We start from the raw sequence: 55,922 nt of genomic DNA on the forward strand, positions 1-55,922 counted from the left end.
GCGTCGGGCTTGCAGGGGTCTGCCTTCGCCTTCAGCAAGGCCTCTACCGTGTCCGCATTTCCGTCATATGCAGCGAGGATCAGCGCCGTGTAGCCTCGAGGATCATATGCATTCACATCGGCGCCTGCGGCAACCAGCGCGGGGATGAGATCGGTACGGCCGAGCCGAGCCGCATCAAACAGCAGCTCCTGCGCTCGCGCGCTTGTCAGCGGGGTTTGCGCTGCCTGCCCATTCGCGGATGCGGGCAAGGGGGCGGCCACGGCCATGGACATCGCAATGGTCAACAAAGATCGAAACATCTCAAAATCCTAGTGTAGTGGACCCCGGCACCGCAGATGACGCCGGGGCTTTGCCGCTTCTGCGTTACTGCTGGTTCGGGAACTGCTCGGGGTGCGCCGCCATCGTCTGGCGAACGTCCTCCACAGTCACGTTCACTGCCTTGGCGAGGCGCGTTCCATAGTCCGCATCTGCGGCATAAAAGTGCCCAACCATCAGTCGACGAACCTCCGGGCTCTTCACCCGTCCGAGGTCGGACGCCAGATTCTTAACCAGATGCTCCTTCTCGGCGGCGGTCAACGAGCGGTAGAGCGCACCGGCCTGTCGGAAATTATCCAATTTGCTGATGGCACGGATCTGCGCAGTGGGGCCGACCGGGTATTCAGCCGCCTTATATTGCGCATCGGCGCGCGGCGTGGGCTTAGCGAGCGAAGGCTCATAATTGATGTCGTCATTGCGGCCGCTCGCAGCCATGAACCCGTCCTGATTGTTGTTTGCTACAGCGGCCAGTGGACGGTTCACGGGAATTTGCGCGAAGTTGACGCCCAGACGGTATCGCTGAGTATCCGCATAGGCGAACAATCGGCCTTGCAGCATCCGGTCGGGTGAGGCTTCTACGCCGGGTATCAGATTTGATGGGGCGAAGGCAGACTCCTCGCTATATTCAAAATAGTTATCCGGCACCTTGTTAAGCGTCATCGTGCCGAGCTTCACTTCCGGCACATCCTCCCAGATCTTGCTGTCGTCAAAGGCGTCGTAACTAAGTTGGCCAACCCTCTCCGCCGGCATCAGCTGGACGTAGAGGTCCCAGCTCGGGAAATTGCCGGCCCGGATCTGGTCGTAAAGATCGCGCGTCGCATAGTCGGCATCGGCGGCACGCGTCTGTTCGAGGGTCATGCCCTTCAGGCCCTGCCGGCTCTTCCAGTGAAACTTTGCGAACACCTGCGTGCCCTGCGCATTGACTAGACGGAAGGCGTGCACGCCATAGCCGTCCATCGTGCGGTAGCTGGCCGGCATGCCGAACGTGTCTGTGTACAGCCACGTGAGGACATGCGTCGACTCCGGGATATTGGCGAAGAAATCGAAGGCCCGATTGGGGTCCTGGATGTTCGTGACCGGCGACGGCTTGTTCGCGTGCACGAAATCGGGAAACTTGATGGCGTCCCGGATGAAAAAGACCGGAAAGTTGATCCCTACAATGTCCCAGTTGCCCTGATCGCTGTAGAATTTGACGGCAAAGCCCCGGGGGTCACGAGCCGCTTCGGCAGAGCCGCGATACGGCATGACCGTAGAGAAGCGCACGAAAACCGGGGTTTGCTTGCCAGCGGCAGCGAAGACGGTGTTCCTGGTGTAATTGGAGAAGTCGATATCTGAGACAAACACGCCCTGCGCGCCCGTGCCGCGGGCATGCACCACTCGTTCGGGGATACGCTCCCGATCGAAGCGCTGCAGCTTCTCTATCAGCCTTGCGTCTTCGAGAAGAACCGGCCCGTCCTCGCCAGCAGTCTGGCTGCTCTGGTTGTCGCCTACCGGTGCCCCGGTGTCGCGGGTCTGAACCGTCTGGGCTTGGCCTGCCGAAGCAACTCCAAGCGCTGCCGCTATCCCAACCACCATTCGAAACTTCATGTTCGCTCCCGTCTCGCTGTTTCGTTCCGGCGAGCGACTTATCGGGAAGAGGGAGGTGCAGGAAAATGAACTATTGGATTAGTGTAATCGAAATCGCATCGACGCCGCTCCGACGCAACAATTGTGTTTGAAATCATGTATTAATAAGCTTGTTCGGGCCATTGTATCGAGCGCGGCAAAAAATTGATCACCGTGATGCAATGCTTCGATCAACAGAAGGCATGATCGGCGAGGCGACGATGTAGGCACCCAACGGGCCGACGATCACCGGCTGGTAAATCTTTCGCTGCCGACGAGGGGAGGCGAGCCCTGGCGCGCTGCAGCATGACAGCAAGCGTAGGGGGGGAGCTTCCATTACCGTTTAGGCAGTTCAGCCGGTATGCCATGAGGTGCGAGACAACAAGTTAAGGTGGTTGCATGCCCCCGCAACCAATCCCATAGAACGACAACGCCGCCCGTGAGGGCGGCGTTGTCGTTTGTGGCATACGCCACCAGATCCCCCACCTTCGCGACCACTTCCGCCTGCGGGCCACTCCGGCCCGTGCGGGTAGATCGTCACGCTCTCGATGAAAAGCGCATCAGGTCGGCTGGTCGACTTGCCGGCGCTCGCGAACTGATTGCGTCGATTCTCGTGCCAAAGATTCAAGAAGTGCGTCTCGTGTAAAGGCAAAGGATACTACAAGGATTCGCGCGACCGCTATTATGGCCTGCCGATCGTTGATTTGCCCTATGCCGCACCGCTTGAACTAGGAGCGGTACTCCATAGTGCGCAGATGCGCGACGAAACCGCGCCGCTTGCGGCGCGCTTACTCGCGATTGCCACCAGTGCCAACGGGTACCAAAAGAGCGAAAGCATAAATCGGGGGTCGAAACGACTAAGCGATATCTGCGGAAATTCCCTGAGCTGGAATCTGGTAGCCGCTTCGTGGCCGTGGCCTGGCTCGATCCCGAGCGGGATGCAGCATTGTTCAAAAAGTTTCTCAAACCGATGCGTGCTATCTGTAGGCGCTTGCAATCCCAGCGGGCTTTGCTCGCAATCAGAGCCGATTTTTGCTCAAATTATTTGACACTGGAGCAGCGCGTCTGCTCACGTTCTGTGGCACTGGACTTGCAATCATCCCGCCGTGCTTGCAATCGAAGCGGTCTGCTCACGCTTTGCGACAATGAGAATTGGACCGCCAATCATAAGGGAACGCCGGCTTCGCGGAGCTGCTCCGTCAGCTCGCGGGTATGCTCGGGATCAAGGGTGCCCGCGAGGAACGCCCGAACGTCGGACGGGCGGGCACCAAGTTGACTGGCGAGCAAACCGGCATCGTACCCGTTGCGCGTCAGCATGGGCTCTAAATCGTCGATCGCCCGCGACAGCACCTGTTCGACGATCTCGACCGTGACGGGCTTGGTGTCGAAGCGAAACCCCTGCTCGAACGCGAGGGTCAGGTGCATCTCGATCTGCAGCGGCGTCCGCAGCCGATCGGCGATCAGGTCGATCGCGTCTTCTTCCATTAGGTCCGCGACCTTCACACCCTCGGCAGCGCAGGCACCCAGCAGCCAGGTAACGTAATCGCGCCGCTCGGCGCCGATGCCCTCATAGTCGAAGATGGTGGTTCGATAACCGATCTCCTCCATCTGCGGGCGTCGCAGGTCGTTGCGCAACCGCGGATGGCCCACCAGCAAGACGGACAGCAGCACGCCGGCATCTGCTACCACTTCCATCAGCCGCTTGAGCCCGGTGAGCGTCTTGTGGTGAAGGTCGTGGGCCTCGTCTACGACCAGCACAATCGGCCGTTTGCCCTTTCGCGTCAGGTCGCGGAGATCGCGTTCGCGCCGCTCCGCCTGCTTCGGAATCTTCACCTGCGCCCGATCGCCGGGGGACAGGTCATAGAACAGCGCCTCGATCAGGGAGGACAGCGACGTGCGCTTCTTGTCGACCGCGAGGGATTTGGCCACGGCCACCCTGCCGGCTCTGGCAAGCTCATCTTCGATCCTACGCAGCAGATGCGTTTTGCCCGAGCCGACCAACCCCGAAACCACGATCAGCCTGCCGGTCTGAACGGCGGCACAGACCTGACGGACGATGGTGCGCTGGTGCTCCGTCTCGAAGTTGCCAGCCCCCTGGAAAGGACGGGCGAGCCCATAGGTGGATTGCACATCTGCCAGCATCAACCTTCCTTCCTTCGCGCGTGAAACCGGTCGCGAATGCGATCGGCGATAATGGCTTTGTCGAGCGTCTCGCTCAGCAGGCTGTCGATGAATGCCCGATCCTCCTCGGGCAGAGCGCCGAGCGGACGGCGGAGTTGCTCGACGATCGCCCGTCGCGCCGCGAGGCCTGTCGCAAAGGTCGTCTCGACGGCGGGTTCGGGAAACGGCACCCTACGAACCGCAAGGCCTGCGGTGGAAGGAGGCAAGGATGGCAGCGGCCGATCACCGCCCGAGACCGTCGCGCGCGGCAGGCCGAGTTGGTCAGCAAGACGCACGACCTTGTCCAGTCGCTCCTCGGCCCGGCTCTTCTGGTATTTCCGATAGCGATATAGCGGCACCGCGCCGCGCGATGGTTCGAAGGGACCGAACCGCTTGCCGTCATGTTCGATGAACAATGCCTGGTCGAACAGTCCCCAGAGCACTGTCACCGTCTCGCCTGCGAGATGCGGCTCGACCTCGTAGGAGGCGCCTTCGACCGAGATTGTCGCATCGCCCGCAACGGTGCGACGCTCGGGCTCGCGCGCAAAGGCGCAGAACCGCTCCCAGGAGCACATCGCCCGCACGCCGTCGGGTGGCAAATGGCGCAGCCAGTCCTCAATGCGGGCATGGGGTTCGGAGCGGTGATCGGCATTGTTGTAGGTGACGAGTGCCCGCCGCAACCACAGGTTGGCCTCGGCTTCATCTCCGGGCTTGTGAAAATGGTAGAGGGTCTCGTGCACCTCCTTGATCGTACGAAACGGCCGCTCGACCTTTCCCTTCGCGCGCGCCGCGGTGTGACGATCGCCAGGTTTTGGCGACTGACATATCTACAGCCTCGGGGCTGACCTGACTGAGTACGGCTTCCTCGGCGAGGATGCCGATGCCCTGATGGGCTGCGGGAGCTCCCGGTCACCCAGGGGGTCCAGATGCTGGTAGGGGATCTCGGCCACGGGCAAATGCTTGGCGGCGTGCTGAAGACGGTGGTCGACAAGCACAGGGGGATGCTGGAGGAACTCGGACGGCAATTGTCGTGGGAGCGGCGCTCGCGCCGTTACCACGCGGCGCTGGTGGAGTGGAACGCGTAGCCCCATGCCGTCCAGCAAGGCAGGTGGAGACAGCTCGCGATGACCGGGCGACAGCGGGCCTTGGTGCAGATCACGGCCGACCTTCTCGATATCGCGTTCCGCCCGGCCTGGATCGCGGTACGGCGGCCGACTGGCTGGAGCGCCATGGCGCCAATCTCGCCTATCGCAGGGAGAAGTGACATGCCCAAGCTCACCATCACGACCGTCGACGGCAAGGAGAAGCTGAACGAGGACACTGCGGCGCTCGAAGCCGAGATCGCCCTGTTTGAGGAGGCGTTGCAGGCGCTTATCCCGGATCTGGAAAGCGAAGACGACGAGGCGGGGAGCCGCGCCGCCAGTCGCTACCACGTCCTCAAATATCTCTTTCACCTCATTCTTGCAAAAATCGATGGTTGGAACGAACAGGTTGGCACCGGGCGGCGAGCTGCCGCGGCGATGGGCACCTTGCTCGCGCTGGTGCTGCTGGGGGGGGCGGGCCGTCGTACTGGCCATTTCTGCCGGTCCTTGCTGCGAAAGTGGCCTATGGCGCTCTGCTAGGGGCAGTCGTGGCGGGGGTGGCGGTGCGCGTTACGCTCGCTGACGCTTCAGCAGACTTCTGAACCACGCGGGGTCTGCCGGAGGCTCCATCTGCCTCAGGATGGCTATGAGCGCGTGGCGATCATGGCCGTGTTGAGCCACGTCTTCACCCTTATCATGTCCGGCTGAACCGCCCAGGTGCCGGTGTCTGGGGCGAACAGGTTGATCGTCTGTGCCATACCGAAGAATTATTTGGGTCCGCTCATGTGCATGCGTTGACAGGCAAGCGGCTGCCTGTCTTCCAGCTGCCTGGACCGTTGATCGACGCAGAGCCGGTTAGACTACCGATGTGGTGCTGCAGGCGCTGCACCTCGCTCGGCTGGCTGTCCGATCCGGCCAATCCGCACCATGCCGTCAACATCCTGGGGTATAACAGCTCGAAGACGGCGCTCAACGCGGTGACGCTCGCCTTCGTCAAGGAACTGGCCGCCTTCGGCATTGCGGTGAATGCGGCGGACCCGGGCTATACTGCGACCGATTTCAACGGCCATACCGGCTATCGCGCCGTCGAGCAGGCGGCGGCGGGGATTGTCTGGCTGGCCACCGAGGCGGCGGCGGAGGTGACCGGGCGCTTCTATTTCGAGCAGCAGCAGGTCCCCTGGTAAGCAACGACCCGCGCCGCCGATCGGAAGGATCGACGGCGCGGTCCGGTCAGGCGACAGCGACGGGGAGGAGCGGGATTGCGGTCCGCTCGGCGAGGTCGGCGATCTTGGTGGCATAGGCCTGGAAGTGCGGGCTCGCGCGGTGGGCGGCGACGGCGTCCGCATCGACATAGAGCTCGTCGAGCACGAACCGGGCAGGGTCGTCGCGGTCCTGCCAGAGGTCGTAGCGCAGATTGCCCGGCTCGGCGCGGCTCGGCGCGAGCATGGCGTCGAGAAACGTGCGAAGTTCCGCCACCTTGCCGGCATGGGCGGTCAGGATCGCAACGGTTTTCACTTGGGTGGACATCATCGGGTTCCTTCTCGGATGGGGAGGGGCGGTGGAGCGCAGGCGAAGCGCTCCACCGGTCATGCGGGTGCTCACGCCGTGGCGAGCGCGCGGTCCAGCGCCTCGACCAGCGCCGTGGCGAGCTGATGGTCCGAAGACGGATTCTGGCCGGTGATCAACTCGCGGTCGACGACCACGTTCGGCGCGAAGTTCGTTGCCGTGACCGACACCTCGCCCCCCGCCGTCTTAAGCGCGCGCTCCATGTCGAAATAGAGTTCGCCGCCCAGCAGCTGCGCCTCGGCGATCTTCTCCTCGTTCGCGGAGAACACGGTCATGCCATAGCCGGCATAGATCCAGTCCTGGCCCAGCGCTGCGGCCCGTGCGGTGTCGCCGGCGATCAACGCCGCGCGATAGGCTGCCGCGTCGGGCAGCGCGGCGAGGATCGCCACGGGGCCGTGGCAGAGCAACGCCGTCGGCTTTCCGGCCGCGTGGAAGTGGCGCAGGATGGTGCCGGCATCGGCATCCTGCATCAGGTCGACGGCGGGCGCGTGGCCGCCGGGGACGAACACCCCGGCGAACCGGTCCAGTCCGCCCTCGATCACCGCGCGCAGGGTCTGCACGTCGTTCATCTGCGGTGCGTCGGCGAAGAAGCGGCGGGCGCGATCATAGGCTGCCTGGTCGCCGCCGAAATGGTCGACCGTTTCCGACACGGCGTCGATGATCGGCTTGGTGCCGTTGGGCGTGGCGAGCACGACGTCGTAGCCGGCGTCGATCAGCGCCAGCGTCGGCACCACCGTCTCGTTCAGATACTGGCCGATCGTCGCGCTGCCGCCGCCGCGCAGTTCGATCTGCGTTGCGTTCGAGCCGAGGATGAGAATGGTTGCCTTGGTCATGGGGGGAGCCTTTCCTGCGGTGCGCCGCAACCGCTGCGGCCCCTACACAATGGCCCCGCAGCACATATTCCAGAAGTTTATCTTCTTGATTGTAGATATGCTGCGAGCAATATGACTGAATGCGCTACGACCTCAACCTGCTGCCGATCTTCGTGGCGCTGATGGAGGAGCGCAGCGTCACCCGCGCGGCCGAGCGGATGGGGATGACGCAGCCGGCGCTGTCCAATGCGCTCGCCCGGCTCGACGATGCGGTGCTCGGCCAGCAGGAGTTCGATCCCGCCACCGCCGAGCGGCTGCTGACCATTGCGCCCAACGGCTATGTCGAGTTCGTGCTGGTGCCCGCGGTGGTGGCGCGCCTCCAGCGGGCGGCGCCCGGCATCAAGCTGCGGCTTACTCCCTATGGCAATGATCTGGTGGAGACCGGCGTCGTCTCCGGCACGACCGCGCTGGTGCTCGGCCGGGTGATTGATCCGCCCGACAATCTCGTCGTCCAGCATGTGATGGACGAGGGGCTGGCCTGCGTGGTGCGGGCCGATCATCCCGAGGTGGGCGACACGATCACCCGCGCGCAGTTCGAGGGGATGAAGCACGTCAACATCGTGCCGCCGGGGCGGATGCGTGCCGGGCTGTTCCAGGCGCTGGCGCAGCAGCAGCTGAAGCGCGACGTGGCGATCTCCGTCACCAATTTCTTCGCCGTGGCGGAGATGGTCGCGGTCACCGATTATTGCGCGACCTTGCCCGCGCTGATCTGCCGACGGCTGGCGCACGATTCCAGGCTGAAGGTGCTTGAGGCGCCGGTCGACCTGGGGACCTTCCCGGTCGAGATGGCCTGGCACGTCCGCTACCGCCATGATCCGGCGCATCGCTGGCTGCGCAACCTTATCAGCGAGGTTGCCGCAGCGCTCTGATAGCTATGTTGGCGCTCGGTACCCGTATGCACACGGGCGGTGCCCCGACCAACGCTGCCGGTGAGTGGAAGCGTTGGCTTCAGGCGGTTCAGGTCCCGGAGAAGGCGCAGAGGCAGAACCTGCCGCCAGTCAAGGCCGCGAGCAAGGCTGCTGCCGACCATGATGACGTTCGCTGTTGCCGACGCGGCCTGGTCCTGCCCGGCGTGACAATCCGAGACGACGCGATTGTCGGCGCCGGCAGCGTCGTCACCCGCGACGTGCCGGCGGGACGTACCGGCGTCGGCAATTGCGATCGAGCGGTGCGGTGATGCGAGACCCTTGGCTTCGATCATGCCGCATGGCGGTGGGATGGTGAGGGTCGAGCAGATGCGTGCCGGCGGAGACTAATCTGTCAGGATGCTTCGCCGCGCGTGGTCGTCCCCGAGCGTGTTGCGGGCCTTGTCATGCTACCTGGACGACGACCTTACCCTTGGCCCGTCCGGTTTCGACATAGGCAAGCGCGTCCGCCGTCTGCGCGAAAGGAAAGGCCTTGTCTACCACCGCGCGGATCGCGCCGGCGTCGATCAGCTTTGCGATCTCCGTCAGTTGCTGCCCGTCGGCGCGCATGAACAGGAAGGTATAGTCGACACCCCGGCGCTTGGCCTTTTTCACGATGCCCCGGCTCAGCATCCGCATTACGAACCGCAGTAGCGGGTTCAGCCCCAGGGATTTGGCAAAGCGAACGTCCGGCGGACCGGAGATGGAGATCAGCTTCCCGCCCGGCTTCAGCACGTTCAAGGACTTTGCCAGCGTCTGGGCATCCTGGCTGTTGAGCACCAGGTCGTACTCAGACAGCAGCTGTTCGAAATCCTGCGTCTTGTAGTCGATCACCACATCGGCGCCGAGGCTCCGGACCAGTTCGGCATTGGCGGCACCGGTGGTGGTGGCGACGGTGGCGCCGAGATGCTTGGCCAACTGAATGGCGAAGGTGCCGACACCGCCCGAACCGGCCTGGATGAACACCTTCTGGCCGGGCTTTAGCTTGCCCAGCTCGACCAGCGCCTGCCAGGCGGTGAGGCCGACCAGCGGGATCGACGCGGCCTGTTCCATTGATAGGCTGGCCGGCTTCAGCGCGAGGTCCGACGCGTTCAGCGCGATCTTTTCCGCAAAGGTGCCGATCCGGCCGTCGCGCGGACGCGCATAGACCTCGTCGCCCGGCTTGAACTGCCGGACATTGGCACCGGTGCGGAGCACCGTGCCGGCCAGGTCATGCCCCAGAAGGAAAGGCGGGCGATAGGGCAGGAACAGCTTGAACTCGCCGTCGCGCACCTTCGAGTCGAGCAGGTTGATCGCGGTGGCGTGGATTTGGACCAGCACGTCCTCGGGGCCGATCTCGGGATCGGGCATGTCGGCCAGACGCAGCGGGCCGTGCTTCTTGTACGTGTCGACGACAAAGGCTTTCACGTGCGGTCTCCAGCGTGGAATGGTGTCATGTCAGTCGGCGAGGAACGCCAGGGCTTTCGAGACGAACTTGCCGTGGTACTGGAAGATGCCGCCATGGCCGGCGTCGGGATACAGCACCAGTTCGGCATTCGGCATACGGCGCGCCATGTCGCGGCTGTTCTGCGTGGGCACCATGATGTCCTTGTCCCCGTTGGCAATCAGAACCGGGATGGCGATCCGCTCGAGATCCTTTGGTGCCTGCGTCGCGGCAGGGGATTGTCGATGCGGTGGGGATGGGTGCGTTGGTCATGGCGGGGCTGCCTTGCCCGCGCGCGGGCCGATGAGGGGAGAACGCCGCTCAGGCGATGTTGAACTGCTTGCGCAGGGTGCGATCGAACAGCGCGCGCGGCAGGAACCGCCGGGCAAAGGCCGTTTGACGCGCCGCCTTGCCCGAGGGATAGCGCAGCTGCGGCTTCGAGGCCTGTGCGGCAGTGAGAATGGTGTCCGCGACAGCCTCGGCGGTGTCGCCATCGGCCATGGCTGCGGCGAACGCGGCCTGGTAGCGGGCGAATGTCTGGCTGTAGGCCTCCACGGGCCGGTCGCCGCGCGGCGAGTTGGTTTCGATGGACGTCTTCGTCGCCCAAGGCTCGATCACCGCGACGCGAATGCCGAACGGCCGCACCTCATGGTCGAGCGATTCCGAATAGCCTTCGATCGCGTGCTTGCTGGCCGTGTAATGGGCACCGAACGGGCCGGGGATCAGCCCCACGACCGAGCCGACATTCAAAATCCGCCCGCGCTGATGGCGCATGATCGGAAGCACCGCGTTGGTAACGCGGACCACGCCCAGATAGTTGGTGTCGAACAAGGCGCGGACCTGTTCGGTCGAGCTCTCCTCCGCCGCGCCGGAAATGGCGTAGCCGGCATTGTTGACCAGCAGGTCGATGCGGCCGAGTTCGGCGTGCGCGGCTGCCACGGCGGCGGTGACCGAGGCGTCCGACGGCATTCGCACGCGATCATGCGAATGCCGTCGCGCACTTCGCCGGGGGCTGCCTTGCGGCTGGTACCGATCACGCGGTAGCCGGCCTCGCTGAGCGCCCGTGCCGCCGCCTGGCCGATGCCGCTGGAGGCGCCGGTCACGAATGCGGTCTTCGATACGCTGGATGCATAGGTGGTCATGGCCTGGTTCTCGATCTGGGGCGCGGATGGGTGAGGTAACGGGGGCGCGCGCGGCTGGCCCCCGTTTGGCTTACCTGCCGGAAGTGTCGGTGAAGCGGGGATAATCGGTGTAGCCCGCAGCGCCGCCGCCATAGAGCGTGGCCGGATCGATGTCGGCCAGCGGCGCGCCGCTTTGCAGCCGCTCCACCAGATCCGGGTTGGCGATGAACGGGCGACCGAAGGCGATCAAGTCAGCCTCGTCCTCGGCCAGATGCGAGGCCGCAAGGGGCAAATCGAAGCCGTTATTGGCGATATAGGTCTTCGAGAAGCGGCGACGCAGCGATCCGTAATCGAAGGTGGCGACGTCGCGCGGGCCGCCGGTGGCGCCCTCGACGACATGGAGATAGGCGATGCCGAGCGCCTCGAGCCGGTCGACGATATAGTCGTATTGCGCCTGGGGATCGCTGCACGAAATGCCGTTGGCGGGCGAGACCGGCGAAATCCGGATGCCGGTGCGATCAGCCCCGACTTCCTGCGCCACCGCAGCAGTGACTTCCAGCATCAGACGCGCGCGGTTTTCTAGCGAGCCGCCATAAGCGTCGGTGCGGACATTGGCGCCATCCTTGGCGAACTGCTCGAGCAGATAGCCATTGGCGCCGTGCACTTCGACGCCGTCGAAACCGGCCGCGATTGCATTGGCCGCAGCCGTTCGGAAGTCTTCGACGATCCCCGGCAGTTCATCGATGCTCAGTGCGCGAGGCTCGGAGACGTCCACAAAGCCGTTGTTGACGAAGGTCTTGGTCGCCGCGCGGATCGCCGAGGGCGCGACCGGTTGGCCGCCATCGGGCTGGAGGTCGACATGGCTGATCCGGCCGACATGCCATAGCTGCAGGACGATCCGGCCACCCTTTGCATGGACCGCTGCGGTCACCTTGCGCCAGCCGTCGATCTGCTCCTGGGTGTAGATGCCGGGCGTGTCCTGATAGCCCTGCCCCTGCTGCGACACCTGGGTTGCCTCCGAAATGATCAGTCCTGCCGAAGCGCGCTGCGCGTAATATTCGGCGGTGAGGTCCCCGGGGATGAACCCGGCACCGGCGCGGTTGCGGGTGAGCGGCGCCATCACGATCCGGTTGGAAAGCGGGATGGCGCCGAGCGTATAGGGTTCGAAAAGTGTGTTGGTGGTCATGTTGCACCTAGGGTGTCGCCGCGTTCGCGGCATGGGCTCGGGGAATGTGCGTGGCGTTCAGGCGGGCGTGCGATACCGTTCGGCGGGCAGGGCGTTGACGATGTTGCCGAGCATCGCCTTGCGCGCGCCATCGAAGGCGTCCCACTGGCCGGCATCGTGCAGCGGCGGGATGGTCACCGGCTCACGGCGGTCGAAACCGACCAGCGCGGCATCCACCAGATCGCCCACTTCCATGACATTGCTCAGGGTGTTGACGTCGGCGCCGACATGATCCCAGATCTCGGTGCGGGTCGTGGCCGGCAGCACCGCCTGGACATAGACGCCCTTCGGCCCGAGTTCCTGGGCGAGCCCCTGCGACAGGAACTGCACGAACGCCTTGGTCGCGCCATACACCGTCATCCCGAACTCCGGTGCGACGCCAACGACCGAGCCGATGTTGACGATCGCACCCTCGCCGGCAGCAGCAAGACGCGGGGCAATCGCGCGGGAAAGCCGCAGCAATGCCGTCGCGTTGAGCGCGACGAGCCTGGTCATGTCCTCGACGCTCTGGTCGACGAAGCTCCCGCCGATCGCCGTCCCGGCGTTGTTGACCAGGATGCCGATCCGCGAGTCTTCCTGCAGTCTCGCCTCGACCTTCGCGAGGTCCGCCGCCTGGGTGAGATCGGCCGGAAGAATGTCGATCGTCACGCCGGTCTCTTGGCGCAGTCGGTCGGCCAGCGCCTCCATCCGCGCCGCGTCGCGCGCAACCAGCACCAGCGTGTGGCCTCGACGCGCGAACCGCTCGGCATAGGTGGCGCCAATGCCGGTGGAGGCGCCGGTGATCAGGACTGCAGGAATGTCGCGCATCGGATTGCTCTTTCTGTCTCGAAGCCTATATTCATGACAACGATCATGATTGGCTAAATATGATGGCCGTCATGTAAATGTCAACGCCGGGTGCGGAGAAATTTGGACATGAAGGTCAGCCGAGAGCAGATGGCGGAAAACCGTCGCCGGATTCTGGAGGTCGCCAGCCAGCTGTTTAAGGACAAGGGGTTCGACGCGGTCAGCGTCGCGGAGGTGATGAAGGCGGCCGGCCTCACCCATGGCGGCTTCTACGGCCACTTCCGCTCGAAGGACGATCTGGTGGCGCAGGCGCTGGCCCATGCGCTTGCCGCGGACAGCTTCGACGAGGGCGGGTTCAGCGATTTCGTCCGCGCCTATCTGGCGCCGCGACACCGGGACAATCCGGGCAATGGCTGCCCGACCGCGGGCCTCGCTGCGGCCATTCGCCATCAGACGCCGGCGGCGAAGGCGGCAATGACGGAGGGGTTGCGCAAGCAGATCGGGCGCATCGAACAGGCGGTGCCGGGAGGTTCGACCGCCGAGAAGCGCAGCGCCGCGATCGGCAGCTGGGCAGCGATGGTGGGGGCCGTCATCCTCGCCCGTGCGGTCGACGATCCGCAATTGTCGGACGAAGTTCTTGAGCAGACGCGCGCGTGGATTGCCAGCGTCAGGTAGATCGGAGCGTGTCGCCGATTACGGCAATCACCCGATACATGTCTGCCGGCTCCTTCCATCGTTGAGCCTTCGCAGCGGCATCTTCGGTCTGCCTGAAGTCTCCCTAAATTTTCGTGGAGGGAGGAACGACCGACACGTCCAAAACTCGGCTGTTCCTAGAGATAATGATCGTACCACATGTCAGTCTGATACGAGTTCCACAGCGGTCAAATCCTACCCCCGCAACCAATCCCACGTTACATCGCCTTTGAGCCGATGCTTTCGGAGGCAACAGATCTCGATAACCTCCGTGATCGCTTTCGCGGGGAGATAGGGCTTTATCGTGCACATGTTGCGAAACCCTCAAGCGGCTCAACACCGCCTAGCGCAACCCGCCGAGCAGGGTTGGCGCGTCGACGGTGAATTTGAACCCGAAGACCAGCGCATTGGGGATGGCTTTGGCGCGAAACGGTGCGCCGGTCTGATCCGGATTCAGGATATATTGCACATTGGGCGAGATGCGGATCGCCGGGCTCAGTTGCGCGCCGTAGGCCAGCTCCATCATATATTGGTGACGCTTGATATTGCCGTCGCCCCCGGCTGACATTTGCGCCGCGCGCATGCGCTCCACCGCCAGATCGCTGAACTGCTGGTCGTTGATCATGAAGCCGATCGTATCTCGGTCGCGGCCGGGGAAGGTGCCGGTCTGGAGCAGGCCCAGTTCGAGGAAGTGGCTTTCCTCGACGCGCCCCGACAGATTTCCCATGGCGACGCCAAACAGGCTGAGACCGCGCGCCGAATTGGGATCGGCGCGCGTCAGCATCTGGTCGAAGCGGACATACAGGCCCGATCGCCCGTGCAGCGTTCGCGCCTGCCGGTTGGACAGGATGGCAATGCCATCCTGATCGTCGCGCAGCGGATCGGCGTAATCCGCACGATCGAACCAGCCGCCGACGATATAATGGCCGGGCAGGCGCGTCCCCGCGCCATCTCGCGCATAGGTCAGTTCCCAGGGGATGATGACGCCGGTCGCGCTGCGCGTGCTGAAGTTGAAGCCGTTATCCTCGTTGCGCTTGCGATCGGGATTGACCTCATAGACCCCGGCATGGGCGGTGATGGTGCTGGTGAGCTTCACCTTGGCATGCGCCATCCAGCTCGATGCGGGGAAATAGGTGAAATTGCTGTTCTTGAAGACGAAGGTGGGGTTGCCGCAGGTCGAGTTGCTCTGGAAATTGCAATAGAGCGGCGAGTTGAGGAAATGGATGTTGGCCTGGCTGCGTCCGGCCTCGAACCACAGCCGTCCGCTCAGCAGCGTCTGTTCCCAGGTGAGGATCGCGAGATGGGTGTTCTGCGTGCCCCATACCTCCTGGACCGAGGTGTTGTTGCCTAGCGCAAGCGCGGAGAGGCTATCGCCGTGGCGATTGGTCACCGCGAAATGGAGGGTCCCGCCATTGATACCTGCGATCCGGTCGAGATCGAAATTCGCGCCCATATAGATCTGGCCGGTATACGCGGCGTCGCGGCGCAGGCCGCCGGTGGCATTGGCTGCCGCTTCGCCGGTATAACTGAGATCGAGCGTGATGCCGTCGGCCGCGAGCGGCTGGAACGGCTTGGCGGTGTCCGTCGCCGGGTCGGGCAGGGCGGGGGGCGGTTGATCGTTGGCAGGCGCATTGCTGTCCTGGGCGAAGGCTGGAGACAGCGTGAGTGCGGCGACGCCGGCCAAGCAGGCGCCTTTGAGAAAACCGTAGAACATGACCCTCTTCCTCTGCGCCGATACGCTGGCGCTTTTTCGTTGATCTTCAGATGGCGAGCGCTGGCGCGACCGGCTGGCGCTTCAGCGCACCGACGAGCAGGGCTGTCACCACCGTGCCTGCGACGATCGCCAGCGCGTACGCGGCGAGGTGGGTCACCGCGCCGGGGATGGGCAGGACGAAGATCCCGCCATGCGGCACTTTCAATTCACACCGGGCCGCCATCGAGATGGCACCCGCCACTGCCGACCCGATCATCAGCGACGGGATCACCCGAAACGGATCGCGCGCGGCAAAGGGGATCGCGCCTTCGGTGATGAAGGCCATGCCCAGTACGGCGGCGGCACCTCCCGCTTCGCGTTCCTCGGCGGTGAAGCGGTTGCGGAACAGCCAGGTCGCCAGCGCAATGCCGAGCGGCGGGGTCATCCCCGCCGCCATCGTCGCGGCCATCGGGGTGTAGATCTGGCTCGCGACCAGGCCGACCGAGAAGGCATAACCCGCCTTGTTGACCGGCCCGCCCATGTCGAACGCCGACATCGCGCCGAGGATAAGGCCAAGCAGGATCGCGCTCGACCCCTGCATCGAGCGCAGCCATTCGGTGAGGAAGGCGAGCGCGGCGGCGACGGGGGTGCCGACGGCATAGATCATCAGCAGGCCCGTGCCGAGCGAGCCGAGCAACGGCAGGATCAGCACCGGCTTCAGGCCCTGCAGGTTCTTGGGCAAGCGGATCACGCGGTTGAGCCACGCCACGCCGTAGCCAGCGATGAAGCCCGCCACGATCCCGCCGAGAAAGCCCGCGCCGAGCGTGGCGGCGACCATGCCGCCGATCATGCCCGGCGCGATGCCCGGCCGATCCGCGATCGAGTAAGCGATATAGCCGGCAAGGGCAGGAACCATCAGCGCGAACCCGGCCTTGGCGCCGATCTGGAACAGCGCATGGGCGAGTGTCCCGGCGGCTGCGTCGTCATTGGCGTGAATCCCGCCGAGCGCAAAAGCGAGCGCGATCAACAGGCCGCCCGAGACCACGAAGGGCAGCATGAACGACACGCCGGTCATCAAGTGCTTGTAGGGACCGGCGCGCTCGGTGGTGCTTGCGGCGGCGGCCGCGCCCGGGGATGCGTCACCACCCTGGAGCTTCGCTTCGGCCAGCGCGCGTTCGATGAGGGCTGCGCCGCCGGTAATGGCAGGCTTGGTGTTGCTCATGAACACGCGCTTGCCGGCAAAGCGCGACCGGTCGACTTCGCGGTCTGCGGCGATGAGCACGATGTCGGCGCGGGCGATTTCGTCCGCCGTGAGCGGCGCGCCCGCACCCACCGAGCCCTGCGTCTCGACCCGGATGTCATAGCCGAGTTGCTTGGCGCCTTCGGTCAGCCCTTCGGCGGCCATGAAGGTGTGGGCGATGCCGGTCGGGCAGGATGTGATGGCGACGATATGCGGCACCGCCTTGGTGGGGGCAGCAGCATCGCCAGTGTCGGCGGTGCCCAGCGCCCCGACTGGATCGGCCAGCACGGCTTCGAGCGTAAGGTAGCGGCCATTTTGACTGGGTGGCACTTGACCATCGCGCCCGACGAACAGGAGCGCGCGCGCGTCGTCTGCCGTGTCGTCCGCAAAACTGCCGCCTGTCCGCACCTCGACCTCGATCGGTCGGCCGTGGGTGCGCGCAGCCTTGCGCAAGGCTTCCGCCGCCAGGACGGCCTGAACATCGCTGCCCGCGCCGTCGATCACTGCAAAGAGTGTCTTCATGATCCCATCCGCTCCAGGTTCAGGCAATCGTGATCGTGTCGACCGACACGTCACCGGCCAGGGCGTGCACCACGCCGAGGCTCGGCAAATTGGGGCCGACCATGCCCAGTTTCGCGACCGCGAACGCCGTCGCCAGCCGCGCCGTGCGATCGAGTACGGCGTTTTCGTTCACCGCTGCAGCAATGCCAGCGACCATCGCATCGCCCGCACCGACCGTGCTGGCCACGCCATCCACCACCAGACGGGCGCTCACCGCGCCTTCGTCCGACAGGAACAGCGCGCCTTCTTCGCCCATCGACACCACGACCAGATCGACCCCGCGCCGCCGCAGCGTATCTGCCGCCGCGATCAGCGCGCCGCGATCCGCGATCGGCTCGCCCAGCCAATGCGCCAGCTCTTCGCGATTGGGCTTGATGATGTTCGGTAGGACATCGGCGTCGAGCGCGCATTTCAGTGGTTCGCCACTGGTATCGAGCAGGATCGTGCAGCCCTGCGCGCGCAGCCGCGCCGTCAGCCGCGCATAGATTTCATAGGGGCAGCCCGGCGGGACGCTACCCGACAGGATCACCAGGTCGCCGTCTCCGGCGGCAGCGCAAATCGTGGCGACGACCATGTCGACGCGCCCGAGATCGACCGCGATCCCGTCGAGATTGATGTCGGTGGTGCCCTCGGCATCGACGATCTTGAGGTTGACCCGCGTAGACCCCGAGATGCGGATGAAGCGGTCCTCGATCAGCTTTGCCGTGAACAGCGCGTCGAACGGTGCGGCATTGTCGCTGCCGAGCAGCCCGTGCGCGGTGACGGGCACGCCCCAGTCCGCAAGGCAACTGGCGACGTTGACACCCTTGCCGCCGGCATTCTGGCGAACGGTATGGGCACGGTGGACCTCGCCCGGCACCAGATGATCGAGCAGCACTGTCTGGTCGATTGCGGGATTGAAGGTGACGCTATGGATGGGCATCACAGGTCCTTCGCATCGAGCGCGCGCACTTCGGCGGCGCCTTCCATGTCCATGGCGCGCGCGGCCAGCTCCGCAAATTCGGCCATGCTGCCGGCCCGGATGCGTGCCTTGACTGCCGGGATGTCGCGCGGCGTCATTGACAATTCGGTCACGCCCAGCCCGACCAGCAGCGCCGCGCCGAAGGGATCCCCTGCGAGCCCGCCACACACGCCGACCCAGCGGTCATGCGCGCGTGCGCCTTCCACCGTCATCGCGATCAGCCGCAGCACGGCAGGATGCAGGCTGTCCGCCTCGCTTGCCAGTTCAGGGTTCTGCCGGTCGATCGCCAGCGCATATTGGGTGAGATCGTTGGTGCCGATCGAGAAAAAGTCTGCATGCGCCGCCAGCGCCTTGGCCTGCACCGCCGCCGCCGGCACCTCGATCATGATGCCGACCGGTACGCGCGGCGCGTCGAGTTCGACGCGGATCGCCTCGCACCGCTCGCGCAGTCGTTTCAGCTCCCAGGCGGAGGTGATCATCGGGAACATGATCGACAGATCGCCGCCTTCCTTGGCCGCGCGATACAGTGCGCGCAGTTGTGGATCGAGCAAATCTGGGCGACGCAGCAGCAGGCGGGCGCCGCGCACACCGAGAAAGGGATTGTCCTCGCGCGGCAGATCGAGATGCGGCACTTGCTTGTCGCCACCGATATCGAGCGCCCGCACGATCAACGTGCGATCGCCCAGCGCATCGATCATCGCGCGGTAAATACCCTGCTGCTCGTCTTCGCTTGGGGTCTCGCCACGTTCGAGGAACAGGAATTCGGTGCGCATCAGCCCGACACCCTCGCCACCTTGCGAAAGCGCGAAGGCGACTTGATCGGGGCGATTGACGTTCGCCGCGATGGCGAGCTCATGGCCATCGGTGGTGATCGCCGGACGGCCGCGTTCGGCTTCATCGGCGACGCGCTTGGCTGCGATTTCGGCAATCCAGGCGCGGGCGGAGGCGATATCGTCCGCCGACGGATCGATCCAGACGCGTCCGGCGTCGCCATCGACGATCGCGGTCGCGCCGGCGGCGAGGCTGAGCAAATCTGCGCCGCCCGCGACGACCGAGGGCAGACCCAGCGTGCGCGCGAGGATCGCGCTGTGCGAGGTCGGGCCGCCGAGTGCGGTGGCGATGCCCAGCACCTTGTTCGTATCCAGCATGGCGGTGTCGGATGGGGAGAGATCCGCCGCGACGAGCACGCAGGCTTCGTCGGGAATGTCCTCAAGGCCGCCCGGGGCAAGGCCGGGATCGATCTGCGCCAGCACCCGCCGGCCAATGTCGTGCAGATCGGCGGCGCGTGCGGCGAGCACCGGATTGCCGAGCGCGGTCAATTGCTGCGCCATGCGATCCACGGCCTGATGCCACGACCAGGCGACGCCGTGGCCCTCGACCATCAATTGGCACGTCAGCGTGATCAGATCGGTGTCGTCGAGCAGGCTTGCTTGCGCGGCGAAAATCGCGGCGTCGCCTGCACCGAGGCGGCGCGTCGTATCGTCGACCAGTGCCTTCATTTGCGCGCGGGTGCGGCTGAGTGCGCCTTCAAGCAGCGCGCCGCCCTCGACGAGATCGACGGGCAGATCCGGCACGACCAGTTCGGCCGAGGCGAGCAGATGCACCTGGCCGATCGCGAGGCCAGGGCTGGCCCCGACCCCGGCGATCATCACGGTCTGTGCTGCAGGCGTCCAGCCGCCGGTCGGCACGTTCGCCTTCGCCTTTTCGGCGGCGCGGTCGGCATCGGCCTTTTCGCGGGCGGTGATGCCCGAGATCGTGCGGATGAAGCGATCGACGGCATCGCGCGCGCCGTCGCCTGCGGCCGAGACAACGATTTCCTCGCCCGCCTTCAGTCCCAATTGCAGGAGCGAGACGAGGCTGCGGGGATCGGCGCTATCGGCACCGTGGCGCACGCGCAAGGCGACGGGGAGGGCGCGGGCAGCTTCGGCCCAGGCCGCGGCTGGGCGGGCATGGAGGCCGGTGGGATAGTCGACGACCCACGTGGTTGCCTCGGCCAGATCTTGGGCTGCCGGTCGCGCTGCGGCGGGTTCGCCGTCCTCATACAGCGCCGCGACGATCGCGGCAGTGTCATCGGTCGCGATCAGCCGGGCGAGGCGCGCCTCGTCCTGAAGCAGGCGCGTCAGGCGGCGAAGGATGGCGAGATGGCTGTCCGAATTGGCGGCGATCCCCACCACCAGATGCGCGCGTTGCCCGGGGTTCCATTCAACGCCGTCGCGCAATTGCAGCACGGCGATGCCGTCATGCCGGACGAGGCCTTTATCCTCGCCCAGCCCGTGCGGGATCGCGACGCCCTCACCGAGGTAGGTGTTGGCGACCGCCTCGCGTCGCACCATGCTGTCTTCATAGCCGGGGGCAACGCAGCCGGCACCGATCAGCAATTGGGCGACCTGGCGAATCGCATCGGTCTTGTCGGCGACGCGCGCGTCGATCCGCACCAGCCCGTGGGGTTTGGACAAGGTCGCAAATTCGGGGGGCATTCCAGAACCTCTCCACTTTTCGTTGCCCACCAGAAAACGTTTTCTCGAAATTTTGTCAAGAGGCTTGCATTTTTTCCACGTTCGCGTGCATGTTGCGCCACGCAAAGGACTGGAGAAAGTCCGGACGGGAGAGATCGATTTCTCATGGCGGTTGGGATCAAGGATGTCGCGAAGACGGCTGGCGTGTCGCCAGCGACGGTTTCGCGGGTGCTTGCGGGGCGCCCGGTCGATCCGGCGATGCAGGCGCGCGTCCAGGCCGCGGTCAAATCGACCGGCTATCGCCCTAATCTCGCCGCGCGCCGACTGCGCTCGCAGCATAGCAACACGATTGGCCTGATCGTCGCGGACATCCGCAATCCGTTCTTCACCGAAGTTTCCCGCACGATCGAGCGGATCGCAGCTGCACGGGGATTGCGTGTCATCGTTTGCAACACCGATGAGGACCCGGCGCAGGAGGCCAAATATCTCGAGTTGATGCAGCAGGAGCGGGTGACCGGAATCGTCCTCGCGCCGTCGCGCCAACGGGTCGAAATGGCGGGCAGCCTGTCGCTCGATTGTCCGGTGGTGTTGATCGACCGAGCCCTGCCGGCGGCACAAAAGGACAGCGTTCTGCTGGACAATGAGGCGATGGCCGGCCTCTTGGTCGAGCATCTTCATGCGCAGGGGCATCGACATCTTGCAGGGCTGTTTGGCGCTGAAAGCAGCACCGGGATCGAACGGCGCGCGGGTTTCGAACGCGCCGCCCAGCGCTTGGGCATGACAACCGAGGCGATTGCCGTGCCGCATGCGCCGGGCGAGGCGGAACATGCTGTCGCGAACCTGCTGCGTGGCCCCACGCGCCCGGACGCGCTGGTCGCCAGCAACGGCGTGATGCTGCTGACCATATTGCGCGCATTGCGCAGTCTCGATCTGACCGTGCCGGGCGACATTGCGCTTGCCGGTTTCGACAATAATGACTGGATGGAATTCGTCGGCGACGGACTGACGGTGATCGAGCAGCCCGTCGAGGAAATCGGACGTACCGCAATGACCATGTTGCTCGACCGGTTCGACTATCCCGATGCCGCGGTTCGCAAGGTGGTTCTGACCGGCCGTCTGGTCACGCGCGGATCGAGTGCCAGCCCCAGTGTCGCCGAGTTTGCTGGGAGTATGCCATGATAATTGCCGCGCCAACCGCCCCAGCGAAACCACCCATCGGGCGCGACACGCAGCTGTGCATGTCGCTGTCGGGGCGGCCTGGCAATGCCGGTTCGCGTTTCCACAATCGGCTCTACGAACTGCTCGGGATCGATTATGTCTACAAGGCCTTTAGTACGACCGATCTGCCGGGCGCGATCGGCGGCATTCGTGCGCTCGGCATTCGTGGTTGTGCGATCTCGATGCCGTTCAAGGAAGCCGTCATTCCGCTTCTCGATGGCCTGAAAGACTCCGCTCGCGCGATCGACAGCGTCAACACCATCGTCAACGACCATGGGGTGCTGACCGGCTACAATACCGATTATGTCGCGGTGCGCGACTTGGTGATCGCGCGGGGGATCGATCCGGCGACACCGTTTCTGCTGCGCGGCAGTGGCGGCATGGCCAAGGCGGTGGTCGCGGCGCTGCGCGCGTGCGGCTTTGCCCATGGCACGGTGGTGGCGCGCAATCGCTGGGCGGGCGAGGCGCTGGCCGATCGTTATGGCTATGCCTGGCGGGCGGACTTGCCCAACACGGGCGCGCCGATGCTGGTCAATGTCACGCCGCTCGGCATGGAAGGCGCAGACCGCGACGCGCTCGCTTTTCCCGCAGCGATGATCGCGTCCTGCGACATCGCGTTCGACGTCGTCGCGCTTCCCGCCGAGACGCCGTTCGTTCGGGCGGCGGAGCAAGCGGGCAAGATCGTTCTATCGGGTGCCGAAGTCATCATCCTGCAGGCGGTCGAGCAGTTCGTTCTGTACACCGGCATCCGGCCCCCTGCGGCGATGATCGCGGAAGCCGCCGGTTTTGCCCATGGCCCGGCGTTGGCGGAGCGGATGCAACGGATCCCGCTGTCCGCTCCGCATCCGACCGCCTGACCCATTTCTGTTATCAACCGCGTGCAAGGAAACTCCATGCAGCCCATCTCGCTTTCGCGCTTTCTGATCGAGCAGCAGCGCTTGCCGGAATCGCCGTGCCCGGCCGAATTGCGCTTGCTGATCGAAACGGTCGCGCGCGCGTGCAAGGCGATCAGCCATGCGATTTCCAAGGGCGCGCTGGGCGATGTGCTCGGCAGCCTGAAATCGGAGAACGTCCAGGGCGAGGTGCAGAAGAAGCTCGACGTGATCGCCAACGATCTGCTGCTCGACGCCAATGAATGGGGCGGCCACCTTGCCGGGATGGCGTCCGAAGAGATGGAAACCATCCACCCCATTCCCAACCGCTACCCCAAGGGCGAATATCTGCTCCTGTTCGATCCGATCGACGGGTCGAGCAACGTCGATGTCGATTTGAGCGTCGGCACCATTTTCTCGGTCGTGCGCGCGCCAGAGGCCTGCGCCGGCCGTGAGGTAGTCGAAGCCGACTTCCTGCAGCCAGGCCGCAACCAGGTCGCGGCCGGTTATGCCATTTACGGTCCGCAGACGCTGTTGGTGCTGACGATCGGCGCCGGCGTCTATGAGTTCACCCTCGAGCGGGAGATCGGCTCGTGGCGGCTGACCGACGGCCCGATGCGCATTCCCACCGGCACACGCGAATTCGCCATCAACATGGCCCGTCGCCCGCAATGGTCGCCCGCGGTCGCGCGATATGTCGAGGACCGGCTGCTCGGCAGCGCGGGCCCCTGCGGGCACGATTACAATATGCGGTGGACCGCCTCGATGGTGGCCGACGTCCACCGCATTCTCAAGCGCGGCGGCGTGTTCCTCTATCCTGCCGATCACCGCACACCCGGAAAGGCGCGGCTTCGCCTGCTGTATGAAGCCAACCCGATGAGCTTGCTGATCGAGCAGGCGGGCGGCGCGTCAAGTGACGGCAGCGCTGCGATCCTGGACATTGACCCGGTCAGCCTCCACCAGCGCGTTGGCGTGGTGATGGGCGACAAGGAAGAAGTGGCTGCGCTGCATCGGCCGTAGCGACGCGTCCAATACCTCGGCGCGTCGTCGTCCTGCTTGAACGCAAGGGGGCTCATTGAACAGCCCCCTCCGGGAGGTCCGGATATGCTGGACAGGCGCGGTATCTTATCGAGTATCGGGCCTCGGCAAGGCGCGGCCGTCGGCCCGGCATCAATCTCGGTGAGATCGCGCTACTGTTTCCTACGGCTTTCCTCGGTGATGCGGTCGCCAACACCGCGGCGGAGCATGGCTATGAGTACGTCGCCACCGAGCACGCTGGCGATCAGTCGACGAGCTGGCCGGTAGCGCAACGCGCGGCTCATAGCCTGGGTGGCCTTTGACGGGGCGGCTGCCGAGGTCGATTTGCTTTCGGGGTATCGGGATTCCGCGGATGGCGGCAGCAACTCGGCCGGGCGAGCGGCGAGTGGATGGGCGCCGCTTCCGCACTGCGCCCCGGGCGGTCAGGGATGGGAAGCCGCCGACTGAAGCGGGCCGCCCATTGCCGTTGCGGCACCGGCGCGCGGACCGACCGCCTGATGGAGCGCCAGCCGCTCGTCCCCCGGGGCCATGAAGGGCAGGGGATCGATCGCTTGGCTGGACAGCCGGATCTCGTAATGAAGATGGCTCCCGGTCGATCGACCGGTCGATCCTACCCGTCCGATCACTTGGCCACGGTGGACAAGCTGCCCCACTTTGACGGCAATTCCCGAGAGATGGCCATAGCGCGTCTCGATCCCGCCGCCATGGTCGAGAACGATAAGATTCCCATAGCCCGAGGCGAACGCCGCGCGAACGACCCGCGCTTCCGCCGTCGCGTGCACGGGTGTGCCTACGGGTGCCGCGAGGTCGATACCGGGGTGAAAACTGCTCTTCCCGCGAAAGGGATCGGTCCTGATGCCGAAGGAAGAGGTGTAGCGAAAACTGTCTACCGGCCGATCCAGGGGAATGGATACCGGGGGCAATGTGGGAGCGGAGGTGTCGCTGGCCTTCCAGGCATCAAACAACGTCTTGAACGCTGCATCCGAAGGGGCGTCAGCAGCGCGTTGTGGCATTTGCTGGGCGCGGAGGGACGAACAAAAAACCGAGCTTCCGGCCGCGTACATGCCGCACCACAGCGCCGCACGCCATTTCACTCCCGTCATTTGGCTGAAGCCCCCCAGGCACATTCTGAACGCGAGGAACCTTATGGCGCGGCGCATGATATGATATCACATGTCGATAGATGGACGGTTTGATGCGCTGAGGTGCCAAAACGGTGTTCTCCCCACGGACTGGCTGCGAGATGCCCGCGCCGCTGCGGGTGCCGTGGCGCGCTGGGGCAAGGCGGCTTTCTGCCCGCCAAATCGCTGGACGAACGAACCAGTCTTCTTATGCTGATCCTCTCACATACGTGGAGCGACCCCCTGAAACCTCTGGCGCATTCCCCCATCGGCCTCACCGTTCTGCTGGCGCTTTGGGCGCCGCTGGCGTCGGCACAGACCCGCTACGATCCGCAGGCCGCCTTTGCGCCGCTGGCACTTCCCAGCGCGGCGAACACTGTCCGGGGGGCGAACGGGCTGCCCGGCCCGGCCTATTGGCAGAACCGTGCGGATTATCAGATCCACGCCACGCTCGATCCGGCCGCCAAGCTGCTCCGCGGCACCGCGACGATCACCTACGCCAACAACAGTCCCGATCGGCTCGACTATCTCTGGCTCCAGCTCGACCAGAATCTCTACCGCCCCGGATCGCGCGGCGCGTTGGCGAGCGGGCGGGTCCCCGGCGGCACCACCGACGGCATGGTGATCGAGGCGGTGGAGCTGGTGTCGGGCGGCAAGACCATCGCCGTGGCGCCGCTGATCACCGACACGCGGATGCAGGTGCCGCTGCCCACGGCCTTGCCCGCGCACGGCAAGCTGACGCTGCGCATCCGCTACCATTTCACCATTCCCGGCGAATGGGGCGGGCGCATGGCGTGGGGCAAGGCGCAGCGCGGCGAGGTCTACAACATCGCGCAATGGTATCCGCGCATGGCGGTCTATGACGATTTGCGCGGCTGGGACCCGCTCCCCTACCTCGCCCAGGAATTCTACCTTGAATATGGCGACTTCGATTATTGGGTGACGCTGCCGGCGACGATGATCGTCGCCGGATCGGGCGAGCTGCAGAACCCGCAGGAGGTGCTCACCGTTACCCAGCGCGAACGGCTCGCCAAGGCGCGCACCAGCGATGCGACGGTGGAGGTGATCGCGCCGGGCGAGATCGGCACCCCGGCCTCCCGTCCCCGGCAGGACGGCACGCTGACCTGGCATTTCCGCATGGAGAACAGCCGCGACGTCGCCTTCGCGGCCTCGCCCGCCTTTGCCTGGGATGCCGCGCGGATGAACCTGCCCGGCGGCAAGACCGGCCTGGCGATGTCGGTCTACCCGGCGGAGAGCCAGGGGCGCGACAAATGGGGCCGCTCGACCGAATATCTCAAGCACGCGGTCGAGGAATTCTCGCGCCGCTGGTATCCCTATCCTTGGCCCAACGCTGTCAACGTCGCCGGCATCGCGACCGGCATGGAATATCCCGGCATCGTGTTCGACGGGATCGAGGATACCGGCAAGGAGCTGTTCTGGATCACTGCGCACGAGATCGGCCATAGCTGGTTCCCGATGATCGTCGGCTTCGACGAGCGCCGCGACGCCTGGATGGACGAAGGCTTCAACACCTTCATCGACGTGTACGAGTCCGATGCCTTCAACCACGGCGAATATGGGCCCAAGCGCGACAGCGAATATGCCGAGGGCGGCGGCAACCCGGTGGACGAGATCCTCCCCATCCTCGCCGATCCGAACGCGCCGCCGATCCTGTCACGTGCGGACACCGTGACCGAGAAATACCGCCACGCCGTCACCTATTTCAAATCGGCGCTCGGCCTTACCCTGCTGCGCGAGCAGATCCTGGGACCGGACCGGTTCGATCCCGCCTTCCGCCGCTTCATTGCCGCCTGGGCGTTCAAGCATCCCAAGCCCGCCGACTTCTTCCGGGCGATGGAAGATGCCAGCGGCGAGGACTTGAGCTGGTGGTGGCGCGGCTGGTACGTCCACAACTGGACCCTCGACCAGGCGGTCACCCGGATCAGCCCGGCGCGGCGCGGCGAGGGTTCGCTGGTGACCGTGGAGAACCGCGACCCGATGGTGATGCCCGCCACGCTGCGCGTCACCTTTGCCGACGGGGCCAAGCGCGACATCTCGCTGGCGGTGGAGACCTGGATCCGGACCGCGAGCACCGATGTGTACGTGCCCGGGCCGCAGCGTGTGGTGCGCGCCGAGATCGATCCCGATCACAAGCTGCCGGATCGGGATCGCAGCAACAACGTCGCCCGCTAGAAGGGGCGGGGGCCGCTGATTACACCCAGCCGGCCCCATTACGCCCCCGGGGACGCCGGGGGCGGGCACGCTTTCCACCAGCCCCTCGAGCCCGAAATGTTCGAGCCCGATCGTCATCAGCGACAAGGTGCCGCGCAGCTGGTCGGCCGTGATGCCGCGGGTGATGAACACCAGCCGGGTCCGCCGGTCGTCCGAGGGCCAGTCGTCCAGCTCCACCGGCGGGTGGAACAGATGCTGCACCCCGTGGATGACGAGCGGCTTGGGGTGATCGGCTAGATGCACGATGCCCTTCACGCGCAGAATGTCCTGGCCCTTCAGGCTGGTGAGGATGTCGATCCAACGCTCGAACGCCTCGGCGCGCAGCGGTTCGTCGAAGGTCAGGCAGGTTGCGCGAATGCGGTCGTCGTGGCGGTTCACGTCGTGGTGGTGGTCGTGGTCATCGGCGTGATGAACGTGCCGCTCGCCATAGGCTTCCGCGTTCAGCCAGCGTTGCACGTCCGGGCCCTTGGTCGCCGGGTTATAGAGCCCTGCATCGAACAGGCGATCCGGTTCGATCACGCCCTGGAGTACCGGCAGGATCGGGGCGGCCGGGTTGATCGTGCGGAGCCTCGCCTCGATCTCGTGCCTGGCGTCCGCGGACAGCAGATCGATCTTGGTCAGCACGATGCGGTCGGCCACCGCAGCCTGACGGATCGCCTCGTCCTGGGCGTCGAGCGTCGCCATGCCGTTGACCGCGTCGACCGCAGTCACCACCCCGTCGAGTCGATAAAGCGTGCGCAGCTGCGGATTGGTCATCAGCGTGTGCAGGATGGGCGCCGGATCGGCGAGGCCGGTGGTTTCGATCATCACCCGGTCGAACCAGCAGCGACCCTCGCGCGCGAACCGCCAAGGCGCGTCCCGCAGCGTGTCGCGCAGGTCTCCGCGGATGGTGCAGCACAGGCAGCCGCCCATCATCTCCACCACCATGTCCTCGTTCGATCGCGCGATCAGGTCATGATCGAGGCCGACCGCACCGAACTCGTTGATGATGACCAGCGCACGCCGCATCTCGGGCATCCGAACGAGATGGTTGAGCAGCGTCGTCTTGCCGCTGCCCAGAAAGCCGGTGAGCACGCTGACCGGAATCAGCGCCTGTTCGCCCGTGACCAGCCCGTTCATGCGTGCATCCCCAGTGCCGCCACGGGGTCGATCGCCAGCAGCAACCGGGTCTCGCCGGTGTCTAGGATCGGCGGTGAGCGATGCAGGATGCCGACCGGATCGGCACCCAGCCGTCCCTTGAAGATGCCGACATCGCCGGTGCGCAACTGGCGGATCGGGGTGTCGGGATCGGCGATGCCGTGGATCCACTGTGTGCCGGATCCCACCAGCGTGGTCAGCAGCCGCGCCGTGACATGATCGGCGTGGAATTTGCGGCAGGCGTCGGTTTCGATCACTTCCAGCCGGATGGTCACCGCATCGAGCCGTTGGATCGCGGCGAAGCGGCGGGCATGGCCGCATATTTCGTCGAGCAGCGCATTGGCGCGGTCGCCGGCGGGGTAGCCGGCTTCGGCAAGGCCCTCGGCGATCTCCGCCTCGGCAGCATCGAGGGAAATCTCGAAATCGAGATCATCGATTTTCGTGAAATCGAGCGCCGGCAGCCATGAGAGCGCGGCGGGAAGGGGCCTGGTCCATACCGCCAGATGCACCTCGGGCCGGGCCACGGCCTCCAGCACGCTGGGATTGCCGCGCTCGATGGCGACGGCGGAGGCGACGGTGCGCAAGGGGGCTTCCACGCTCATTCCGCCGCCTCGGGCACGGCCTCGCCCCAGACGGGGAACGGATCGCGCAGGCCCATCCACAGCGCCGGGCTGAAGGCCTTCACCGGCAGCAGACAGGCATCGAGATCGCGGCGGATGCGGCCCTCGTCCATGTCGATGCCGATGAACACCAGTTCCTGGCGGCGATCGCCCCAGATCGGGTCCCAATGCCCGGCGACGAAACGCTCGAAGCGATCGTCGTCGGGCCAATGCTGCTTCGGCACCGCTGCCCACCAGCGGCCCATCCGCGCGGTCATCGTCTGCGCGCCGGCGACGGCGAGTTCGCCTACCCATTCGGTGCGGGTGGCAAGCCAGAAATGGCCCTTGGCGCGCACCACGCCGTCCAGCCCGCCCTCGGTGAGGAAGGCGTAGAATTTCACCGGATCGAACGGCGCCCGCGCGCGATAGACGAAGCTCTCGATGCCATATTGCTCGGTCTCGGGCGTATGGCTGGCATAGCCATAGAGCTCCTTGGCCCAGAGCGGGTGCCGCGCGGCCTTTTCCTCGTCGAACAATCCGGTGTCCAGGATGGTGTACAGCGGTACCCGTCCGTGATCGCAGGTCAGGATCTGCGCATCGGCGTTGAGGCTGGCGACCAGCTTCTTCACCAGCGCGAGCTGGTCGCGCGTGACGGCGCCTGCCTTGTTGACGATCACCACGTCGGCGAACTCGATCTGCTCGACCAGCAGGCCGACCAGGCTGCGCCCGTCGTCTTCGCCCAGCGATTCGCCGCGATCGGCGAGGAAGTCGCGGCTCGAATAGTCCTTCAGCAGGTTGAGCGCGTCGACCACCGTAACCATTGTGTCGAGCCGCGCGACATCGCCCAGGCAGGCACCGGCCTCGTCGCGGAAGGAAAAGGTGCTGGCGACGGGCAGCGGTTCGGAAATGCCGGTGCTTTCGATCACCAGATAATCGAACCGCCCGGCCTCGGCGCGCGCGCGAACCTCCTGGAGCAGGTCGTCGCGCAGCGTGCAGCAGATGCAGCCATTGGTCATTTCGACCAGCGCTTCCTCGCTGCGCGACAGGGCCGCCTCGCCGCCGCGCACCAGATCAGCGTCGATGTTCACCTCCGACATGCCGTTGACGATCACCGCCACCCGGCGCCCTTCGCGATTGGCGAGGATGTGGTTGAGCAGGGTCGTCTTGCCGGCACCCAGGAAGCCGGAGAGCACGGTCACCGGCAGTTTGGCGGCAGCCTCCGGTGCGGGCGGAACGGAATGGGGCACGCTGCGATCCTCGATTGAATGATATGTTGTATCATCCCTACATCCGGCTAGGAGAAAGCTCAAGGCGTTTGGCGCCGGGAAGGAATTGCGGTGTCGGTAATGCGGAGCGTGCGGTGGCAGGCGCGACTGGATGGGGTGGGGATCTGCGCCTCGGCGCTGTGCATGCTCCATTGCCTGGCGCTGCCGCTGGTGCTGGCAGCCTTGCCGAGCGTGGCGGCGCGGTTCGCGCCCGGCGAGGCGTTTCACTGGATCCTGCTCTTCGTCGCCATCCCGACCAGCGCGCTTGCCCTGGTCGGCGGCTGGCGGCGGCACCGCGCGACGGCGCCGCTGATCGTCGGCGCCATGGGGCTGATCCTGATGGCGCTGGGCGTCGCGATTCCGTGGCGCGAGGCGCTCGAGACCGGGCTGACTATGGCCGGCAGCCTGTGCCTGGCGAGCGCGCACATTGCCAATTGGCGGCAGCGCGGATCGCGGCGGCGCTGTGCGGTCCCTTGCGGCCCTGCGTGCTGAGACCGCCGACAAACGCGCGTAACAAACAGGTGCCACCCGCGGGATGCTCCCCTAGGGCGGGCAGTGCGGGAGGCAGATGATGCGTGACGACAAGACCGAACGACCCGAGCGAAGCCCTGCGGGCGATGCGATCGACAACCCCGAACGCCGCGCGCTGCTCGGTGCGGCCGGGATCGCGGGCATGCTGGCCGCCGCGCCCGCTTCGGCAAAGGCCGGGCAGCGCCAGCTGGCGGAGATCGAGACGGTCGTCGTGATCTATGCCGAGAATCGCAGCTTCAACAATCTGTTCGCCGGCTTTCCCGGGCTCGCCGATCCGCTTGCCGCGGTGCACCCTGCGCGCACCGCCCAGCGCGATCGCGACGGGTCGGTGCTGAAGACGCTGCCGAAGGTGTGGGAAGGGATGGTGCCCGACGAGCAGGTGGTCGAGCATCGCCGCTACAAGATCGGCCCGGACGATCTGCCGCCGATCGCCAACGGCCCCTTCGCGCTGGCCACGCCCGAGGGCGATCCGCTGCCGCACGGCGTGGTAACGCGCGACCTCGTCCACGCCTTCTACCACAACCAGCTGCAGATCAACGGCGGCCGCAACGACGGCTTCGCCGCCTGGGGCGACAGCGGCGCGCTGGTGATGGGGCATTATGGCGAGGCCAGCGCCAAGCTGCGCCTGTGGCAGATCGCGCGCGAGTTCACGCTGTGCGACCGCTTCTTCATGGGTGCGTTCGGCGGCTCCTATCTCAACCACCAATATCTGGTGGCGGCCCAGCCGCCCTTCTATCCGAATGCCGACAAGAGCCCGGCAAAGGGCCGGATCGCCCAGGTGGAGGGCGATGATCCCAAGGGTATCCGGCTGAAGCTGAAGCCGACCTCGCCGAAGAGCGCGATGGACGGCCCGCCGGACTTCGTGCCCAGCTCGCTGAGCCCCGATTTCTGGTCGGTCAACACGATGCTGCCACCCTATGCGCCGACCTACCAGCTCGACGCCGATCGGCCCGGCTATGCCGACTGGAGCGATGCCAAGACGATGGTGCCGCAGCGCCATGCGACGATCGGCGACCGGCTATCCGACAAGGGCGTGCCCTGGGCCTGGTATGCCGGTGGCTGGGCCGCTGCGCTCGCCGGCCATGCGAACGACGGCAGCTTTCCCAGCCGCCCCAACTTCCAGCCGCACCACCAGCCGCTCAACTATTTCGAGCAGTTCGCCCCCGGCACCGCCGCGCGGGCCCAGCATCTGCGCGACGCGGGCGAAGGCGAGACGGCGCGCACCAACCATTTCCTCGCCGATGCGGCGGCCGGCACGCTGCCCGCGGTCAGCTTCTACAAGCCGCAGGGCAATCTCAACATGCATGCCGGCTATTCGGACGTCGAAGCCGGCGACCAGCATATCGCGATGGTCGTCGATGCGCTGCGCCGCAGCCCGCAATGGCACAAGATGCTGGTCGTCATCACCTTCGACGAGAATGGCGGGTGGTGGGACCATGTGGCCCCGCCCAAGGGCGACCGCTGGGGCCCCGGCACCCGCATCCCGGCCGTGATCGTCTCGCCCTTCGCCAAGCGCGGCCATGTGGATCACACCACCTATGACACCGGCTCGATCGCACGATTCCTGACGCGGCGCTTCGGCCTGGTGCCGCTGCCCGGCCTGGTCGAGCGCGAGCGGGCGATGGTCGCGGCGGGCGGCCCGGCGCCCGGCGACCTGACGGGGGCCCTGACTCTCGGCTGAGGGCCGGCGAGCCGATCAGAGCGTCTTGATGATCGCCGAAAAGTCCAGCCCGGCGCCCTCGCCGTCGACGAACGCCGCGTAGAGCTGCTCGGCGCGTTCGCCCATCGGCACCTGCGCGCCGACGCTCGCCGCCGCTTCCAGTGCCAGCTTGAGATCCTTGAGCATCAGCGGCGCGGCGAACCCGCCCTGATAGTCGCGGTCGGCGGGGGTCTCGGGGCCGACGCCGGGCACGGGGCAATAGGTCGTCATCGACCAGCTCTGGCCCGAGGAGACCGAGGCGATGTCGAAGAAGCGCTGCTGGTCCAGCCCCAGCTTCTCGGCGAGCGCGAAGGCCTCGCAGGTGGCGATCATGGTCGCGCCGAGGATCATGTTGTTGCAGATCTTGGCCGCCTGGCCCGCACCGCTGGCGCCGGCGTGGATCACCGCCTTGCCCATGTCCTCGAGGAAGGGCTCGGCGCGCTCGAACGCCGCCACCGCGCCGCCGACCATGAAGGTGAGCGTGCCGGCATTGGCTGCGGTAATCCCGCCCGAGACCGGCGCGTCGACCGCGAGCAGCCCGCGCTGGGTCGCCGCTTCGGCGACGCGGCGGGCGGTGGCGACGTCGATCGTCGAGCAGTCGATCAGGATCGCGCCGGCCTCGGCATGGTCGAGCAGCGTCTCGGTGTAGAGCGCCTCGACGTGACGGCCGGCGGGCAGCATGGTGACGATCGCCTCGGCGCCGGCGATGGCTTCGGCGGCGTTGGCGGCGGGCAGGCAGCCGGCCTTCTTCGCGCGCTCCAGCGCTTCCGGGGACAGATCGAAGGCGCGGACGTCGTGGCCGGCCTTGGCGAGGTTCGCCGCCATGCCACCGCCCATGTTGCCGAGGCCGATAATCGCTACGCGTGCCATTCAGGTACTCCCCTCCCGCTTGCGGGAGGGGCTGGGGGTGGGCGCTCCCTCTCCACAAGCGATGGTGTCGCGGATGCCGGGGGCCCACCCCCCGGCCCCCTCCCGCACGCGGGAGGGGGAGTGGTTCAGTGACTCAACGCCCCGTCCAGTTCCCCGGACGCTTCTCGACGAAGGCGGTCATGCCTTCCTTCTGGTCCTCAGTGCCGAACAGCGCGTGGAACAGGCGGCGCTCGAAGTGGACGCCCTGGGAGAGGCTAGTCTCGAACGCGACGTTGACCATTTCCTTGTTCGCCTTCACCGCCAGCGGCGGCATCGCGGCGATCGTCGCGGCGGTCTGCACCGCTTCCTCGACCAGCTCGGCGGCAGGCAGGATGCGGCTGACCAGCCCGGCGCGCTCGGCCTCGGCGGCGTCCATCATCCGGCCGGTGAGGCACATCTCCATCGCCTTGGCCTTGCCGACCGCGCGCGTGAGCCGTTGCGAGCCGCCCATGCCCGGCGAGACGCCCAGCTTGATCTCGGGCTGGCCGAACTTGGCGGTGTCTGCCGCCAGGATGAAGTCGCACATCATCGCCACTTCGCAGCCGCCGCCCAGCGCATAGCCGGACACCGCCGCGATGATCGGCTTGCGGGTGCGGGTGAAGGCATCCCAACCGGCGAAGAAGTCATGGCCGTACATGTCGGCGAAGCCCTGGGCCTGCATCTCCTTGATGTCGGCACCGGCTGCGAAGGCTTTTTCGCTGCCGGTCAGCACCGCGCAGCCCTGGGCCGGATCGGCATCGAAGGCGCGCATCACGTCGAGCAGCTCGGTGAGCACCTGGCTGTTGAGCGCATTGAGCGCCTTGGGCCGGTTGAGCGTGATCAGCGTGACGGCGCCGCGCTGTTCGACGAGGAGGGTTTCATAAGCGGACATGTTCTTCTCCGTTCAGGGCTTCCACGCCGACTCCGCCGGCAACGGCGCGAAGATGGCGTCGATCGCGGCGCTGTCCACCGCTTCCGGGGTAGAAGGCGACCAGCGCGGGGCATTGTCCTTGTCGACGATCACGGCGCGCACGCCCTCGGCGAAATCGGGCAGGCGGCAGACGCGGGTGGCGACGGCATATTCCTGGACCATCTCGGCGGCGAAATCGGGCATAGCGCGCCCCTCGCGGACGATCCGCAGCGAGACCTTGCAGGCCTGGGGCGACTTGGTGCGCAGCGTGGCGAGGGTGGCGGCGGCCCACTCGCCGTCCTCGGCTGCGAGCGCGGCGAAGATCTCTTCCACCGTGTCGCCGGCGAACAGCCGGTCGATATCGGCATAATGGGCGAGGATCTTGGCGATCGGCGGCTCGGCCGAGAGGTCGTCGAGGATCGCCAATGCCTTGTCGGGCGCGGTGGCGATCTGCGCCTTGGCGGAGGCCAGCGCCTCGGCCGGCAGGTAATGGGTGGCGAGGCCGAGCGCGAGGCATTCGGCACCGTCGAGCCGGTGGCCGGTGAGCGCGAGATATTCGCCCATCCGTCCGGGCAGCCGCGAAAGATACCAGCCGCCGCCCACGTCGGGGAACAGGCCGATGCCGGTTTCGGGCATGGCGAACTTGGTGTTCTCGGTCGCGACCCGGAACCGCGCCGGCTGGGAGATGCCGACGCCGCCGCCCATCACGATACCGTCGGCAAAGGCGACGATCGGCTTGGGATAGGTGAACAACCGGTGGTTGAGCCGGTATTCGATGCGGAAGAAGTCCGCGGCGCCCTGGCCGTCGCCGGCGCCGCTATCGGCGATCATGCGGATGTCGCCGCCGGCGCAGAAGCCGCGGCCCTCGGCATGGTCGAGCAGCACGATGTGGACGGCGTGGTCGCCCTCCCAGGCGTCGAGCGCGTCGAGCATCGCCTGGCACATGCCGGTGTTGAGCGCGTGCAGCGCCTTCGGCCGGTTGAGGCGGAGGCGGGCGACGGGGCCCTCGATCGCGGTGAGAATTTCCGTCATGCCGCCACCCCCTGAAAGTTCCAAAAGTTCCGGGAAACGGACATCAACCCGGCTTCCTCCTCGACGCGTGGGGCACACGTATTAGAACAAAGCATAAACGCGTTGCTGTAGGAAAGCATTTTCGACCTCAGCCCTTCAGCAGTTCGCGGCCGACGATCATCCGCATCACCTGGTTGGTGCCCTCCAGGATCGAGTGGACGCGGAGATCACGCCAGAAGCGCTCGATCGGATAATCCATCAGATAGCCATAGCCGCCATGCAGCTGCAGCGCGCGATCGACCACGGCCGAGCCGGTATCGGTCGCCAGCCGCTTGGCCATCGCGGCGAAGCGGGTCTTGTCGCCCGTGCCCGCGGTCACCTTGGCGGCGGCGAGGTAGAGCAGCGCGCGCGCGGCCTCCAGCTCGGTCGCCATGTCGGCCAGCGTGAACTGGGTGTTCTGGAAATCGGCGATCGCCTTGCCGAACTGCTTGCGCTCCTGCGTGTAGCGGATCGTCTCGTCGAGGCAGCGCTGCGCGCCGCCCAGCGAGCAGGCGCCGATGTTGAGCCGCCCGCCGTCGAGCCCCATCATCGCGATGCGGAAGCCCTCGCCCTCGGCGCCGACCAGATTTTCCATCGGCACGCGAACATTGTCGAGCATCACCTGCGCGGTGGGTTGGCTGTGCCAGCCCAGCTTGCGCTCCTGCGCGCCGAAGCTCACGCCCGGCATGTCCTTCTCGATCGCGAGGCAGGAAATGCCCTTGGGGCCGTCTTCGCCGGTGCGGACCATGGTGAGGTAGAGATCATTCTCGCCGCCACCCGAGATGAACTGCTTCGAACCGCTCACCACATAATGATCGCCGTCGCGCACTGCCCGCGTCTTGAGCGCCGCCGCGTCCGAGCCCGAGCCCGGTTCGGTCAGGCAGTAGCTGGCCAGCCGGTCCATGGTGACCAGGCTGGGGAGATACTTGTCCTTCACCGTCTGGCTGCCGAAGCGGTCGATCATCCAGGCGGCCATGTTGTGGATCGAGATGAAGGCGCTGGTCGACGGGCAGCCATAGGCCATGGCCTCGAAGATCAGCGCCGATTCCAGCCGGCCCAGGCCGATGCCGCCCGATTCTTCCGAAACGTAGATCGACGCGAAGCCCAGTTCTGCCGCGGCGCGGATCGTGTCGCGCGGGAAGATGTGCTTCTCGTCCCACTCGGCCGCATGCGGGGTAATCGCATCCGCGGTGAACTTCTGCGCCATCTCCTGGATCTGGCGCTGGTCGTCGGTGAGGTCGAACTGGTGGTTCATGATGCCTGTTGTCTCAAGCTGTCATCCCGACGAAAGTCGGGATCCATTGGGGTCGCCGGATCGGCTCTTTCCGAGGCGGCGTGGCGAATGGATCCCGGCTGCCGCCGGGATGACGGTGGAGGGGTGAGGTGGACAAACTGCCCTGCGTCTACATGCTCGCGAGCGGGCGACATGGCACGCTGTATACTGGGGTAACGTCGGATCTGATAGCACGCATCCATCAGCATCGAAGCGGCACCGTGCCGGGCTTTACCAGGCGCAACAACGTCAAGCGGCTGGTCTGGTATGAGGTCGGCGGCGATATGGCGTCCGCGATCAAACGTGAAAAGCAGCTCAAGGAATGGAAGCGCGACTGGAAAATCGTGCTGATCGAGCGCGAGAACCCCTTTTGGGAGGACCTTGCGATCGGCCTCGGCTTTCCTCCGCTGGACGCCCCAAACCCTTGAGCCGTCACTCTTCCTTCCGTCATCCCGACGAAAGTCGGAATCCATTCGCCACTCGGTAGCAGCTGGAGCCGCGACGGCGACCCCAATGGATCCCGGCTTTCGCCGGGATGACGAAATAGAGGGGAGCGACGTCCTCAAGCGCGTCACCCCATGGTCGGGATGACGAAGGCATTGCTACCCTCGGCCGCGCCGTCGGGCCAGCGTTGGGTGACGGTCTTCACCTTTGTCCAGAAGCGGACGCCTTCCATGCCGTGCTGGTTGACGTCGCCGAACGCCGAGCGCTTCCACCCGCCGAAGCTGTGATAGGCGACCGGCACCGGGATCGGCACGTTGATGCCGACCATGCCGACATTCACCCGCGCCGCGAACTCGCGCGCGGCATGGCCGTTGCGGGTGAAGATCGCGACGCCGTTGCCGTACTGATGCTCGCTGGGCAGGCGCAGCGCGCTCTCGAAATCGGGGGCGCGGACGATCTGGAGGACCGGGCCGAAGATCTCTTCCTGATAGCTCTTCATCGCGGGCGTCACGCGATCGAACAGCGACGGGCCGATGAAGAAGCCCTCTTCATGCCCCTGCAGCTGGAAGCCGCGACCGTCGACGACCAGCTCGGCGCCTTCGTCGACGCCGGTCTGGATCCAGTTTTCCACACGGGCCTTGTGCGCGGCGTTGACCACCGGGCCGTACTGCGCCTCGGCATCGGTGGAGACGCCTACCCGCAAGGCCTCGATCGCCGGGATCAGCTTTTCGCGCAGGGCATCGGCGGTCTTGTCGCCGACCGGCACCACCACCGGCAGCGCCATGCAGCGCTCGCCGGCTGAGCCGAAGGCCGCGCCGGACAGATCCGCCACGACCTGGTCGAGATCGGCATCGGGCATGACGATGCCGTGGTTCTTGGCGCCGCCCATCGCCTGGACGCGCTTCCCCGCCTCGACGCCGCGGCGATAGACATAATGCGCGATGTCGGACGAGCCGACAAAGCTCACCGCGCTGATCGCCGGATGGTCGAGGATCGCGTCGACCATTTCCTTGTCGCCCTGCACCACCTGCAGGATGCCCTCCGGAGCGCCGGCCTCGAGCATCAGCTCGGCGAGGCGGACGGGGACGGAGGGATCGCGCTCCGAGGGCTTGAGGAGGAAGGCGTTGCCGCAGGCGATCGCCACCCCGAACATCCACATCGGGATCATCGCCGGGAAGTTGAACGGGGTGATGCCCGCACCGATGCCGAGCGGCATCCGCATCGAATAGACGTCGATGCCGGGGCCTGCCCCTTGCGTATACTCGCCCTTGAGCGCGTGGGGGATGCCGCAGGCGAACTCGATCACTTCCAGGCCGCGCTGGATGTCGCCCTTGGAATCGGCGATCACCTTGCCGTGCTCGGCGGAGAGCAGGTGCGCCAGCGCGTCCATGTTCGCCTCGACCAGTTCCTTGAAGCGGAACATCACGCGGGCGCGGCGCTGCGGGTTGGTCGCGGCCCAGCCGGGCTGGGCGGCCTGGGCGGCGGCAACCGCGCGGTCGAGATCGGCGGCGGTGCCCAGCGCCACCTGCGCCTGCACGGCGCCGCTGTTGGGATCGAAAACGTCCGAGCGGCGGCCCGAACCGCCGCTGGAGTGCCCGACGATCACATGATCGATAACCCGCATCAGAACCTCTCCGCGCCATCAAAGCTGTTGGCACGCACTCTAGATTGTGCATTTTTGCGGGCAACAGCGAAGAACGCATGCGGGAGCTGCATAAATGCAGGCGGTAGACTGGCGAGACCTACAGACCTTCCTTGCCCTCGCGCGGACGCGGCACATGGCTCGGGCGGGCGTGACGATGGGCGTCAATGCGACGACCATCGCCCGTCGCCTGCGCCGGCTGGAAACGGCCTTGGGTACCACCCTGTTCGAACAGGCGCGGGACGGCCAGGTTCTCACCGAAGCCGGCGAGGCGCTGTTCGCGCGCGTCGAGGCGATCGCGCTGACCGCGGGCGAAATCGAGCCCCAGCGCACGGGGCGAACCGCCGCGCTTTCCGGCACCTTGCGCATCAGCGTGCCCGAAGGATTGGGCAGCAACCTGCTCACCCGGCATGTCGGCACGCTCGCCGCGGCCCATCCCGACGTCACGCTCGACATCGTCGCCAGCAGCGGCTTCCTGTCGCCGTCGAAGCGCGAGGCGGATATTGCCGTCATGCTCTCGCGGCCGCGCGCCGGCCCGGTGATCGCCCGCAAGCTTACCGACTATGCCCTGCAGCTGTTCGCGACCAAAGGCTATCTCGCCGCCTTCGGCATGCCGCACCAGCCGTCCGATCTGCGCGAGGGGCACCGTTTCACCAGCTATATCCCCGATCTGATCTATGCGCCGGAGCTCAATTATCTGGACGAATTCGGCCCCGGGCTCGTGCCGCATCTTCGGTCGTCGAGCATCAATGCGCAGTATCGCATCGTCCGCTCCGGCGTGGCGATCGGGGTGCTGCCCGCCTTTATCGGCGGCAGCGACCCGGCGCTGGTGCCGGTATTGCCGCAGCGGCGGATCCTGCGCACCTTCTGGCAGGTGACGCACAAGGATTCGCATCAGCGCGCGCTCGTCCGCGCCGGCCGCGAATGGCTGTCCCACATCGTCGAGGCGGAACGCGCGCTGCTGCTGCCGAAAGCGGGATAGCCTCTGCGCCCCAGCTTCAGGGGGCCTTGTCGGTGCCCTGCTGGTAGTGAAGATCCAGCAGCGCGCTGGTCACGCCATTGGTCCAGCCGAAGCCGTCCTGCAGCGGATATTCGCCGCCGCCGCCCGGCACCTGCTCCTCCACATCATATTTCTCGAGCATCTTGCCCGTCGCGCGATAGGCGCGGTCGACCGTCGTCAGCCAGCGACCGGCAATGTCCGCCGCCAGGTCGCGCTGGCCATAGCCGGCCAGACCGTCGATCGCGACCCATTGCAGCGGCGCCCAGCCATTGGGCGTATCCCATTGCTGGCCGGTGCGATTGCCGGTGGTACGCAGGCCGCCGGGGGCGAGCAGCTTGGCGCGCACGGTGGCGGTGACGGCGCTCGCCTGCTCGGCATTCGCTGCGCCGACGAACAGCGGGAACAACGTCGCGGCCGAGAGCACCGGCGTCGCCTGCTGCCGGCGCCAGTCATAATCGGCGTAGCGCTGCCCGTCGCCTAGCCAGAGATAGGTGTCGATCGCCTTGCGCCGCTGGGCGGCCCGGTGGGTGAAGTCGGCCGCGCACTCCGCATCGGCCAGCGTCGCGCAGCGCTGCGCGATCCCGCGCTCCATCGCCCAGAGCAGGCTGTTGAGGTCGACCGGCACGATCTCCGTCGTATGCACGGTCGCCAGCGTCTTGCCGTCGGCGAGCCAGCGCGAGCTATAGTCCCATCCGCTTTCCGCCCCCGCCCGCAGGTCGCGATAGACCGCGGTGAGCGGACGGCCGGCGGCGGCCTTGGCGGTGTTCACATCCTCGCGATAGCTTTCGTCGCGCGGCGTCTCGCGTGCATCCCAATAGCGGTTGAGCAGGCTGCCATCGGCCATCCGCACGACATGCTCGCAGGCTGCTTGTGCTGCGGTGATGCAGCCCGCCCCGTGCATCCAATAGCCATATTCGCTGCGCAGCGCCGCCAGCCGCGTGCGCAGCACCGCCGGATCGCGGGCGTCCGACAGATCGAGCATCAGCGCGAAGAAGGGCGGCTGCGAGCGGCTGAGATAATAGCTGCGCGTGCCGTTGGGGATATGGCCGTAGCGCTGGATGAGGCTCACGAAATCGCCCAGCATGTGATCGATCATCGGCTGCTGGCCATCGACCCGCAGGCCCAGCATGGTGAAATAGCTGTCCCAGTAATAGATCTCGCGGAAGCGCCCGCCGGGCACGACATAGGGCGCCGGCAGCGCCAGCGCCGAGCTGCCCGGCTCGGGCGGCAGCGCCGGGCGCGACAGCACCGGCCACAGCGCCTGGACATGGGCGCGCAGCCCCAGCTTCTCCTGCGGCGCAGGCGCGCCATTGCCCGGTGCGGGCAGGGTGAAATGCGCCTCGACGAACGCCTTCAGCGCTTCGCGCGTCTTCGGTCTGGCCTTGCGATAGGCCGCCAGGATCGCTGCGGGCTTCTCTCTGGGCACCGCATCGACGAAGGTCTTCCCGTCCGGAAATACCTGCGCCATCTGCACCGCATCGAACAGCGGGCCGAACAGCTGGGCCGGGCTTTGCGGCTCGGGATCGGTCGCGGCGACGCACAACAGGGCGGCGAGCGGGAGCAGGCGGCGGATCATCGGGTCATCCTCATCGGGCGCACAACGCACGAGGCCGGCCGAGCGCTGCGCCCGGCCGGCCCCTCGGGGGTGTTCAGAAGTGGTAGGACGCGCTGAACAGCGCCGACCGGCCGAGGATCGGGCGCGCGAGGATCACCCCGCTGCCCTGCGATCCGATCGTACGCGGATTGCCTTCTGTCAGGCCGATCGTGTCGGTGATGTTGTCGACCGAAGCCTGCAGCGTGATCCGCTTGGTGACGTCCACGGTGAGCCCTGCGTCCCATTTGTAATAGTTGGGCAGCAGCTGGGCGTTCTGCACGTCGGAGAAGCGGTCGCCGATATAGGTGACCGAGGTGAAAAGCGTCGCCTTGCTCTCCGACCCGAACTCCACAGAATAGGCGGGCGAGACGCGCCACTGCCATTTGGGCTGGCGCTGCACCCGGTTGCCGGTCAGGTTGGTCGCGCCATTGTCGGTGAAGAAATCGCGATACTTGCTGTCGAGATAGGTGCCCGAAAAGCCGATGGTGAAGTTGCGCACCGGCCGCAGCTCGCCCTCCAGCTCGACGCCGGTGGCCTTCGCACCTCCGACCGAGGCGATCGGCGCGCCGCTGGTGATCACCGTGGTGGCGAGGCCGTTGAAGTCGTTGTGGAACACGGTGAGATAGGCGCTCGCCAGATCGGTCGAGACCTTCAGCCCGCCCTCATAGGTATCGACCCGCGGTGCCACCGTGATGCCGTCGCGGAGGTTGTCGAAGAAGGGGAAGCTGTTGCCGCGGCTGTAGCGCAGGAACAGCCCGATCGAGCGAGTGAAGTCATAGTTCGCGCCCGCCGTCCACGACCATTTCTCGCCGCGATAGCGGATCGTCGAAAAGGTGCCGTTCAGCACCGCGTCGTTATTGTCGTAGAGCGTGTTCGGATTGCCATCGAGCCCGCCCGCCGGTGCGGTGCCGTTATTCTCCAGCGTCCCGTCGACCGAGTGGTGCTGGTAGCGCAGGCCCGCGTCGAGGCGAAGCTGGTCGTTCACCTGCAGCTCGTCCACCGCATAGACCGCCGCATCCTTGCCGTCATAATCGGCATTGACGTTGAAGGTCGATCCGCTGGTGAAGCCGTTGCGGGTGACGATGCGCCCATCGGCGAGCGTGAGGTTCAGCCGGCGCGCATTGGGCTCGGCGGTGAGCAGCTGGCTGTTGCCGAGGTTCCACAGGTCGCGCGACGAATAGGCGGCATAATAGACCCCGGCCGTGAACGTGTTGCCGCCCTTCTTCCATTCGAGCGCGAGATCGTTGGAGAAATTCTCGATGCTTTTCTGCACGCGCCACAGCCCGGCCTCGACCACCTGGGTGGTGCCGGGCACCGCCTGGCCGCCGTTGACGAAGCTGAGGCTGCCGATCGTGCCGCCCTTGCTCGCCGCATAGGCCGAGGCGCTCTGCGGCGGGGTGCCGCCGGGGACGAGGCCGGTGGTGTTGGCATCGCCCTTCAGCCAGCTCAGCCGATCGCGCAGCTTGAAGCCGTCGCCCAGCCGATATTCGAAATTGCCGCCGAGATTGACCACGTCCGCCCCGCGCCCGTCGGCCAGGTCCACCCGGGTGCCGTCGTTGAGTACGTCCAACCGGGTCTCGCCGCCCGCGAACGTGCCGGTGCCGGCATCGAAATTGCCGTACTGGCTAATCTTCTTGCCGTTCTGCACCACCGGGATCGGCAGCAGCCACTGGCCGCGATCATTGAGGTAGCGGCCGAACACCAGCACCGAGCCATTGTCGAAGTCATGCCGGACATTGGCAGTGATCTGCCCGCCCTTTTCGGCGGTGAAGCGCGGATCCCGCACCCCGTTGCCCGCCGAATAATAGCCGCCGACCATATAGGTCGTGCCCGCACCCAACGGCCCGGAGAAATAGCCGTCGGCACGCACGTCGCCATAGCTGGCGACGCCGAGCTTGAGCAGATTGTCGGGCGTCGCGCCGCCCTCGCGCTGGACGAAGTTGATCGTCAGCCCCGGCTGGCCCGAGGAGAACAGCGCGCCGGTGCCGCCGCGCACCGCCTCGACCCGCTTCAGGGTGGAGTCGATGCGGATCAGCTGCGAGTTTTCGAGGAAGGAGAGCGTCGGCGGCGAGAAGATCGGCACGCCTTCGGACTGGATCGTCACATATTCGGCGTCGCCGCCCGAGGGGTAGCCGCGCACGAAGATATTGGCGCCGTTCTTGCCGCCCGAACTCTCCACGCTGATGCCCGGGACGACGCGAAGCACTTCGGCGGTGCTCGCGGGTGCGAGCCGCGCGATCGCCGCGTCATTGATCGTGGTGACGGCGAAGGACGCGTCTTGGCGGCGCGTGCCCGCGCCGGCGGTGCCGGTCACGACGATTTCGGGATCGTTGGCAGCGGGTTCCTGCTGCGGGTCCGCCGCGGCGACTTGCGCTTGCCTGGCCCGCACGGCGGGTGCGGCCGCCGCTCCCTCGGTGCCGCCGCCCTCGACGACGAAGGTGCCGCTGGCGGTGGTGCGGTAGCGCAGCCCGCTGCCCGCGAGCAACATCGCCAGGGCGCGGTCGACGCCGTAGCGGCCGCGCAGCTCGGGCGCGCGCTTGCCGCGGACGAGGTCGGGCGCGAACAGGATCTGGCGGCCGCTCTGCCGCGCGAATTCGGTGAGTGCGGCGCCGAGATCGCGGCTGCCGATCGCCAGGCTGACGGTGGGTTCGGCCACCGGCGCGGCGAGCGCGGGGGTGAGGGCGCAGGCGGCGACGCCGGCGAGCGCCAGGCTGCGGACGAGCGTGGAAAGGGTACGGGGCATCAGGATCCTCCCAAATCGGTTCACGAGGCGCCATCTTCTGCAGCGCTTCTACCCGCCATGACGCAGCCGATCCGAAAACCCGAACCTGCCCCCGCGAAAAATCTTCAGCGGCGGCTGGAAAGCTCGATCGTGCCGTCGGTGCGCGTCACCGCGGCGACAGGGAAGCTGGTCTCCAGCGCCTCGGCGAAGGTCGCGCTCTCGCCGGTCCTGAAGGCGCCGCTGATCCGCAGCGCGCCGGCACGGGCATCCTTCACCACCAGCGCGTGCGGCGCATAACGGTTGAGCTCGGCCACGGCGTCGGCGAGCGGCGTGTCGGCGAACACCACCAGCCCCTCGCGCCATGCCTCGATCTGGCGGGCGTCGCCGCCGTGGCGGAGCGTCACACGATCGCCGCGCGCGACCAGCAGGTCGTTAGGCACCATCGCCACCTTGCCGACGGTGACCTTGCCCTCGACCAGCAGCACGGTGGTGCGATCGGCGTCCAGCCGCACGTCGAAGGCGGTGCCGTGCGCAATCACGTCCTGCGCCCCGGCGGTGACACGGAACGGCCGCTTCTGCCCCTTGGCGACTTCGAACCAGGCCTGGCCACGTTCGAGGATCAGGTGGCGCTCGGTCGGGGTATAGGCGACGCGGACCGAGGTCGCGGTGTTGAGCGTCAGCCGCGAGCCGTCGTCGAGCATCATCGACAGCCGCTGCCCGACGCCGGTGCTGAACAGCCTGGTTTCGCTGGTCGCCACGGCAGGTGCCGGCGCGCGATGCTCCGCGGCATACCAGCCGGCCAATGGCAGCGTGACGAGCGCCAATGCGGCGAGCGCGGCGCCGGCCCGCTGCTTGCGAGCGGTGGCGCGGGCGCGGTGCACCGCGACGCGCGTTGCGGTTGCCTGGCGAAGGGCCAACAGCTCGGGATGCGCGGCCAGTGCACGGGCGCAGTCGTGCGTGGCCTCGACCTGGGCGAAGGCTTCGGCATGGGCAGGGTCCGCCGCCCGCCACCGCGCGAACGCTTCGGGCGGCGGGGCATCGGGGCCGCGCGCCAGCCGCTCGTGCCAGAGTGCCGCCTCGGTCGCGATCATCGCCGTGGCGATAGAGTCAGTCGTCACGCCACGCCTCCAATGCCGCGGTCACATGCGCCAGCGCACGCGCCACATGTTTCTCCGTCGCCCAGGTCGAGATGCCGACCAGCCGGGCGATGTCGCCGATCTTCAGCTCCTCCAGCACCCGCAGCACGAAGATGTCGCGGGTACGTTCGGGCAGCTCGAGCAAGGCATCGCGCAGCCGAAGCACCGCTTCCCTGCCTTCCAAGACGCGCTGGGCGGAAAAATCCGAACCGGGATGCGCTTCGTCGTCCCAGCTTTCGTTCACGGCGCCGCCGCGGGCGGCTTCGCGGCGGGCACGGTCGCGCAGCGTGTTGGCGGCGGTGACGAAGAGGAAGCGATCGGGCTGGTCGATCGCGCCGGGATCGGGCATCCGGCTGAGCTTGAGGAAGACGTCCTGCACCAGATCGGGCACGTCGTCGCGAACCGACACCCTACGCTCGAAGAAGCGTGCAAGCGGGCGGGCGTAGCGGCGCGCGAGCTGATCCAGCAACGCGCCGCGTTCGCCTTCCCCACCTCTCACCCTGCGCGGCCGCATCTCGCTCGTGCTCCCTGGCGGCCGATGATGCGCGGATGCGGCGCGGGAGACAAGGGGCGCAGGCGCGCTGGCGGGGATGCCCCCGGCCGCACCTGCGCCCGATCATGGCGCGTGCCGCTGCCGCCGACGCTCAGGCGGTGGCGGCAGGCTTTGCGCGCGGCTTCCGCGTCGGCGTGGGTGCGGGCGCGTCGGCAGTGGCGTTGCGCGCCGCCCGCCCCCTGGCACCCAGCCCGATCTTGTGGGCCATGGCGCGCCGCTGTTCCGAATAGCTCGGCGCAACCATCGGGTAATCGGGCTTCAGATTGTAGCGTTCGCGATATTCTTCGGGCGTGAGGCCGTGCGTGCTGAGATGGCGGCGCAAGGTCCGGTACGGCTTGCCGTCGATCATCGAGATGATGTGATCTTTCGAGGCCAGCGACTTGCGCACGGAAACCGCAGGCGCGAACGCAGTCGACGCCGTTTCTTCGCCGGCATCCTCTGTCGTGGTAGCATTGTCTGCAAGCGCAAGCACATCTGCATGCATCTTCCGCAGAAATGCCGAAACATCATCCAGCGTCGCACGATTATTCGGGTTGGAAAGCCAGGCGATCGTCAGATCGCTTGCGAGTTCAACAGGATCGAGGCGAATTTGATCAGGCATGCTGCGTCCCTCTTCGTTGTTGGGCGGCTTTAGGCCGCCAATCCTTATAGAATAGATCAAAGCTTGCGTCTGCTAAATATATTAGATCCGAAATACAACGCTTCTCTTCCGAGGCGTGCTAGTCGAAGCCTGACACCTGTTCGACAGCATCTCGGCGTTTACATGCGTGTCCTCATGCGAGCGCATGGGGTCGCCGGAAGTTCACTATTCGCAAGCGACGCGCGCTGCGGGCAGCCGAGTCAGATCGGCGATGCCGCTCTGGATCAGGGGATGCCGGTGGACTCTAGCGGTTCGAGGAAGCCGCTCTACAGGCCAAGAGCGATGATGTTGCGCGACCAGCTCTCGCCTCGACGGCCGGTGCTGAAGCGGGATCCGCCATTGCCAGCCGGCGGTGCGCGCGGTGGAACGGGTGAAGGGACAGCGATTGCCGGCATGGGCGCCGGCCACCGCTACCGCCCTTCGATCCGATCGGCAGGCGTGCGTCGCTAGGACGAACGCGCCTGCGCACCGGCCGGCTGATCCCGCCAGATCCAGCGCAGCACCTCCGGCAGGATTGCGCCGCCCTCGGCATCCGAATGCCCGCCGCCGGTCCAGGCATGGCCCACATCATAGCGCGGCCCCGCCCGCTTCTCCGCATCGGCATGGGCATTGGCCCATTCGAGGCTCGTGAGCATCTGCTGGTTCGCGAGGAACCAGTTGCCATGCTCATTGTCGAGATCCTCGCGACCGTCCTGCAGGAACACGCGCAGCGGCCGGATCGGGCTCTTGCGGATCAGCCCAGGATAGATATCGCCGCCATAGGTCAGCGGCTGCCCGTCCGCACCGAGGGCGAGGCCGATCGACGTATAGCTGCCGATGAAGCTGATCACATCGCCAAAGGCCTCGGGATGCCGCCACGCCAGCGTCCAGGAAGCGATCGCGCCGCTGGAGGTGCCGCCGGCCGCGCGCCGCTTGGGATCGGCCGAGAAGCGCCAGCGCTGCGCCACTGCGGGGAGCAGCTCGTCCAGCGTCATCCGGGCATAGGCATCGGACAGCGCGTCATATTCCTCGACCCGGTGATCGGGGTTCTGCATGCCCAGCGTATCCGGATAGTGCGCCGATCGGTTGCCGGGCGTGACGAACACGCCGAGCGTCTGGGGGATGGCGCCCTGCGCGATCAGCGCGTCGAGCACCGCCGGCACCTTGAGCGAACCCTTGGGGTTGGTCGCGCGCTGGCCGTCCTGGAACAGCAGCAGATTGGGCGGGCGCTTGGGGTCATAGCCTGCCGGCACATAGACCCAGTAGCGCCGCACCGTGCCGGGATAGACGCGGGACTGCAGCTCGAACGGACCCTCCAGCCGCCCGTGGAGCGCGGCCGCGTCGATCGCTTGTGGCGGCATCGCGATCGACGCGGGTGCCGCGGTTGCCAGCAAGGCGGTGGCGAGAAGGATCGAACGGATCATCGGCGCTCTCCTGCAACATGCGCTGCCGCCGCCGCTCGCACGGCGCGCCAGCGATCATGTTCTTCCTGCGCGTCGGCGAGTGCGCGGTGCGCAGGCGGCGCGCGATCCTGCATGTCGGCATGGACCAGCAGGTCCTCGATCGTCGCCTCGAGCAGCGCCGGCGGCAGGTGCGGCGCGAGGATGGCGCGGGCCGCCTCGCGCCATGCCGCTTCGGTGTCGCGCAGCCGCAGGCTGTGCCGCGGCAGGCCGGCGGCGCGCAGCAGGGTGCTCAGCCACTTGCCGTCCCAGCTGGGCGCACTGGCGAGCAGGTCGTGGCCGGTCAGCACCTCGACCATCCGCTGCGCCACCTGGTCGTGCGGTTCTCCGTCTGCGAGCAGGGTCGCGCGGGGGATGTGGTGGATCGCCTCGGCGGCAGGGTCCCAGTCCTCCCAGTCGGGCGCGGGGCGGATGAGATGGGCTTCGGCGCTGCCGTCCTCGAACACCCACGCCACTTCGATCGGGTAGCTGCGCTTGCCCAGCGACGAGGCCTCGAAGTCCATAAACACCAGCATGCTACCGATAACGACAGCGAAGCGCCTGGACTGCAAGGCCTTTCGCACTTCAGCGCAAGCGAATGGACAGCTCCACCTCATCGTCGAACGGCATCGACATATAGCCGCCCGCGACATTGCCCACCCGCTCCAGATAGTCCGGGCAATGATCGACATTGTCGGCGATCAGGATCGCGCCGGGGCGTAGCCTCGGTTCGAGCAGGTCGAGGATGTCGGCATAGAGCGCCTTGGCGCCATCGAGCAGCACCAGGTCGATCGTCTCGGGCAGGTCCGCCGCCAGCGTCTGCAACGCATCGCCTTCGCGGAAATCGACCAGGTCGTCGAGGCCGGCCTCGACGAGATTGGCCTTGGCGCGGGCGATCTTCGAAGGTTCGAACTCGGTCGCGATCACCCGGCCGCCGCCATTGTCGCGCAGCCCTGCGGCGAGGTGGAGCGTCGAAATGCCGAACGAGGTGCCGAACTCGACGATGTTCCGGGCGCCGGTCGCACGCGTCAGCATGTAAAGCAGCGTGCCGACCGCCGGGGACACCGGCAGCGCGAAATCGCCAAGCCGGGCGTAGAGCGCGGAATAGTCGGTCTTGCTGCGCAGCAGGCGATGCTGTTCATCGATGCTGATGCCGGCAAAGGCAGGGGCGAGGTCGGGCCGGTTGGCGTCTGCCTCGGCAAACAGGCGTGCGATCAGGGGCGCCACCGGGGCGCTGGAAAGCGTAGTCGTCATAGGGGTTTGCTCCGATTGCCGACGGGAACTTGCCGGCACCGCCAAAATACGACTAATCCGTCAGCTTCACCTATTCGCATTGGCAAGGACCCGCATGGCCGCCGCCCGAACCCCGCCGATTCACGCGCGGAAACGCCCGAAACAGCAGCGCGCGACCCAGCTGATCGAGGCGGTGCTCGAAGCCGCTGTTCAGGTTTTGATGGTCGAGGGTGCGCAGCGCTTCACCACCGCGCGAGTCGCCGAGCGGGCAGGGGTCAGCGTCGGCTCGCTCTACCAATATTTCCCCAACAAAGCGGCGATCCTGTTCCGGCTGCAGGCGGACGAATGGCGCCGGACGACCGCGCTGCTCTCCGGCATTCTCGAACAGCGCGATGTCCCGCCACCCGAACGGCTACGCCAGCTGGTCCATGCGTTCGTCCGCTCCGAATGCGAGGAAGCGGCGATACGGCTCGCGCTCAGCGACGCCGCGCCGCTCTATCGCGATGCACCCGAGGCGGTAGCCGCCAAAAGCGAGGCGGCACGGGTCTATCGTGCCTTTGTCGAGGAAGCGCTGCCAGACGTGCCCGTCGCCGATCGCCACCGCGCCGGCGACCTGATCAAGATGACGCTCAGCCAGGTCGGCGCCAGCTTTTCCGCGACCCCGCGCACGGAGGCGGACATCATCGCCTGGTCCGACGCGATGGCCGACATGTTCCTCGCATATCTCAGCGCGCTTCGCGGCAAAACCGGTTAGGGTGGCGAGAATGAGCGATCCGCACGACCTCGACCGATTCGTCGCCGCGCAGGAGGGGAGCTTCGACACCGCGCTCGCCGAAATCCGCCGCGGCGCCAAGCGCAGCCACTGGATGTGGTACGTCTTCCCGCAGATCGCCGGGCTCGGCCGGAGCGCGATGGCGCAGCGCTACGCGATTGCCTCGCTCGCAGAGGCGCGGGCCTATCTGGAGCATCCGCTGCTGGGCGCCCGGCTGCGCGAAAGCGTATCGGCGCTGCAGGACCTGACCAGCGGCACCGCCGAGGGCGTGTTCGGCGAAATCGATGCGACCAAGCTCCGCTCGTCGCTGACCCTGTTCGAGGCCGCCGGCGCCGGCCCGCTGTTCGCCGCGGCGCTCGACCGGTGGTTCGGCGGCACCCGCGATCCGGCGACGCTGGCGATCCTCGAACGGAGCTCCGGCTAGGCCTTCAGCAACGGCAGCAGGATCGTCTCGATCGCCTCGGCGACCCCATCGGCGTCGTTCCCGCCGGTGACGTGCATCGCCGCCTTGCGCACGTCCTCGGGCCCCTGGCCCATGGCGATCGACAGCCCGGCCCGCCGGAACATCGGCAGGTCGTTATACTGGTCGCCAATCACCGCCACGTCGCTGAGCGGCACGTCCAGCGTCGCTGCCAACGCCGCGATCCCGTCGCCCTTGTTCGCCGTCGGCGCGGTCACGTCGAGATAATAGGGCTGCGAGCGAGCAACCTCGGCCCCGTCGCCCAGCGCCGCCGCCACGTCCGCTTCCAGCGCGGCCAGCATGTCATGGTTGGAGGACACGGCGACGATCTTGTCGACCGCATCGAGCAGCGTGCCGAAATCGCTGCACACCACCGGCTCCTGCGCGGAGGTGACGCACTCGCGCGGCGTATAATGATCGTCGAGCTTGTCCGTGTGCCACTGGCCCTTGGCGAACACCCAGCGGATCACCTCCGGCCGCGCGATCATGTCCAGCGTGCGTGCCGCGACCTGCGAGTCGAGGTGCGTCGCCGACAGCACCGTGCCGTCGGGCTGCACGATCGTCCCGCCGTTGAACGCGCCGATCGGGGTGGTGAGGCCCAGCCGCTCGGCGATCCACAGCAGCCCGCTCGGCGGCCGCGCGCTGATGATCGAGACGGGCACGCCCGCCGCGACCAGCCGCTGTACGGCCGCCACGACTGGTTCGCCGAGGCTCTTGTCGGGGCGGACCAGGGTGCCGTCGACGTCGGAAAGAAACAGGCGAAGGTTCATGCGATCTCGTGCCAGCTGCGGCCGTCGCGTGCGAGCAGCGCGTCGGCGGAGGAGGGGCCGGTGCTGCCGGCGGAATAGTCGTCGGGTTCGCCGCTCTGCCACGCGTCGAGCAAGGGCTGCACGGCGCGCCAGCCGCCCTCGATCTGGTCGGCGCGCTGGAACAGGCTGGGGTCGCCGATCAGCACGTCGTAGAGCAAAGTCTCATAGCCGGTGCGGTGGCCGAGATCGAACGCGTCGGCATAGGCGAAGGCGAGGCTTGCCGGCACCATCTTCACCAGGGGGCCGGGCTCCTTCACCGCCATCTCCATCGTCAGCGCCTCGTTGGGCTGGATCTGGAGGATCAGCCGGTTGGGCGGCAGATCGGTGTTCGGCGTGTTGCGGAACAAGGTGGGCGGCACCTCGCGGAAATGGATCACGATTTCGGTGTCGCGCGCGGTCATCGCCTTGCCGGTGCGCAAGTAGAAGGGCACGCCGTGCCAGCGCCAGGTCTCCACCGCGACCTTGAGTGCGACATAGGTTTCGGTGCGGCTGTCCGGGGCGACATCGGGCGTGTCGCGATAGGCCGGCACGTCCTTGCCGCCGGCCTCGCCCGCCAGATAGCGGCCGCGTACCGCATCCTCGGGCGGGATCGGCGTCACGGCGGCGATCACCTTGGCCTTTTCGCTGCGCACCGCCTCGGCATCGAAGCTGTTGGGTGGCTCCATCGCGACCAAGGCGAGCAGCTGGAACAGATGGTTGGGCACCATGTCGCGCAGCGCGCCGGTCTCGTCATAGAATTTGCCGCGCGTGCCGACCGACACCGTCTCGGCGGCGGTGATCTCGACATGGTCGACATAGCGGTTGTTCCACACCGCCTCGGTCAGCGCATTGCCGAACCGCGCGACGGTGATGTTCTGCACCGTTTCCTTGCCCAGGAAATGGTCAATCCGGTAGATCTGGGTTTCCTGGGCATGGCCGAGCAGCTTGGCGTTGAGCGCCTGGGCCGATTCCAGGTCCGTGCCGAACGGCTTCTCGACGACGAGGCGGCGGAAGCCGTCGCCCTCGTCGAGCAGGCCGCTGGTGCCGAGCTTCTCGCCGATCGGCCCGAAGAAGCCGGGCGCGGTGGCGAGGTAGAACACCGCGTTACCGTGGAGCCGTTCCTTCAGCGCTTCGTACAGCGCATCGCCGGTGAAGTCGCCGCGCAGATAGGTGATCCGCTCCCGCCAGCGCCCCCAGGCGTTTTCGTCGCCCTCGATGAACGCGCCGAGCTTCTCGCGCAGCGCGTCGTCATCGCCTTCGCCGTGGCTGATGCCGAGCAGCGTCGTGTCGCCGTCGAGCAGCCCGTCGCGCTCCAGATGGACCAGCGCGGGCATCAACAGGCGACCGGCGAGATCTCCCATCGCCCCGAAGATCACCAGCGTCGCGGCGGGTGCCGGCGGCGCCTCGCTCACTGCGGCATCTCGACATGGCCGCCAAAGCCGAAGCGCATCGCCGAGAGCAGCTTGTCGCCGAAGGTATTCTCCACCCGGCTGCGATAGCGCGCGAACAGCGCCGCGGTGAGGACATGGACCGGTACGGCCTCTTCCATCGCGGCGTCGATCGTCCAGCGGCCTTCGCCGGAATCGGCGACCTTGCCGCTATAGTTTTCGAGCATCCCGTCCTTGGCCAGCGCCTGGGCGGAAAGGTCGAGCAGCCAGGACGAGATCACCGAGCCGCGGCGCCACACTTCGGCGATGTCGGTCAGGTTCAGGTCGAAGCGCTCGTCCTCGGGCAGGCGGTCGGAGGACTTGCTCTTCAGCACGTCGAAGCCCTCGGCATAGGCCTGCATCAGGCCGTATTCGATGCCGTTATGCACCATCTTCACGAAGTGGCCGGCGCCGGCCGGGCCGCAATGGATATAGCCCTTCTCGGCGCGGGGATCGAAGCCCTCGCGCTCGGCGCGCTCGACGGTGCGCGGGATGGTGCCGAGGCCCGGCGCCAGTGCGTCGAAGATCGGATCGAGCAGATCGACCACGTCCTTCTCGCCGCCGATCATCATGCAGAAGCCGCGGCTGAGGCCCCACACGCCGCCCGAGGTGCCGACATCGACATAGTGCAACTGGCGCTCGGCAGCGACCTTCGCGCGGCGGATGTCGTCCTTGTAGAAGCTGTTGCCGCCGTCGATGATGATGTCGCCGGGTTCGGCCGCTGCCATCAGCGCCTCGACCGTGCTCTCGGTCGGCTCGCCGGCGGGGAGCATCACCCAGAAGATGCGCGGTGCGGCCATCTTGGCGACGACGTCCTCGAGCGAGGTGGCGGGCGTCGCGCCGTCCTTGGCCATCGCGTCGACCGCGTCGGTGCTGCGGTCGAACGCCACGATTTCGTGGCCGTGCTCCATCAGCCGGCGCCCGATCCCCGCACCCATGCGGCCGAGGCCGATCATTGCAAGACGCATCCGCTGTATTCCTTCCGTTATCTTCAGAGGGCCGCAAGAACGGCCGATACCAGAGCCTGTAGCCCGCTGCCGCCGCGTTTCAAATGCACGCGCAGCACACGCCGACCGCGCTCGGCGAGCACGTCGGTGTCGCCACGTGCCTGGGCGCGCTGGACGGTGCCGAAGCTGGCCTTGCGGCCGGGGACGGCGAGGTCGGGTTCGGGATCGCGGGTGATCGTCAGGAACACGCCGCCGTCGGGGCCGCCCTTGTACGCCTGCCCGGTCGAGTGGAGAAAGCGCGGGCCGAAGCCGGCGACGGTCGCCACGCGCTTCGCATCGCGCACCGCGACCCGCATCGTGGTCAGCGCTTCGGTGTCGGCGTCGTTGCGTTCGACATAGGCGAGGAAGCCGGCATAATCGCCCGAAACCAGCGCCGCGAAATGGTCGGCGAGCAGGCTCGCGGGACTACCGGACAGCGATTGGCCCTTGCTTGCATAGAGCGCCAAAACCGCATTCTCCGCGATCGGCTGCTCGGGATCGAGCGTACCCGAGGCTTCATAGGCGTCGACCAGCGTGCGCGTCGCGACCTTGGCATCCTCGACATCGGGCTGGTCGAACGGATCGATGCCGATCACCGCGCCGGCGATCGCGGTCGCGACTTCCCAGCGGAAGAATTCCTGCCCGATCAGCCGCGGGGTATCGAGCGTGATGCGCACCACCGGATGGCCCGCGGCGGCGAGGGCATCGAGCTTTGCGGTATCGGCGCTGCCCCCGGCGCCGGCCAGCGCGAACTGCACGAACACGCGGTCGTTGCCATAGGCCTCGGGCGCGCCGAGCGGCTCGAGGTCGACGGGGACGATGCCCTTGCCCTGCTTGCCGGTGGATTCGGCCAGCAGCTGTTCCAGCCAGGCGCCGAGCGGAGCCAGCGGCGGTTCGGCGAGGATGGTCAGCTTGTCGCGGCCGGCCTTGGCAGCCTCGCCCAGCAGCACGCCGAGGCGTACACCGGGGTTGGCAGCCGGCGGCACGTCGGCGCCGCAGGAATAGACCATCGGCTGGGTGGCCTCGAAGAAGCCGGGCACGTCGAGACCCATCGCGGCAGCGGGGACCATGCCGAACACCGACAGCACCGAATAGCGGCCGCCGATCGCGGGATCCCCGGGGAAGGTGGCGCGGAAGTCGTCGTCGCGCGCCGTCGTTTCCAGCTTCGAGCCGGGATCGGTCACCGCGACGAAATGCGCACCCTTGCGGCCGCTCGCCTCGAAGAAATAGGCGCGCAGCAGCTCGGGCTCCAGCGTCGAGCCGGACTTGGAGGAGACGATGAACAGCGTCTCGGCCGGATCGATCTGCGCCTGCACGGCGGCGATCTGGCCCGGATCGGTGGTGTCGAGCACATGCAGCTTCGGGCTGCCCGAGGCATTGCCGAGAATCTGCGCCAGCACCTCTGGCCCGAGGCTCGATCCCCCCATGCCGAGCAGCACGACGTCGCGGAACTGCTTGGCCTGCTCGGCGAGCTGCTTGAGCGCGGCCATGTCGACCTGCTCGCCGCGCGCGGCCGGCAACCAGCCGAGCCACTTGGCTTCGTCGCCGCCGGTCCACAGCGTCGCGTCGCCCGCCCAGAGCCGGCGCGACCAGGCATCGGCGCGGGCGGTCGCCAGGCGATCCTCCACGGCCTTTTCCAGCGCTTCGGGCAGCTGCGCCGCGAAGCCGTTCAGCCGCTTGCCGAGATGCGCAGTGCGCTTGGCGGCGACGGCACCGAGCAGCGCATCGGCGGCGTCGCCGAACTGCTGCACGCCGTCGAGCACCAGTGCACGGGTGATCTCGTCGAGGCCGAGGCCCAGCCGATCGGCTTCCGCCAGCACCTGGCGGGCTTCGTCCAGGCCGTCGGTCAGCGTCTCGGCGACGGTGCCATGGTCGCGAAAGGCGTCCATCGTCTTGGGCGGCATGGTGTTGACCGTGTCGGGACCGATCAGCGTGTCGATGTACAGCGTGTCCGGATAGGCGGGGTCCTTCACGCCGGTGGAGGCCCAGAGCAGCCGCTGCGGCATCGCGCCCTTGGCGGCGAGCGCCTGCCAGCGCGGGCTGGCGATCATCTCCAGATACCAGGCATAGGCGCGCTTGGCATTGGCGATGGCGACCTTGCCGCGCAGCGCCTTCAGCGCCTCGCTCTCGGGATCGCCCTCGGCCACCCGCGCGTCGATCTTCTTGTCGATCTGGATATCGATCCGGCTGACAAAGAAACTGGCAACGCTCGCAATCCGGTCGATCGCCTCGCCGCGCGCGACGCGTGCTTCCAGACCCGCGAGATAGGCCTCGGCCACCGCCTGATAGCTCTCCTGCGAGAACAGCAGCGTGACGTTGATGTTGATCCCGTCCTCGATCAGCTGGCGGATCGCGGGGGCACCGGCTTCGGTGCCGGGGACCTTCACCATCAGATTGGGCTCGTCGACATGCTTCCAGAGGCGCCGGGCCTCCTCGATCGTCGTCTCGGTGCCGTTGGCGAGATAGGGCGAGACTTCGAGGCTGACATAGCCGTCGCGGCCGCCCAGCCGGTCGTAGACCGGGCGCAGATCGGCGGCGGCCGCCTTGATGTCGGCGATCGCTTGGCTCTCGTACACATCGGCCACGCTGGCGTCGCCGGTGCCGAGGAAG

At 66.6% G+C, this 55,922-nt stretch carries 50 protein-coding genes and 3 pseudogenes (2 of these 53 cut by a window edge); 15 read left to right on the top strand and 38 right to left on the bottom strand.

Translation table 11 applies throughout. The features are described 5' to 3' along the window. The 4 genes from ACTJKY_RS18215 to ACTJKY_RS18230 all read right to left on the bottom strand — a co-directional run. On the bottom strand, nucleotides 1–266 hold the 5' end (the start) of the coding sequence (locus ACTJKY_RS18215) for an ankyrin repeat domain-containing protein (RefSeq protein WP_440847515.1). Its footprint begins 274 nt before the window's first position; only the first 266 of its 540 coding nucleotides appear in the window; its start codon is at nucleotides 264–266; its stop codon lies beyond the left edge, outside the window. Between the two features lie 97 nt (nucleotides 267–363). Next, on the bottom strand, nucleotides 364–1,902 hold the full coding sequence (locus tag ACTJKY_RS18220) for a catalase (protein ID WP_440847516.1): 1,539 nt from the start codon (nucleotides 1,900–1,902) through the stop codon (nucleotides 364–366). A 1,182-nt stretch (nucleotides 1,903–3,084) separates the two neighbouring features. Then, nucleotides 3,085–4,062: an ExeA family protein gene (locus ACTJKY_RS18225; RefSeq protein ID WP_440847517.1), complete on the bottom strand. Its 978-nt coding sequence runs from the start codon at nucleotides 4,060–4,062 to the stop codon at nucleotides 3,085–3,087. Further along, nucleotides 4,062–4,820, bottom strand: coding sequence for a hypothetical protein (locus ACTJKY_RS18230; RefSeq protein WP_440847518.1), 759 nt, complete (start codon nucleotides 4,818–4,820; stop codon nucleotides 4,062–4,064). The genes ACTJKY_RS18225 and ACTJKY_RS18230 overlap by 1 nt, the downstream gene beginning before the upstream one ends. Before the next feature lie 186 nt (nucleotides 4,821–5,006). Between ACTJKY_RS18230 and ACTJKY_RS18235 the strand changes: the two genes are divergently transcribed. The 3 genes from ACTJKY_RS18235 (at nucleotide 5,007) to ACTJKY_RS18245 (ending at nucleotide 6,346) form a co-directional block, all read left to right on the top strand. Further along, complete coding sequence (locus ACTJKY_RS18235; RefSeq protein ID WP_440847519.1) at nucleotides 5,007–5,165, top strand: hypothetical protein; 159 nt, start codon at nucleotides 5,007–5,009, stop codon at nucleotides 5,163–5,165. Nucleotides 5,166–5,204: 39 nt separating this feature from the next. Then, complete coding sequence (locus ACTJKY_RS18240; protein ID WP_440847520.1) at nucleotides 5,205–5,702, top strand: hypothetical protein; 498 nt, start codon at nucleotides 5,205–5,207, stop codon at nucleotides 5,700–5,702. 296 nt (nucleotides 5,703–5,998) lie between these two features. Next, nucleotides 5,999–6,346, top strand: coding sequence for an SDR family NAD(P)-dependent oxidoreductase (locus ACTJKY_RS18245; protein WP_440847521.1), 348 nt, complete (start codon nucleotides 5,999–6,001; stop codon nucleotides 6,344–6,346). Nucleotides 6,347–6,392: 46 nt separating this feature from the next. On the opposite strand, the gene ACTJKY_RS18250 is transcribed toward ACTJKY_RS18245, so the two are convergent. Next, on the bottom strand, nucleotides 6,393–6,692 hold the full coding sequence (locus ACTJKY_RS18250; protein ID WP_440847522.1) for a putative quinol monooxygenase: 300 nt from the start codon (nucleotides 6,690–6,692) through the stop codon (nucleotides 6,393–6,395). A 68-nt stretch (nucleotides 6,693–6,760) separates the two neighbouring features. Then, a complete protein-coding gene (locus ACTJKY_RS18255) occupies nucleotides 6,761–7,561 on the bottom strand; it encodes a type 1 glutamine amidotransferase domain-containing protein (RefSeq protein WP_440847523.1) in 801 nt (266 codons plus the stop codon). A 119-nt stretch (nucleotides 7,562–7,680) separates the two neighbouring features. On the opposite strand from ACTJKY_RS18255, the gene ACTJKY_RS18260 reads away from it, so the two are divergent. Further along, complete coding sequence (locus tag ACTJKY_RS18260; protein WP_440847524.1) at nucleotides 7,681–8,469, top strand: LysR family transcriptional regulator; 789 nt, start codon at nucleotides 7,681–7,683, stop codon at nucleotides 8,467–8,469. A gap of 441 nt (nucleotides 8,470–8,910) precedes the next feature. On the opposite strand, the gene ACTJKY_RS18265 is transcribed toward ACTJKY_RS18260, so the two are convergent. From ACTJKY_RS18265 to ACTJKY_RS18290, 6 genes and pseudogenes are all read right to left on the bottom strand, one after another. Next, on the bottom strand, nucleotides 8,911–9,912 hold the full coding sequence (locus tag ACTJKY_RS18265; RefSeq protein ID WP_440847525.1) for an NADP-dependent oxidoreductase: 1,002 nt from the start codon (nucleotides 9,910–9,912) through the stop codon (nucleotides 8,911–8,913). Nucleotides 9,913–9,942: 30 nt separating this feature from the next. Next, a pseudogene (locus ACTJKY_RS18270) lies at nucleotides 9,943–10,152 on the bottom strand (alpha/beta fold hydrolase); the annotation flags it as partial. Nucleotides 10,153–10,249: 97 nt separating this feature from the next. Continuing rightward, a complete protein-coding gene (locus tag ACTJKY_RS18275) occupies nucleotides 10,250–10,897 on the bottom strand; it encodes an SDR family NAD(P)-dependent oxidoreductase (RefSeq protein WP_440847526.1) in 648 nt (215 codons plus the stop codon). Between the two features lie 86 nt (nucleotides 10,898–10,983). Continuing rightward, nucleotides 10,984–11,202: pseudogene (locus ACTJKY_RS18280) on the bottom strand (hypothetical protein); the annotation flags it as partial. After that, the gene (locus ACTJKY_RS18285) at nucleotides 11,141–12,235 is read right to left on the bottom strand and encodes an alkene reductase (protein ID WP_440847527.1); all 1,095 of its coding nucleotides are present in this window, start codon (nucleotides 12,233–12,235) and stop codon (nucleotides 11,141–11,143) included. The pseudogene ACTJKY_RS18280 and the gene ACTJKY_RS18285, both read right to left, overlap by 62 nt. A 57-nt stretch (nucleotides 12,236–12,292) precedes the next feature. Next, entirely contained in the window at nucleotides 12,293–13,081 is a 789-nt protein-coding gene (locus ACTJKY_RS18290) for an SDR family NAD(P)-dependent oxidoreductase (RefSeq protein ID WP_440847528.1), read from the bottom strand. Between the two features lie 108 nt (nucleotides 13,082–13,189). Between ACTJKY_RS18290 and ACTJKY_RS18295 the strand changes: the two genes are divergently transcribed. Beyond that, entirely contained in the window at nucleotides 13,190–13,735 is a 546-nt protein-coding gene (locus ACTJKY_RS18295) for a TetR/AcrR family transcriptional regulator (protein ID WP_440847529.1), read from the top strand. Between the two features lie 361 nt (nucleotides 13,736–14,096). Here ACTJKY_RS18295 and ACTJKY_RS18300 read toward each other — a convergent pair whose 3' ends face one another. Genes ACTJKY_RS18300 through ptsP form a run of 4 tightly spaced genes read right to left on the bottom strand, consistent with a single transcriptional unit; the run spans nucleotide 14,097 to nucleotide 20,685 of the window. Then, nucleotides 14,097–15,467 carry a carbohydrate porin gene (locus ACTJKY_RS18300; protein ID WP_440847530.1) on the bottom strand — a complete coding sequence of 457 codons (1,371 nt, stop codon included), beginning with the start codon at nucleotides 15,465–15,467 and terminating at the stop codon, nucleotides 14,097–14,099. A gap of 46 nt (nucleotides 15,468–15,513) precedes the next feature. Next, a complete protein-coding gene (locus ACTJKY_RS18305) occupies nucleotides 15,514–17,208 on the bottom strand; it encodes a PTS fructose transporter subunit IIC (protein ID WP_440847531.1) in 1,695 nt (564 codons plus the stop codon). Nucleotides 17,209–17,227: 19 nt separating this feature from the next. After that, on the bottom strand, nucleotides 17,228–18,169 hold the full coding sequence (pfkB, locus tag ACTJKY_RS18310) for a 1-phosphofructokinase (RefSeq protein ID WP_440847532.1): 942 nt from the start codon (nucleotides 18,167–18,169) through the stop codon (nucleotides 17,228–17,230). Beyond that, nucleotides 18,169–20,685 carry a phosphoenolpyruvate--protein phosphotransferase gene (gene ptsP / locus ACTJKY_RS18315; RefSeq protein WP_440847533.1) on the bottom strand — a complete coding sequence of 839 codons (2,517 nt, stop codon included), beginning with the start codon at nucleotides 20,683–20,685 and terminating at the stop codon, nucleotides 18,169–18,171. The genes pfkB and ptsP overlap by 1 nt, the downstream gene beginning before the upstream one ends. Before the next feature lie 144 nt (nucleotides 20,686–20,829). Here ptsP and ACTJKY_RS18320 point away from each other — a divergent pair, with 144 nt between their 5' ends. The 3 genes from ACTJKY_RS18320 to ACTJKY_RS18330 are packed head-to-tail and all read left to right on the top strand — an operon-like array spanning nucleotide 20,830 to nucleotide 23,774. Beyond that, nucleotides 20,830–21,843, top strand: a complete 1,014-nt coding sequence (locus tag ACTJKY_RS18320; protein ID WP_440847534.1) for a LacI family DNA-binding transcriptional regulator — start codon at nucleotides 20,830–20,832, stop codon at nucleotides 21,841–21,843. Beyond that, a complete protein-coding gene (locus tag ACTJKY_RS18325) occupies nucleotides 21,840–22,739 on the top strand; it encodes a shikimate 5-dehydrogenase (RefSeq protein WP_440847535.1) in 900 nt (299 codons plus the stop codon). The genes ACTJKY_RS18320 and ACTJKY_RS18325 overlap by 4 nt, the downstream gene beginning before the upstream one ends. A gap of 36 nt (nucleotides 22,740–22,775) precedes the next feature. Further along, the gene (locus ACTJKY_RS18330; protein WP_440847536.1) at nucleotides 22,776–23,774 is read left to right on the top strand and encodes a class 1 fructose-bisphosphatase; all 999 of its coding nucleotides are present in this window, start codon (nucleotides 22,776–22,778) and stop codon (nucleotides 23,772–23,774) included. Nucleotides 23,775–24,214: 440 nt separating this feature from the next. Here the strand turns inward: ACTJKY_RS18330 and ACTJKY_RS18335 are convergent, their stop codons facing one another. Continuing rightward, complete coding sequence (locus ACTJKY_RS18335; protein ID WP_440847537.1) at nucleotides 24,215–24,895, bottom strand: M23 family metallopeptidase; 681 nt, start codon at nucleotides 24,893–24,895, stop codon at nucleotides 24,215–24,217. Between the two features lie 228 nt (nucleotides 24,896–25,123). Between ACTJKY_RS18335 and ACTJKY_RS18340 the strand changes: the two genes are divergently transcribed. After that, nucleotides 25,124–27,106, top strand: a complete 1,983-nt coding sequence (locus tag ACTJKY_RS18340; RefSeq protein WP_440847538.1) for a M1 family metallopeptidase — start codon at nucleotides 25,124–25,126, stop codon at nucleotides 27,104–27,106. Between the two features lie 135 nt (nucleotides 27,107–27,241). Here the strand turns inward: ACTJKY_RS18340 and ACTJKY_RS18345 are convergent. The 3 genes and pseudogenes from ACTJKY_RS18345 to ACTJKY_RS18355 form a co-directional block, all read right to left on the bottom strand. Then, nucleotides 27,242–28,264: pseudogene (locus ACTJKY_RS18345) on the bottom strand (CobW family GTP-binding protein); the annotation flags it as partial. Next, nucleotides 28,261–28,884, bottom strand: a complete 624-nt coding sequence (locus tag ACTJKY_RS18350; RefSeq protein WP_440847539.1) for a DUF1826 domain-containing protein — start codon at nucleotides 28,882–28,884, stop codon at nucleotides 28,261–28,263. The gene ACTJKY_RS18350 and the pseudogene ACTJKY_RS18345, both read right to left, overlap by 4 nt. Further along, nucleotides 28,881–30,128, bottom strand: coding sequence for a GTP-binding protein (locus tag ACTJKY_RS18355; protein ID WP_440847540.1), 1,248 nt, complete (start codon nucleotides 30,126–30,128; stop codon nucleotides 28,881–28,883). The genes ACTJKY_RS18350 and ACTJKY_RS18355 overlap by 4 nt, the downstream gene beginning before the upstream one ends. A 99-nt stretch (nucleotides 30,129–30,227) precedes the next feature. Between ACTJKY_RS18355 and ACTJKY_RS18360 the strand changes: the two genes are divergently transcribed. Both ACTJKY_RS18360 and acpA read left to right on the top strand, forming a co-directional pair. Further along, nucleotides 30,228–30,638 (top strand): MerC domain-containing protein, encoded by a 411-nt coding sequence (locus tag ACTJKY_RS18360; protein ID WP_440847541.1) that lies wholly within the window; start codon nucleotides 30,228–30,230, stop codon nucleotides 30,636–30,638. A 79-nt stretch (nucleotides 30,639–30,717) separates the two neighbouring features. Beyond that, the gene (gene acpA / locus ACTJKY_RS18365) at nucleotides 30,718–32,358 is read left to right on the top strand and encodes an acid phosphatase (protein ID WP_440847542.1); all 1,641 of its coding nucleotides are present in this window, start codon (nucleotides 30,718–30,720) and stop codon (nucleotides 32,356–32,358) included. A 15-nt stretch (nucleotides 32,359–32,373) separates the two neighbouring features. On the opposite strand, the gene mmsB is transcribed toward acpA, so the two are convergent. From mmsB to ACTJKY_RS18385, 4 genes are all read right to left on the bottom strand, one after another. Continuing rightward, the gene (gene mmsB / locus ACTJKY_RS18370; RefSeq protein WP_440847543.1) at nucleotides 32,374–33,246 is read right to left on the bottom strand and encodes a 3-hydroxyisobutyrate dehydrogenase; all 873 of its coding nucleotides are present in this window, start codon (nucleotides 33,244–33,246) and stop codon (nucleotides 32,374–32,376) included. A gap of 133 nt (nucleotides 33,247–33,379) precedes the next feature. Next, complete coding sequence (locus ACTJKY_RS18375) at nucleotides 33,380–34,156, bottom strand: enoyl-CoA hydratase (RefSeq protein WP_440847544.1); 777 nt, start codon at nucleotides 34,154–34,156, stop codon at nucleotides 33,380–33,382. Nucleotides 34,157–34,168: 12 nt separating this feature from the next. Continuing rightward, nucleotides 34,169–35,206, bottom strand: coding sequence for an enoyl-CoA hydratase/isomerase family protein (locus ACTJKY_RS18380; RefSeq protein ID WP_440847545.1), 1,038 nt, complete (start codon nucleotides 35,204–35,206; stop codon nucleotides 34,169–34,171). Nucleotides 35,207–35,333: 127 nt separating this feature from the next. Continuing rightward, nucleotides 35,334–36,479 carry an acyl-CoA dehydrogenase family protein gene (locus ACTJKY_RS18385; protein WP_440847546.1) on the bottom strand — a complete coding sequence of 382 codons (1,146 nt, stop codon included), beginning with the start codon at nucleotides 36,477–36,479 and terminating at the stop codon, nucleotides 35,334–35,336. Between the two features lie 128 nt (nucleotides 36,480–36,607). Here ACTJKY_RS18385 and ACTJKY_RS18390 point away from each other — a divergent pair, with 128 nt between their 5' ends. After that, a complete protein-coding gene (locus ACTJKY_RS18390) occupies nucleotides 36,608–36,925 on the top strand; it encodes a GIY-YIG nuclease family protein (RefSeq protein ID WP_440847547.1) in 318 nt (105 codons plus the stop codon). A gap of 143 nt (nucleotides 36,926–37,068) precedes the next feature. Here ACTJKY_RS18390 and ACTJKY_RS18395 read toward each other — a convergent pair whose 3' ends face one another. Further along, on the bottom strand, nucleotides 37,069–38,565 hold the full coding sequence (locus ACTJKY_RS18395) for a CoA-acylating methylmalonate-semialdehyde dehydrogenase (protein WP_440847548.1): 1,497 nt from the start codon (nucleotides 38,563–38,565) through the stop codon (nucleotides 37,069–37,071). A gap of 94 nt (nucleotides 38,566–38,659) precedes the next feature. On the opposite strand from ACTJKY_RS18395, the gene ACTJKY_RS18400 reads away from it, so the two are divergent. Further along, on the top strand, nucleotides 38,660–39,565 hold the full coding sequence (locus ACTJKY_RS18400) for a LysR family transcriptional regulator (RefSeq protein WP_440847549.1): 906 nt from the start codon (nucleotides 38,660–38,662) through the stop codon (nucleotides 39,563–39,565). 16 nt (nucleotides 39,566–39,581) lie between these two features. Here the strand turns inward: ACTJKY_RS18400 and treF are convergent, their stop codons facing one another. The 9 genes from treF to ACTJKY_RS18445 form a co-directional block, all read right to left on the bottom strand. Further along, the gene (gene treF, locus ACTJKY_RS18405) at nucleotides 39,582–41,159 is read right to left on the bottom strand and encodes an alpha,alpha-trehalase TreF (protein WP_440847550.1); all 1,578 of its coding nucleotides are present in this window, start codon (nucleotides 41,157–41,159) and stop codon (nucleotides 39,582–39,584) included. 73 nt (nucleotides 41,160–41,232) lie between these two features. Further along, nucleotides 41,233–43,920 (bottom strand): TonB-dependent receptor domain-containing protein, encoded by a 2,688-nt coding sequence (locus ACTJKY_RS18410; RefSeq protein ID WP_440847551.1) that lies wholly within the window; start codon nucleotides 43,918–43,920, stop codon nucleotides 41,233–41,235. A gap of 104 nt (nucleotides 43,921–44,024) precedes the next feature. Next, the gene (locus ACTJKY_RS18415; protein ID WP_440847552.1) at nucleotides 44,025–45,017 is read right to left on the bottom strand and encodes a FecR family protein; all 993 of its coding nucleotides are present in this window, start codon (nucleotides 45,015–45,017) and stop codon (nucleotides 44,025–44,027) included. Next, complete coding sequence (locus tag ACTJKY_RS18420) at nucleotides 45,007–45,504, bottom strand: RNA polymerase sigma factor (protein WP_440847553.1); 498 nt, start codon at nucleotides 45,502–45,504, stop codon at nucleotides 45,007–45,009. The genes ACTJKY_RS18415 and ACTJKY_RS18420 overlap by 11 nt, the downstream gene beginning before the upstream one ends. A 175-nt stretch (nucleotides 45,505–45,679) precedes the next feature. Beyond that, the gene (locus ACTJKY_RS18425) at nucleotides 45,680–46,189 is read right to left on the bottom strand and encodes a MucR family transcriptional regulator (RefSeq protein WP_440847613.1); all 510 of its coding nucleotides are present in this window, start codon (nucleotides 46,187–46,189) and stop codon (nucleotides 45,680–45,682) included. 204 nt (nucleotides 46,190–46,393) lie between these two features. After that, nucleotides 46,394–46,636: a tryptophan 7-halogenase gene (locus ACTJKY_RS18430; RefSeq protein WP_440847554.1), complete on the bottom strand. Its 243-nt coding sequence runs from the start codon at nucleotides 46,634–46,636 to the stop codon at nucleotides 46,394–46,396. A gap of 38 nt (nucleotides 46,637–46,674) precedes the next feature. Beyond that, nucleotides 46,675–47,631, bottom strand: coding sequence for an alpha/beta hydrolase (locus ACTJKY_RS18435; RefSeq protein WP_440847555.1), 957 nt, complete (start codon nucleotides 47,629–47,631; stop codon nucleotides 46,675–46,677). Beyond that, nucleotides 47,628–48,182 carry a 3'-5' exonuclease gene (locus ACTJKY_RS18440; protein ID WP_440847556.1) on the bottom strand — a complete coding sequence of 185 codons (555 nt, stop codon included), beginning with the start codon at nucleotides 48,180–48,182 and terminating at the stop codon, nucleotides 47,628–47,630. Before ACTJKY_RS18440 ends, ACTJKY_RS18435 begins: the two co-directional genes overlap by 4 nt. 49 nt (nucleotides 48,183–48,231) lie before the next feature. Continuing rightward, entirely contained in the window at nucleotides 48,232–48,900 is a 669-nt protein-coding gene (locus ACTJKY_RS18445; protein WP_440847557.1) for an O-methyltransferase, read from the bottom strand. 94 nt (nucleotides 48,901–48,994) lie between these two features. On the opposite strand from ACTJKY_RS18445, the gene ACTJKY_RS18450 reads away from it, so the two are divergent. After that, nucleotides 48,995–49,633, top strand: a complete 639-nt coding sequence (locus ACTJKY_RS18450) for a TetR family transcriptional regulator (RefSeq protein WP_440847558.1) — start codon at nucleotides 48,995–48,997, stop codon at nucleotides 49,631–49,633. A gap of 10 nt (nucleotides 49,634–49,643) precedes the next feature. Then, nucleotides 49,644–50,075 (top strand): DUF1810 domain-containing protein, encoded by a 432-nt coding sequence (locus tag ACTJKY_RS18455; RefSeq protein ID WP_440847559.1) that lies wholly within the window; start codon nucleotides 49,644–49,646, stop codon nucleotides 50,073–50,075. On the opposite strand, the gene ACTJKY_RS18460 is transcribed toward ACTJKY_RS18455, so the two are convergent. The 4 genes in view from ACTJKY_RS18460 to ACTJKY_RS18475 are tightly spaced (at most 23 nt apart) and all read right to left on the bottom strand, a layout consistent with a single transcriptional unit that may run on beyond the window. Then, nucleotides 50,072–50,881 carry a Cof-type HAD-IIB family hydrolase gene (locus ACTJKY_RS18460; RefSeq protein ID WP_440847560.1) on the bottom strand — a complete coding sequence of 270 codons (810 nt, stop codon included), beginning with the start codon at nucleotides 50,879–50,881 and terminating at the stop codon, nucleotides 50,072–50,074. The genes ACTJKY_RS18455 and ACTJKY_RS18460 overlap by 4 nt on opposite strands. Then, nucleotides 50,878–52,311: a glucose-6-phosphate dehydrogenase gene (zwf, locus tag ACTJKY_RS18465; RefSeq protein ID WP_440847561.1), complete on the bottom strand. Its 1,434-nt coding sequence runs from the start codon at nucleotides 52,309–52,311 to the stop codon at nucleotides 50,878–50,880. Before zwf ends, ACTJKY_RS18460 begins: the two co-directional genes overlap by 4 nt. After that, on the bottom strand, nucleotides 52,308–53,294 hold the full coding sequence (gene gnd, locus ACTJKY_RS18470) for a phosphogluconate dehydrogenase (NAD(+)-dependent, decarboxylating) (RefSeq protein WP_440847562.1): 987 nt from the start codon (nucleotides 53,292–53,294) through the stop codon (nucleotides 52,308–52,310). The genes zwf and gnd overlap by 4 nt, the downstream gene beginning before the upstream one ends. 23 nt (nucleotides 53,295–53,317) lie before the next feature. Then, nucleotides 53,318–55,922, bottom strand: the 3' portion of a protein-coding gene (locus ACTJKY_RS18475) for a bifunctional transaldolase/phosoglucose isomerase (RefSeq protein WP_440847563.1). Its footprint extends 200 nt past the window's final position; the window shows 2,605 of its 2,805 coding nt (coding positions 201–2,805); the start codon falls outside the window, past its right edge; it ends in the stop codon at nucleotides 53,318–53,320.

Source organism: Sphingomonas sp. 22176, assembly GCF_052045505.1.
Classification (GTDB): Bacteria; Pseudomonadota; Alphaproteobacteria; order Sphingomonadales; family Sphingomonadaceae; genus Sphingomonas.

Coding starts and splice junctions, on each gene's coding strand:
- ACTJKY_RS18220 (WP_440847516.1), bottom strand. CDS start 1,902: ATGAAGTTTCGAATGGTGGTTGGGATAGCGGCAGCGCTTGGAGTTGCT.
- ACTJKY_RS18225 (WP_440847517.1), bottom strand. CDS start 4,062: ATGCTGGCAGATGTGCAATCCACCTATGGGCTCGCCCGTCCTTTCCAG.
- ACTJKY_RS18235 (WP_440847519.1), top strand. CDS start 5,007: ATGCTGGTAGGGGATCTCGGCCACGGGCAAATGCTTGGCGGCGTGCTG.
- ACTJKY_RS18240 (WP_440847520.1), top strand. CDS start 5,205: ATGACCGGGCGACAGCGGGCCTTGGTGCAGATCACGGCCGACCTTCTC.
- ACTJKY_RS18250 (WP_440847522.1), bottom strand. CDS start 6,692: ATGATGTCCACCCAAGTGAAAACCGTTGCGATCCTGACCGCCCATGCC.
- ACTJKY_RS18255 (WP_440847523.1), bottom strand. CDS start 7,561: ATGACCAAGGCAACCATTCTCATCCTCGGCTCGAACGCAACGCAGATC.
- ACTJKY_RS18260 (WP_440847524.1), top strand. CDS start 7,681: ATGCGCTACGACCTCAACCTGCTGCCGATCTTCGTGGCGCTGATGGAG.
- ACTJKY_RS18275 (WP_440847526.1), bottom strand. CDS start 10,897: ATGCCGTCGGACGCCTCGGTCACCGCCGCCGTGGCAGCCGCGCACGCC.
- ACTJKY_RS18285 (WP_440847527.1), bottom strand. CDS start 12,235: ATGACCACCAACACACTTTTCGAACCCTATACGCTCGGCGCCATCCCG.
- ACTJKY_RS18290 (WP_440847528.1), bottom strand. CDS start 13,081: ATGCGCGACATTCCTGCAGTCCTGATCACCGGCGCCTCCACCGGCATT.
- ACTJKY_RS18295 (WP_440847529.1), top strand. CDS start 13,190: ATGAAGGTCAGCCGAGAGCAGATGGCGGAAAACCGTCGCCGGATTCTG.
- ACTJKY_RS18300 (WP_440847530.1), bottom strand. CDS start 15,467: ATGTTCTACGGTTTTCTCAAAGGCGCCTGCTTGGCCGGCGTCGCCGCA.
- ACTJKY_RS18305 (WP_440847531.1), bottom strand. CDS start 17,208: ATGAAGACACTCTTTGCAGTGATCGACGGCGCGGGCAGCGATGTTCAG.
- pfkB (WP_440847532.1), bottom strand. CDS start 18,169: ATGCCCATCCATAGCGTCACCTTCAATCCCGCAATCGACCAGACAGTG.
- ptsP (WP_440847533.1), bottom strand. CDS start 20,685: ATGCCCCCCGAATTTGCGACCTTGTCCAAACCCCACGGGCTGGTGCGG.
- ACTJKY_RS18320 (WP_440847534.1), top strand. CDS start 20,830: ATGGCGGTTGGGATCAAGGATGTCGCGAAGACGGCTGGCGTGTCGCCA.
- ACTJKY_RS18325 (WP_440847535.1), top strand. CDS start 21,840: ATGATAATTGCCGCGCCAACCGCCCCAGCGAAACCACCCATCGGGCGC.
- ACTJKY_RS18330 (WP_440847536.1), top strand. CDS start 22,776: ATGCAGCCCATCTCGCTTTCGCGCTTTCTGATCGAGCAGCAGCGCTTG.
- ACTJKY_RS18335 (WP_440847537.1), bottom strand. CDS start 24,895: ATGACGGGAGTGAAATGGCGTGCGGCGCTGTGGTGCGGCATGTACGCG.
- ACTJKY_RS18340 (WP_440847538.1), top strand. CDS start 25,124: ATGCTGATCCTCTCACATACGTGGAGCGACCCCCTGAAACCTCTGGCG.
- ACTJKY_RS18350 (WP_440847539.1), bottom strand. CDS start 28,884: ATGAGCGTGGAAGCCCCCTTGCGCACCGTCGCCTCCGCCGTCGCCATC.
- ACTJKY_RS18360 (WP_440847541.1), top strand. CDS start 30,228: ATGCGGAGCGTGCGGTGGCAGGCGCGACTGGATGGGGTGGGGATCTGC.
- acpA (WP_440847542.1), top strand. CDS start 30,718: ATGCGTGACGACAAGACCGAACGACCCGAGCGAAGCCCTGCGGGCGAT.
- mmsB (WP_440847543.1), bottom strand. CDS start 33,246: ATGGCACGCGTAGCGATTATCGGCCTCGGCAACATGGGCGGTGGCATG.
- ACTJKY_RS18375 (WP_440847544.1), bottom strand. CDS start 34,156: ATGTCCGCTTATGAAACCCTCCTCGTCGAACAGCGCGGCGCCGTCACG.
- ACTJKY_RS18380 (WP_440847545.1), bottom strand. CDS start 35,206: ATGACGGAAATTCTCACCGCGATCGAGGGCCCCGTCGCCCGCCTCCGC.
- ACTJKY_RS18385 (WP_440847546.1), bottom strand. CDS start 36,479: ATGAACCACCAGTTCGACCTCACCGACGACCAGCGCCAGATCCAGGAG.
- ACTJKY_RS18395 (WP_440847548.1), bottom strand. CDS start 38,565: ATGCGGGTTATCGATCATGTGATCGTCGGGCACTCCAGCGGCGGTTCG.
- ACTJKY_RS18400 (WP_440847549.1), top strand. CDS start 38,660: ATGCAGGCGGTAGACTGGCGAGACCTACAGACCTTCCTTGCCCTCGCG.
- treF (WP_440847550.1), bottom strand. CDS start 41,159: ATGATCCGCCGCCTGCTCCCGCTCGCCGCCCTGTTGTGCGTCGCCGCG.
- ACTJKY_RS18410 (WP_440847551.1), bottom strand. CDS start 43,920: ATGCCCCGTACCCTTTCCACGCTCGTCCGCAGCCTGGCGCTCGCCGGC.
- ACTJKY_RS18425 (WP_440847613.1), bottom strand. CDS start 46,189: ATGCCTGATCAAATTCGCCTCGATCCTGTTGAACTCGCAAGCGATCTG.
- ACTJKY_RS18435 (WP_440847555.1), bottom strand. CDS start 47,631: ATGATCCGTTCGATCCTTCTCGCCACCGCCTTGCTGGCAACCGCGGCA.
- ACTJKY_RS18440 (WP_440847556.1), bottom strand. CDS start 48,182: ATGCTGGTGTTTATGGACTTCGAGGCCTCGTCGCTGGGCAAGCGCAGC.
- ACTJKY_RS18445 (WP_440847557.1), bottom strand. CDS start 48,900: ATGACGACTACGCTTTCCAGCGCCCCGGTGGCGCCCCTGATCGCACGC.
- ACTJKY_RS18450 (WP_440847558.1), top strand. CDS start 48,995: ATGGCCGCCGCCCGAACCCCGCCGATTCACGCGCGGAAACGCCCGAAA.
- ACTJKY_RS18455 (WP_440847559.1), top strand. CDS start 49,644: ATGAGCGATCCGCACGACCTCGACCGATTCGTCGCCGCGCAGGAGGGG.
- ACTJKY_RS18460 (WP_440847560.1), bottom strand. CDS start 50,881: ATGAACCTTCGCCTGTTTCTTTCCGACGTCGACGGCACCCTGGTCCGC.
- gnd (WP_440847562.1), bottom strand. CDS start 53,294: ATGCGTCTTGCAATGATCGGCCTCGGCCGCATGGGTGCGGGGATCGGG.